General features: G+C 44.8%; 52 protein-coding genes (1 of these 52 only partly in view). 25 read left to right on the top strand and 27 right to left on the bottom strand.

Going from position 1 to position 54,658, the window contains the following annotated elements; all coding sequences use genetic code 11:
- Positions 1 to 246 precede the first annotated feature (246 nt).
- From frr to dusB, 4 genes are all read right to left on the bottom strand, one after another.
- Entirely contained in the window at positions 247 to 807 is a 561-nt protein-coding gene (frr, locus tag LZG72_RS15420; protein ID WP_233874029.1) for a ribosome recycling factor, read from the bottom strand.
- A 27-nt stretch (positions 808 to 834) separates the two neighbouring features.
- Positions 835 to 1,554, bottom strand: a complete 720-nt coding sequence (gene pyrH / locus LZG72_RS15415; RefSeq protein WP_233874026.1) for a UMP kinase — start codon at positions 1,552 to 1,554, stop codon at positions 835 to 837.
- A gap of 63 nt (positions 1,555 to 1,617) precedes the next feature.
- Positions 1,618 to 2,151, bottom strand: a complete 534-nt coding sequence (locus LZG72_RS15410) for an acetyl-CoA carboxylase biotin carboxyl carrier protein subunit (RefSeq protein WP_233874022.1) — start codon at positions 2,149 to 2,151, stop codon at positions 1,618 to 1,620.
- Positions 2,145 to 3,134 (bottom strand): tRNA dihydrouridine synthase DusB, encoded by a 990-nt coding sequence (gene dusB, locus LZG72_RS15405; protein WP_233874019.1) that lies wholly within the window; start codon positions 3,132 to 3,134, stop codon positions 2,145 to 2,147. The genes LZG72_RS15410 and dusB overlap by 7 nt, the downstream gene beginning before the upstream one ends.
- 44 nt (positions 3,135 to 3,178) lie before the next feature.
- Between dusB and LZG72_RS15400 the strand changes: the two genes are divergently transcribed.
- The 4 genes from LZG72_RS15400 (at position 3,179) to LZG72_RS15385 (ending at position 6,110) form a co-directional block, all read left to right on the top strand.
- The gene (locus tag LZG72_RS15400; RefSeq protein ID WP_233874016.1) at positions 3,179 to 4,162 is read left to right on the top strand and encodes a CPBP family intramembrane glutamic endopeptidase; all 984 of its coding nucleotides are present in this window, start codon (positions 3,179 to 3,181) and stop codon (positions 4,160 to 4,162) included.
- 4 nt (positions 4,163 to 4,166) lie between these two features.
- Complete coding sequence (locus tag LZG72_RS15395) at positions 4,167 to 4,388, top strand: DUF2007 domain-containing protein (protein ID WP_233874014.1); 222 nt, start codon at positions 4,167 to 4,169, stop codon at positions 4,386 to 4,388.
- Positions 4,360 to 5,193, top strand: coding sequence for a phosphatidate cytidylyltransferase (locus LZG72_RS15390; RefSeq protein WP_233874011.1), 834 nt, complete (start codon positions 4,360 to 4,362; stop codon positions 5,191 to 5,193). The genes LZG72_RS15395 and LZG72_RS15390 overlap by 29 nt, the downstream gene beginning before the upstream one ends.
- Positions 5,194 to 5,357: 164 nt before the next feature.
- Positions 5,358 to 6,110 (top strand): carboxypeptidase-like regulatory domain-containing protein, encoded by a 753-nt coding sequence (locus LZG72_RS15385; protein WP_233874008.1) that lies wholly within the window; start codon positions 5,358 to 5,360, stop codon positions 6,108 to 6,110.
- Here LZG72_RS15385 and LZG72_RS15380 read toward each other — a convergent pair.
- Positions 6,107 to 6,919 carry a UDP-2,3-diacylglucosamine diphosphatase gene (locus LZG72_RS15380; RefSeq protein ID WP_233874006.1) on the bottom strand — a complete coding sequence of 271 codons (813 nt, stop codon included), beginning with the start codon at positions 6,917 to 6,919 and terminating at the stop codon, positions 6,107 to 6,109. The two genes, LZG72_RS15385 and LZG72_RS15380, sit on opposite strands and share 4 nt — an antisense overlap.
- A 151-nt stretch (positions 6,920 to 7,070) precedes the next feature.
- Between LZG72_RS15380 and LZG72_RS15375 the strand changes: the two genes are divergently transcribed.
- Both LZG72_RS15375 and LZG72_RS15370 read left to right on the top strand, forming a co-directional pair.
- Positions 7,071 to 8,468: an OmpA family protein gene (locus LZG72_RS15375; protein WP_233874003.1), complete on the top strand. Its 1,398-nt coding sequence runs from the start codon at positions 7,071 to 7,073 to the stop codon at positions 8,466 to 8,468.
- 59 nt (positions 8,469 to 8,527) lie between these two features.
- Positions 8,528 to 9,262: a hypothetical protein gene (locus tag LZG72_RS15370; protein ID WP_233874000.1), complete on the top strand. Its 735-nt coding sequence runs from the start codon at positions 8,528 to 8,530 to the stop codon at positions 9,260 to 9,262.
- 43 nt (positions 9,263 to 9,305) lie between these two features.
- Here LZG72_RS15370 and LZG72_RS15365 read toward each other — a convergent pair whose 3' ends face one another.
- Positions 9,306 to 9,809, bottom strand: a complete 504-nt coding sequence (locus LZG72_RS15365) for a DUF4494 domain-containing protein (RefSeq protein WP_233873998.1) — start codon at positions 9,807 to 9,809, stop codon at positions 9,306 to 9,308.
- A 140-nt stretch (positions 9,810 to 9,949) separates the two neighbouring features.
- Between LZG72_RS15365 and LZG72_RS15360 the strand changes: the two genes are divergently transcribed.
- The 8 genes from LZG72_RS15360 (at position 9,950) to LZG72_RS15325 (ending at position 18,846) form a co-directional block, all read left to right on the top strand.
- Positions 9,950 to 10,582 carry a hypothetical protein gene (locus LZG72_RS15360; RefSeq protein WP_233873995.1) on the top strand — a complete coding sequence of 211 codons (633 nt, stop codon included), beginning with the start codon at positions 9,950 to 9,952 and terminating at the stop codon, positions 10,580 to 10,582.
- A 28-nt stretch (positions 10,583 to 10,610) separates the two neighbouring features.
- Positions 10,611 to 12,443 (top strand): hypothetical protein, encoded by a 1,833-nt coding sequence (locus LZG72_RS15355; protein WP_233873992.1) that lies wholly within the window; start codon positions 10,611 to 10,613, stop codon positions 12,441 to 12,443.
- A gap of 18 nt (positions 12,444 to 12,461) precedes the next feature.
- On the top strand, positions 12,462 to 13,226 hold the full coding sequence (locus LZG72_RS15350) for an exodeoxyribonuclease III (protein WP_233873989.1): 765 nt from the start codon (positions 12,462 to 12,464) through the stop codon (positions 13,224 to 13,226).
- Between the two features lie 158 nt (positions 13,227 to 13,384).
- Positions 13,385 to 13,894: a Uma2 family endonuclease gene (locus LZG72_RS15345; protein ID WP_233873986.1), complete on the top strand. Its 510-nt coding sequence runs from the start codon at positions 13,385 to 13,387 to the stop codon at positions 13,892 to 13,894.
- Positions 13,895 to 13,962: 68 nt separating this feature from the next.
- Positions 13,963 to 14,523, top strand: coding sequence for a pseudouridine synthase (locus LZG72_RS15340; RefSeq protein ID WP_233873983.1), 561 nt, complete (start codon positions 13,963 to 13,965; stop codon positions 14,521 to 14,523).
- 98 nt (positions 14,524 to 14,621) lie between these two features.
- Positions 14,622 to 17,249 (top strand): DNA mismatch repair protein MutS, encoded by a 2,628-nt coding sequence (gene mutS, locus LZG72_RS15335; RefSeq protein WP_233873980.1) that lies wholly within the window; start codon positions 14,622 to 14,624, stop codon positions 17,247 to 17,249.
- Between the two features lie 41 nt (positions 17,250 to 17,290).
- On the top strand, positions 17,291 to 18,481 hold the full coding sequence (locus LZG72_RS15330; protein WP_233873977.1) for a nucleoside permease: 1,191 nt from the start codon (positions 17,291 to 17,293) through the stop codon (positions 18,479 to 18,481).
- Positions 18,478 to 18,846 (top strand): DMT family protein, encoded by a 369-nt coding sequence (locus LZG72_RS15325; protein WP_233873974.1) that lies wholly within the window; start codon positions 18,478 to 18,480, stop codon positions 18,844 to 18,846. Before LZG72_RS15330 ends, LZG72_RS15325 begins: the two co-directional genes overlap by 4 nt.
- A gap of 36 nt (positions 18,847 to 18,882) precedes the next feature.
- Here LZG72_RS15325 and LZG72_RS15320 read toward each other — a convergent pair whose 3' ends face one another.
- The 10 genes from LZG72_RS15320 to pyrF form a co-directional block, all read right to left on the bottom strand.
- Positions 18,883 to 19,458: an RNA-binding protein gene (locus LZG72_RS15320; RefSeq protein WP_233873971.1), complete on the bottom strand. Its 576-nt coding sequence runs from the start codon at positions 19,456 to 19,458 to the stop codon at positions 18,883 to 18,885.
- 38 nt (positions 19,459 to 19,496) lie between these two features.
- Positions 19,497 to 20,330 carry a strictosidine synthase family protein gene (locus LZG72_RS15315; RefSeq protein ID WP_233873968.1) on the bottom strand — a complete coding sequence of 278 codons (834 nt, stop codon included), beginning with the start codon at positions 20,328 to 20,330 and terminating at the stop codon, positions 19,497 to 19,499.
- 96 nt (positions 20,331 to 20,426) lie between these two features.
- Entirely contained in the window at positions 20,427 to 23,870 is a 3,444-nt protein-coding gene (locus LZG72_RS15310; protein ID WP_233873965.1) for a family 16 glycoside hydrolase, read from the bottom strand.
- Positions 23,871 to 23,938: 68 nt separating this feature from the next.
- Complete coding sequence (locus LZG72_RS15305) at positions 23,939 to 25,213, bottom strand: Gfo/Idh/MocA family oxidoreductase (RefSeq protein ID WP_233873962.1); 1,275 nt, start codon at positions 25,211 to 25,213, stop codon at positions 23,939 to 23,941.
- Positions 25,214 to 25,382: 169 nt separating this feature from the next.
- Positions 25,383 to 26,942, bottom strand: coding sequence for an acyl-CoA carboxylase subunit beta (locus tag LZG72_RS15300; RefSeq protein ID WP_233873959.1), 1,560 nt, complete (start codon positions 26,940 to 26,942; stop codon positions 25,383 to 25,385).
- A gap of 81 nt (positions 26,943 to 27,023) precedes the next feature.
- Positions 27,024 to 28,523, bottom strand: coding sequence for an ATP-binding cassette domain-containing protein (locus LZG72_RS15295; protein ID WP_233873955.1), 1,500 nt, complete (start codon positions 28,521 to 28,523; stop codon positions 27,024 to 27,026).
- A 116-nt stretch (positions 28,524 to 28,639) separates the two neighbouring features.
- Complete coding sequence (locus LZG72_RS15290; protein WP_233873952.1) at positions 28,640 to 29,191, bottom strand: type 1 glutamine amidotransferase domain-containing protein; 552 nt, start codon at positions 29,189 to 29,191, stop codon at positions 28,640 to 28,642.
- Between the two features lie 212 nt (positions 29,192 to 29,403).
- Positions 29,404 to 32,007, bottom strand: coding sequence for an ATP-dependent chaperone ClpB (clpB, locus tag LZG72_RS15285; RefSeq protein WP_233873950.1), 2,604 nt, complete (start codon positions 32,005 to 32,007; stop codon positions 29,404 to 29,406).
- 153 nt (positions 32,008 to 32,160) lie between these two features.
- Positions 32,161 to 33,390, bottom strand: coding sequence for a diaminopimelate decarboxylase (gene lysA, locus LZG72_RS15280; RefSeq protein ID WP_233873947.1), 1,230 nt, complete (start codon positions 33,388 to 33,390; stop codon positions 32,161 to 32,163).
- Positions 33,390 to 34,220 (bottom strand): orotidine-5'-phosphate decarboxylase, encoded by an 831-nt coding sequence (gene pyrF, locus LZG72_RS15275; RefSeq protein WP_233873944.1) that lies wholly within the window; start codon positions 34,218 to 34,220, stop codon positions 33,390 to 33,392. Before pyrF ends, lysA begins: the two co-directional genes overlap by 1 nt.
- Before the next feature lie 97 nt (positions 34,221 to 34,317).
- Here pyrF and rfbC point away from each other — a divergent pair, with 97 nt between their 5' ends.
- Entirely contained in the window at positions 34,318 to 34,863 is a 546-nt protein-coding gene (rfbC, locus tag LZG72_RS15270) for a dTDP-4-dehydrorhamnose 3,5-epimerase (RefSeq protein WP_233873942.1), read from the top strand.
- Positions 34,864 to 34,873: 10 nt separating this feature from the next.
- Here rfbC and LZG72_RS15265 read toward each other — a convergent pair whose 3' ends face one another.
- From LZG72_RS15265 to LZG72_RS15250, 4 genes are all read right to left on the bottom strand, one after another.
- Positions 34,874 to 35,554, bottom strand: coding sequence for a type 1 glutamine amidotransferase domain-containing protein (locus LZG72_RS15265; protein WP_233873940.1), 681 nt, complete (start codon positions 35,552 to 35,554; stop codon positions 34,874 to 34,876).
- A gap of 73 nt (positions 35,555 to 35,627) precedes the next feature.
- Complete coding sequence (locus LZG72_RS15260) at positions 35,628 to 36,287, bottom strand: response regulator transcription factor (protein ID WP_233873938.1); 660 nt, start codon at positions 36,285 to 36,287, stop codon at positions 35,628 to 35,630.
- A gap of 6 nt (positions 36,288 to 36,293) precedes the next feature.
- The gene (locus tag LZG72_RS15255) at positions 36,294 to 37,157 is read right to left on the bottom strand and encodes a sensor histidine kinase (RefSeq protein ID WP_233873936.1); all 864 of its coding nucleotides are present in this window, start codon (positions 37,155 to 37,157) and stop codon (positions 36,294 to 36,296) included.
- Positions 37,158 to 37,861: 704 nt separating this feature from the next.
- Positions 37,862 to 38,272 (bottom strand): hypothetical protein, encoded by a 411-nt coding sequence (locus LZG72_RS15250; protein ID WP_233873934.1) that lies wholly within the window; start codon positions 38,270 to 38,272, stop codon positions 37,862 to 37,864.
- A 400-nt stretch (positions 38,273 to 38,672) separates the two neighbouring features.
- Between LZG72_RS15250 and LZG72_RS15245 the strand changes: the two genes are divergently transcribed.
- The 3 genes from LZG72_RS15245 (at position 38,673) to LZG72_RS15235 (ending at position 40,212) form a co-directional block, all read left to right on the top strand.
- Positions 38,673 to 38,948: a SelT/SelW/SelH family protein gene (locus LZG72_RS15245; RefSeq protein ID WP_233873932.1), complete on the top strand. Its 276-nt coding sequence runs from the start codon at positions 38,673 to 38,675 to the stop codon at positions 38,946 to 38,948.
- A gap of 238 nt (positions 38,949 to 39,186) precedes the next feature.
- Positions 39,187 to 39,609: an Hsp20/alpha crystallin family protein gene (locus tag LZG72_RS15240; RefSeq protein WP_233873930.1), complete on the top strand. Its 423-nt coding sequence runs from the start codon at positions 39,187 to 39,189 to the stop codon at positions 39,607 to 39,609.
- Between the two features lie 267 nt (positions 39,610 to 39,876).
- Entirely contained in the window at positions 39,877 to 40,212 is a 336-nt protein-coding gene (locus tag LZG72_RS15235) for a hypothetical protein (RefSeq protein WP_233873928.1), read from the top strand.
- A gap of 59 nt (positions 40,213 to 40,271) precedes the next feature.
- Here LZG72_RS15235 and metG read toward each other — a convergent pair whose 3' ends face one another.
- The gene (gene metG, locus LZG72_RS15230) at positions 40,272 to 42,344 is read right to left on the bottom strand and encodes a methionine--tRNA ligase (RefSeq protein WP_233873927.1); all 2,073 of its coding nucleotides are present in this window, start codon (positions 42,342 to 42,344) and stop codon (positions 40,272 to 40,274) included.
- 196 nt (positions 42,345 to 42,540) lie between these two features.
- Here metG and LZG72_RS15225 point away from each other — a divergent pair, with 196 nt between their 5' ends.
- From LZG72_RS15225 to LZG72_RS15210, 4 genes are all read left to right on the top strand, one after another.
- A complete protein-coding gene (locus tag LZG72_RS15225) occupies positions 42,541 to 42,699 on the top strand; it encodes a helix-turn-helix domain-containing protein (RefSeq protein WP_233873925.1) in 159 nt (52 codons plus the stop codon).
- 432 nt (positions 42,700 to 43,131) lie between these two features.
- On the top strand, positions 43,132 to 43,893 hold the full coding sequence (locus LZG72_RS15220) for a hypothetical protein (protein ID WP_233873922.1): 762 nt from the start codon (positions 43,132 to 43,134) through the stop codon (positions 43,891 to 43,893).
- Positions 43,894 to 44,004: 111 nt separating this feature from the next.
- Positions 44,005 to 45,009, top strand: a complete 1,005-nt coding sequence (locus LZG72_RS15215) for an NAD-dependent epimerase/dehydratase family protein (RefSeq protein WP_233873919.1) — start codon at positions 44,005 to 44,007, stop codon at positions 45,007 to 45,009.
- A gap of 72 nt (positions 45,010 to 45,081) precedes the next feature.
- Positions 45,082 to 46,488, top strand: a complete 1,407-nt coding sequence (locus tag LZG72_RS15210; RefSeq protein WP_233873916.1) for a tetratricopeptide repeat protein — start codon at positions 45,082 to 45,084, stop codon at positions 46,486 to 46,488.
- On the opposite strand, the gene LZG72_RS15205 is transcribed toward LZG72_RS15210, so the two are convergent.
- The gene (locus LZG72_RS15205) at positions 46,489 to 47,610 is read right to left on the bottom strand and encodes a glycosyltransferase family 1 protein (protein ID WP_233873913.1); all 1,122 of its coding nucleotides are present in this window, start codon (positions 47,608 to 47,610) and stop codon (positions 46,489 to 46,491) included.
- Between the two features lie 91 nt (positions 47,611 to 47,701).
- Here LZG72_RS15205 and LZG72_RS15200 point away from each other — a divergent pair, with 91 nt between their 5' ends.
- Both LZG72_RS15200 and LZG72_RS15195 read left to right on the top strand, forming a co-directional pair.
- Positions 47,702 to 48,994: a pitrilysin family protein gene (locus LZG72_RS15200; RefSeq protein ID WP_233873910.1), complete on the top strand. Its 1,293-nt coding sequence runs from the start codon at positions 47,702 to 47,704 to the stop codon at positions 48,992 to 48,994.
- A gap of 7 nt (positions 48,995 to 49,001) precedes the next feature.
- Positions 49,002 to 49,931: a glycosylase gene (locus LZG72_RS15195; RefSeq protein WP_233873907.1), complete on the top strand. Its 930-nt coding sequence runs from the start codon at positions 49,002 to 49,004 to the stop codon at positions 49,929 to 49,931.
- A gap of 5 nt (positions 49,932 to 49,936) precedes the next feature.
- On the opposite strand, the gene LZG72_RS15190 is transcribed toward LZG72_RS15195, so the two are convergent.
- Positions 49,937 to 51,193 (bottom strand): pitrilysin family protein, encoded by a 1,257-nt coding sequence (locus LZG72_RS15190; RefSeq protein WP_233873904.1) that lies wholly within the window; start codon positions 51,191 to 51,193, stop codon positions 49,937 to 49,939.
- Positions 51,194 to 51,338: 145 nt separating this feature from the next.
- On the opposite strand from LZG72_RS15190, the gene LZG72_RS15185 reads away from it, so the two are divergent.
- Positions 51,339 to 52,454, top strand: a complete 1,116-nt coding sequence (locus LZG72_RS15185) for an ABC transporter substrate-binding protein (RefSeq protein ID WP_233873901.1) — start codon at positions 51,339 to 51,341, stop codon at positions 52,452 to 52,454.
- A gap of 3 nt (positions 52,455 to 52,457) precedes the next feature.
- Here the strand turns inward: LZG72_RS15185 and LZG72_RS15180 are convergent, their stop codons facing one another.
- From LZG72_RS15180 to LZG72_RS15165, 4 genes are all read right to left on the bottom strand, one after another.
- Positions 52,458 to 53,591, bottom strand: a complete 1,134-nt coding sequence (locus tag LZG72_RS15180) for an amidohydrolase family protein (RefSeq protein WP_233873898.1) — start codon at positions 53,589 to 53,591, stop codon at positions 52,458 to 52,460.
- Between the two features lie 33 nt (positions 53,592 to 53,624).
- Positions 53,625 to 54,119 carry a 2-C-methyl-D-erythritol 2,4-cyclodiphosphate synthase gene (ispF, locus tag LZG72_RS15175; protein WP_233873895.1) on the bottom strand — a complete coding sequence of 165 codons (495 nt, stop codon included), beginning with the start codon at positions 54,117 to 54,119 and terminating at the stop codon, positions 53,625 to 53,627.
- A gap of 10 nt (positions 54,120 to 54,129) precedes the next feature.
- A complete protein-coding gene (locus LZG72_RS15170; protein WP_233873892.1) occupies positions 54,130 to 54,300 on the bottom strand; it encodes a hypothetical protein in 171 nt (56 codons plus the stop codon).
- 127 nt (positions 54,301 to 54,427) lie between these two features.
- Positions 54,428 to 54,658 carry the 3' portion of a hypothetical protein gene (locus LZG72_RS15165; RefSeq protein WP_233873888.1) on the bottom strand. The gene runs 231 nt beyond the window's last position, so only the last 231 of its 462 coding nucleotides appear in the window; the start codon falls outside the window, past its right edge; its stop codon occupies positions 54,428 to 54,430.

The following is a 54,658-nucleotide window of genomic DNA, read 5'->3' as shown; positions in this document are numbered from 1 at the left end:
ATCCGGTTGATCACATCGTCAACCACACGCACAATGTGGCCTTTGGGGACCAGCTCATCAATGCTGGGAGGAAGCAGCATCAATTGCTGCTGGTGGTAAGGTTTAAAAGAAGGTTGTCTACGGCCCATTTTTCTTTGATTTGCTTATACCTAAAGTTAAACAATTCGGAAAAGTTATACAACCGCTAAAATGCAAAAAAAGACTGCCTCTTTTGAGACAGCCTCTTATACAAGAAACTGCAGATCACTACACTTCCATGATCTCTTTTTCTTTCGAATTGAAAATCTGATCGACCCTTGTAATAAAACCATCGGTCAATTTCTGAACGCGATCTTCACTCAACTTCACCAAATCTTCAGCAACGCCTTCTTTTGTGAGTTTCCGTAAAGAATTGTTTGCGTCCTGACGGATGTTGCGGATATTGATCTTAGCCGTTTCGATCTCGTTTTTAGCCCTTTTTGTAAGTTGAATACGACGTTCCTCATTTAAAGGCGGAACCGAGATACGGATCATTTCCCCATCATTTGAAGGTGAAAATCCAAGATTACTGTTCCGGATCGCTTTTTCAATGTCATTGATAATTTTTCTCTCAAATGGTTTGATCGCGATCGTTCTTGCATCGGGTGTATTGATGGTCGCCACGTTCTGCAAAGGCGTCATCGAGCCGTAATATTCAATCTGAAGACCTTCCAGCATTTGGGGAGATGCCTTTCCAGCGCGGATTTTACCTAATTCAATAATAAGGTGTTTAAGAGCGCCTTCCATGGTGTCTTTGGCGTCTTCGAGATATAATTCTATTTCTTCCATTGGTTTTTAAAAATATACTCTGTTCTGCTAGTTAGATATCAGTGTTCCCACATTTTCGCCCATCACAAGATCGTAAAGGTTACCCGCCTTGTTCATGTCAAACACGATGATCGGCAGGTTATTTTCCTTGCAAAGCGTGAATGCGGTAAGGTCCATAATCTTAAGATTTTTGGACAATGCTTCATCAAATGTCAGTTGAGAATATTTGGTAGCCAGAGGGTCTTTCTCCGGATCAGCGGTGTAGACACCATCAACACGTGTGCCTTTAAGTACCACTTCGGATTCTGATTCAATCGCGCGCAACCCGGCAGTCGTATCTGTAGTAAAATAAGGGTTTCCTGTACCTGCTCCGAAAATAACGACGCGCCCCTTTTCGAGATGACGAATGGCCCGGCGGCGGATCAAGGGTTCACAAACCTGTTCCATTTTAATGGCGGACATCAGGCGTGTATTTACACCGTGTTTTTCAAGTGAGCTTTGGATAGCCATTCCGTTGATAACGGTTGCCAGCATTCCCATATGATCGCCCTGAACGCGATCAATTCCGGATTTTTCGACAGATGCACCCCGAAATATATTTCCTCCCCCAATTACAATTGCAACCTGAACGCCTACTTCTGTGATTCTCTTGATTTCTGTAGCGTAACTATCCAGGATGTTAAAGTCGATAACCTGGCCTTTGTCGCCGCCGTTTAATGCTTCTCCGCTTAGTTTCAGTAGTAAACGCTTATACTTTGGTTCGGGCATGATTGTGATGTAGGTGATTTCGACCGTAAAAATAAGTGTAGGATATTCAGATTAACAAGTATTTTATTGAAACTCCAGTAATACCTGATTTTTTTCAACAATTTCTCCGGAAGCTACCTTAATGGATTTCACGACGCCATTTCCGGATGCTTTAATAATGTTCTCCATTTTCATCGCTACCAATACAAGCAGCGTATCGCCTTTGCTCAAATGATCACCCTCCGAAACTGCGATGGATTGGATGAGTCCCGGCATGGGGGCTTTTACATTGTTGATTTTTTGTGCCGAACTACCTTCGAGGCCCATTCCTTCCAAAAGCAGATCCAGGCGGTTTTTAGCAGAAGTATAGAAATGCACACCGTTGATCAGCAAATGCACTGACTTTTCCAACGGGTTCTTTTCCAGGATCTCGATGTTATACGATTTGTTTTTCCAGATCACATGGTAGCGATTTTGTGCAATTGCTTCAATGTCTCCGTCAAACAATGCCTTATCGATGAGCCACCCCGTCTTGGTTTGGTCAATTTCAAATGTATTCTTATTGGAAGCGCCGTTTTCTTCGGAATCCTGCGAGTTGCTTACGTCGACTTTTAGCATACAACTGCGCTGTAATCGTGGCTTATTTCTTGTAATATGCAGTCAAGTTCTTCAAAAGTCATTGCCTCCACCAGTCGCATACGGTATGGTTTGAAATGTTCCATGCCTTTGAAATAATTGGTATAATGCCTGCGCATTTCAAAAACCCCGGCAACCGGACCTTTCCAGCGGATCGAAAATTCGAGATGACGCCGGCATACATCCACGCGTTGCTCCATCGTAGGTGGCGATAGACGTTCGCCAGTCTTCAAATAATGCTTGATATCATTGAAAATCCACGGGTTACCGATTGTGGCGCGGCCAATCATAATGCCGTCGACGCCGTAACGATTTTTGTATTCCAATGCTTTTTCAGGAGAATCCACATCGCCATTTCCGAATATCGGAATATGTATGCGAGGGTTTTCTTTAATTTTCGCGATCAGCGACCAGTCGGCAGTGCCTTTGTACATCTGAACACGCGTGCGGCCATGAATGGAAAGTGCCTTAATACCGATGTCCTGCAGACGCTCGGCTACATCCAGCACGTTTTTCGTGTTTTCGTCCCAGCCCAATCTGGTTTTCACGGTCACAGGCAAATGCGTCGATTTGATCACGGCCTCGGTCATTTTCACCATTTTCGGGACGTCCTGCAATAATGCAGCCCCAGCGCCGCGGCAAGCTACATTTTTGACCGGGCAGCCGTAATTAATGTCAATCAGGTCGGGATTTACGCGTGACGCGATTTCTGAGCAGGAACCCATTGTTTCCACATCGCTTCCAAAAAGCTGAATGCCAACCGGACGCTCATATTCGAAAATATCCAGTTTCTGCAAACTTTTAGCCGCATCACGGATCAACCCCTCGGATGAAACGAATTCTGTATACATCAGATCCGCCCCATTTTCCTTACATACTGCGCGAAAAGGAGGGTCACTGACATCTTCCATCGGTGCCAGCAGCAACGGAAAGTCGCTCAATTCTATATTTCCAATTTTAACCATTTCGGTGTGATGGGAATCTAATAAGCTGTAAATTTACCACAATTATGCAAAATAGTAACCCGGACCTCATTGTTTCCCGCGTACCCGCAACGTGGGGTAGCTTACTGGTATTGATCGGCTTTGTCCTGATCGGAATGGCCGTGGGCAATATTTTGGCGGTGATGATCCTTGCGTTATATTTCTCCACCGACGCTGAAAGTGTTACCGTTCTGCTCAACCAGCTGATCACAAATCCCGGGAAAGTGAAAAACGGATGGTATGCATTAATGGTTCTCCAGGGAGTCGTGCATTTCTTTTCCTACTTGCTTCCGTCGCTTTTATACTGGTTTTACATCGAGCGGCGTAAAATCTCACAACTGAGTCCCGGGAGGACACCGGCGGCGCAGGTCTGGTTACTCGCATTTCTGCTGGTACTGATTTTTATTCCCATTAACAGCAAATTCATCGAATGGAATGCCGCAATGAAACTTCCCGATGCATTATCGGGACTGGAAACCTGGATGCGTGATAAAGAAGACCAGTTGTCGGTGATGACGGCTTTTTTAACATCTTATAAAAGTTTTGGCCAGCTGCTGATTGCATTGTTTGTTGTGACATTGCTGCCCGCATTGGGCGAGGAAGCATTGTTTCGGGGAGTTATACAAACAAAGCTCACGCAACAGTTTACGAACCCACATGTAGCCATTTGGGTTTCAGCCGCTATTTTTAGTGCAATCCATTTTCAGTTTTACGGTTTTTTGCCTCGAATGATGCTGGGGGCCTTGTTTGGTTATTTGTATTTCTGGACGGGCAATTTTTGGGTGGCAGTACTGGCACATTTTGTGAACAACGGATTTGTGCTCGTGATGATGTACCTGCACAACATCGGAATTATTAAAACAAATATTGAAGAAACGAAATCCATGTCAGGAGTTCTCGTGATATCTTCACTTTTTCTGACAATACTGGTGCTGAATTTTATCAGACAAGCAAGTTTGCCCCGCAAGCAGGCAATTCGTGGTGATCAGCAATTGGTTATAAAAATTTAAAATTATGGATGAGAATTGGGCCAAAGCCTATCAAAGCACGCAAATGATCCGCGCAGAAATAGCAAGGGAATTACTGGAACAGAATGGGATTGCCGCAGTCATCGTCAATAAAAAAGACAGCAGTTATCCGATCTTTGGTATGTGTGAAGTACACGTGCCAGCCAGCGATCTGTCCCAGGCTCAAACAATTCTGAATAATGAAGACGCGATTAAGGAATCTGAGTAATTTACAGCAACGTACTATCACCGCCCTGGCAGGCGTATTTGTCATCATAGGTTGTATCCTTTACAATGAACTGACTTTTCTACTGCTGTTTTGCACCATCAGCTCACTCACGCAACTCGAATTTTACAAGCTACTCGGCCTGGACGGTAATCAGCCGCTCACATATTATGGCACCTTCTGTGGCACAGTCATGATATTACTTGCGTACTTGATAGAACAGGACATTGTTCCGTTCGAAAACTATTTCATTATCAGTCCCTTGTTGTCGATGATCTTCTTTATTAAGTTATATAAAAAGAATGATCTGAAACCTTTTACCAATATCGGGTTTACTTTTCTTGGGATCATTTATGTGGCGCTGCCATTTGCGTTGATCATCGTGATGGCGTTGCGCGGCGGACTTTATAATTATGAGATTGTTCTCGGAAGCCTTTTATTACTTTGGGCATCGGATATAGGAGGTTATTTCGCAGGGACGAAGTTTGGCAAAAGAAAGTTATTCGAGCGGATTTCACCTAAGAAATCCTGGGAGGGAGCAATGGGAAGTGCTGCATTTGCAGCGATTATCGCATTTGCCCTGGGGCATTATTTCCGTACCTTCGAGCCCTGGAAGTGGTACTGCATCGGTGCAATCATCGTTGTAGTAGGTACTTATGGAGATTTGGTTGAGTCGCTTTTTAAGAGAAGTATTGCCATTAAAGATTCAGGGAGTAGTATTCCGGGTCACGGAGGATTTTTGGACCGTTTCGACGGGCTTCTTTTGTCAGCTCCATTTATTGTCACGTTTTTAAAGTTATTTTCCTGATTCGGGTGCTTTTAAATCCTGGAAAGCAATCACCCACGGGTCGGATCGTTTTTAGTACAGGAACGAATTTTGCGGGTTAATTACGGAATACCCTTTTTAGATCTATCTTTTAATACAATGCGCTTTGGAACACCTAAACCGCTTCAAAGCATAATCTGGAACGAATGAAACGGAGTTTTTTAATAGTGTTATTGACGTTGGCCGGGATGTTATGTGTCCGGGATCTTTATGCTCAGGGTGAACAAAAGGCAATCAGCTTCTCAGGAGTAGTAGTTGGCGGGAAAAGTACAGAGCTTCTTCCCGGAGCAACAATTCGGATCGTCAAAGCCGGTCGTGGAACACTGGCCAAAGCCGATGGTTCTTTCACGATCCCGGTTTTTCCAGGAGATAGTATCGTTTTCAGTTATGTTGGTTACAAGGATCAATATCACGTGGTTCCGAGAAATTACAATTCGGATTTGTATTCTGCCATTGTCGCGCTCCGGGAGGATGTAGTGACGCTTTCCAGTGTAACCATTTACCCTTATTCAACAGAAGAGGAGTTTAAAAAAGCATTTCTCGCGCTTGAATTGCCCGATCAGGCGGACCGTGATGCGCTCAAAAGAAGTACCGACCCGGACTACATTAACAGAATGGCTGCACAGGTACCCAATAATGCCCAGACCAATTACCGTTATTCGATGGATCAGCTGATGTTCGGTCGGGAGTCTGCCGCTAATAAAGGATTCGCCACGACCTTTCCTTTCCTGAACCCGTTTGCCTGGGCTAACTTTATTAAATCGGTCAAAAGAGGTGATTTGAAACAAAAAGACTGGCGAAAAGATTTGAATGCAGCTCCCAGAGAAAGTATCAACAAAGGTGATTTTATTCCACCTTCCAATGAATCCGAGCCTGAGCGGAAAAAAGGGACTAATTAACGGGCCGAAGCTGGCAGGTACTCTTTCAAATCCAGATTTCCCCCATCAAAAACAGCGTAATAACGCTGAGTGACCCATTCTCCCAAATTCACGTAACGCGTTTGCGGATCTACCTGCATATCCAGGGTTAAATGCCGGTGCCCGAAAATGTAAAAATCGTGGTGCTGAGTTGCTTCTACGCTTTTGCAGTATTGGAAAAGCCACTCGTGATCTTCACCCAAAAAACGTTCTTCACCTTTATTTACATTCGCGATCCGGCTTCTTTTTGACCATTCCATCGCAATCCAGATTCCCACATCCGGATGCACCAGCCGGAAGATTAATTGAAAAAAGGAGTTTTCAAATACCTTTTTCAGGAACTTGTAAGTACCGTCGCCGGGGCCGAGGCCATCACCGTGGCCCACCAATATCCTTTTCTCACCGAGCTCAGACTTAAAACTGAAACTGACCGGATTGCGAAAAATGGATGCCCCGATTTCCTCAGTAAGATAACCTGACATCCACATATCATGATTTCCGGTAAAAATGATCAGCTCAACGCCGCGATCCGACAGATCGGCAAGCTTACCCAGTAACCGCACAAATCCTTTCGGGACAACGGTTTTGTATTCAAACCAAAAATCAAAAATATCCCCGACCAGAAAAATGACCTGCGCATCGACCTCAACCGATTCAAGCCAATTGACGATGGCCTTTTCGCGTTCCCTGCTGCTCAGCGCATTCGGCACGCCCAAATGGTAGTCGGATGAAAAATAAATGCGTTTCCCTGGCTGAATGGTAATCTCTCTTTTCTCGAATCGAAGGCTCATGAATGCGGCAATTGTGCTGCAATTTACAATCTTCTGTCTAAAAGACGTTTCTCAAAACCACATCGGCGCGTCACACCAAATAATCAATTAATATTCAAGTCATTAACTAAGTTCGTACCTTGATAGTAACGTTCATCAAAGCACAACTACTATGAAAATTTTAAACAGAAAGGCAGGCATTGTGTTTCTTTTGACACTTAGTTCACTGGTGTCATTTGCTCAAATACGAATCAATGACCCGGGCAGGGTGGTGGAAAGGCAGGCGGAGTACCGGGCCAACCGGAAGGTGGACCAGGCAGTTGACAAAGGGTTTGATTCGCTTGAAGAAGGCATTGGCAATATGTTTAAGAAAAAGGATAAGGATAAAAAAGGGAAAGAGGAGGTGGAGAAAAGCAGCAATGCAAATCAGAACGCCGGTAATGCGGGAAATGCAGGGAATAACGGGCAAACTAATACCGAATCTAAACCAGAGCCTGACGGCAAAGCCGGTAAACCGACCTTGAAATCGTATAGCAAATTCGATTTTATTCCGGGGGATAAAGTGGTTGCCGTGGAGGATTTCGCACAGGATGCGGTCGGAGATTTTCCTGCCAAATGGAATACCAATTCGTCCGGCGAGGTTGTTACGATTGAAGGAACGGAAGGAAAATGGCTGATGCTGGGCCCGGAAGGTGTTTTTTACCCTGAATTTATAAATGCATTGCCCGAAAACTTTACATTGGAATTCAACCTGGCGACCACTTCTGATTTTAGTTTTTATTCCGGGTATTTCAGGGCCGTCATCGCCCAGGTCGGCGACGCCGCGAAAGAATTTACGAACTGGAAGGGTTTTGACGGAGGTAAGACCAACGGAATCGAGATCGGTCTTCACCCAAAAGATGCTGGCGGTACACAAGGTTTATCTTTTTTTAATGTGTTTTCGGAAACTCCGGCGTCATCACTGATGAAAAATGAAAAGAGTTTCCCGGCTTTTCATGTGCCTGAACATAATGTCGTGAAAGTGTCAATCTGGCGTCAGAAAGGCCGGATGCGGCTTTATGTGGATGATTACAAGGTTTGGGATTTGCCACGTGCATTTAACCCAGCGACGAAATATAACTTCATCGCATTCTCCAATCAAGGTTACCATGATGAAGCAAACCGCTATTTTGTGAGCAACCTCCGCGTCGCAGTGGGTGCGCCGGATACACGCAGTAAACTGATCACAGAAGGTAAGTTTTCAACTACCGGAATTTTGTTTGATGTGAATTCCGCGACCATTAAACCTGAATCGTATGGTGTGTTAAAAGATATAGCGAATGTTTTGACGGAGAATGCTGCCGTGAAAGTGAAGATCATCGGTCACACCGATTCGGACGGGGATGACAATGGAAATCTCGCTTTGTCCAAAAAGAGGTCAGAAGCTGTAAAAGCTGCATTAGCGAAAGATTTTGCCATTGACTCTGGCCGACTGGAAACGGATGGAAAAGGGGAAAGCGAACCCGCCGGACCAAATACTACCTCGGAAGGAAAAGCCAATAACCGGCGTGTCGAGTTTGTCAAAATGTAATAAAGATGGGTTTTTAAAAAGTCTCTTTTTAGATTGCGGGCATTATCATCAACGAAATCATGAAAAGAAACTTCTTTTATCTTGTTCTGCTTTTAGGCCTGATCGCGCCGCAGCTACTCCTCGCGCAGACCGCCAAAATCCCGGTTGATAAACAAAGAGCATTGCAATGGAAGCCGGAAAGAGGCCAGTATTATTTCAGCCACGCATTTGTTTTTGATTATCAAAACAAAGCCGATAAAACATCCGGAACAATAAAGGTTTACGTCGATCCGGTTACAGGCGCCATGTGTTTTAAAAAAGAAACCAGCTTTGGTCAAGGTGGGAAAGGGTTCGATTTTGTGATTGGTTTTCCGGATGGTCGCTATATTTTCTGTGGAGAAGAAAGTGGTAAAAAGGTCAGGATCAATGAAGTGGTTAAAGAATTGAAGCCGGATGCCGAAACGAAGTCGCAGCAGAAAGAAGATTTCGCGACTTACTGCATTCCGACAGGCAATAAAAGAGTCGATTTTGGATTGGAAAGTCTGGAATATGACCTGAGTTATGCGACCTCCGACCGGAAGGATAAGATCTGGCTCTCACAGACTCCATTCAGCATTTATCCACTTTACGGGATCGAGTTTGTAGAGTCGGCGGTGAGTTTGCCGGTAACTTTCGATTACATGTATTTGTTAGGGCCAAATCAGTTGATTACAGAAATTGATTCAAAAGATCTGGTTCTAAAACTGAGCAGCTTCGGGAAAGATCCTTTTCTGGCAGTTACAAAAGGATATATGGAATTGAAACTGAATAATTAATAAGAAAAGGGTTTTCCAATCAAAGAAAACCCCTTTTCTTGTTTCAGACAGCCTCGCCGCGCTCGGCAAGTACCTCCGATAATGGCCGCATATTTGCGGGAATTTCTTCCTGCTGATCTTCTTCAGCGGTGTATGGAAAAACATCCAGGATTGGCGTAAGTGTGATGTCCGTCGTTTCATATGGGATCAGGAAATTGCGCATGCTTTCATTGATCCGGTCCAGTGCCTGCTGGATTCCGTCCGCATTCACGAGCATATAATTGACGATCTTCTTTTCCTTCCCGCTTTTTTCATCCACCGAAAAGTAGATCACTTTTGCTTTAAACCATTGTTCACCTTCTTCAAAAGCAAACAGGTCGGCAAGCCGCATTCTTGTAATGGCAGTCACGCTGAAATCGCTGGCACCCGTCACGATTTGTTTATATAACCTCGCCTCCGATTCGGTGTATGAAACCGCGTCGACCAGGTATGTCTCATTGATCGTTTTCAGACTTCCCGCCTCATCTTCCTTTTGATACCTGATTTTTCCTAAATACCAGCTCGCCATAAGTTGTTCTATTGAAATTTAAAGTTTGCAAATGTAGAGTCTTGACCTATTGTGTCCAAAAAATAAAGCTTCAAAGTAATAATCCCGAAACAGCGCATGCGTTCTGATACCTACTGTTTAACTTGCGAAAAATAATTGAAATGAAAAAGAGCATTTTTGTTGTGTTAATCCTGCTTGTTGCAGGCATATTTACCAGTTGTGGGGTTGGGCGTCAGGTTTCCGACGCAAAAACATTTGGAGAATGCAAATACGATATAGCGTCTGTGGATAGTGTTTTTCTGGCCGGGATCGATGTAAGAGAATTTAAGAACATCAGAAGTTTCAGCGATTTTGATCTGGCGCGTTACCCGGGACTGGCGATGGGACTTTTGCGTAAAAATGTTCCGCTAAACTTGCGCGTAAACATCGATATCCGCAACCCAACCAAGAAACGGGCAGCGATCAACCAGCTGGAATACAAGGTATTACTTACCGAAAGTGAGATTTTTAATGGGTATTTAAATCAGCTGATCGAAGTGATGCCGGGCACAGGCAGTACGCGCGTTCCGGTTTCGCTGAACACCAATGCGTATCAGCTGATCTCGAATGATCAGACCCGCGACCAGTTCATCAACATGATCCTCGCATTAACCGGCAAATCGGATGCGAAACCTGCGAAATTCGTGGTGAAAGTAAGGCCAACACTCGACATTGCCGGAAAGCAGGTGAATTATCCCGGCTACATTACATTTGAAAAAGAGGTCACGAGCCAGATGCTCACCGGTACCCGCTAGTTTGCATTAAAACCAATCAGACGCAGTTTTGAAGTTATTTCTGGATAACCCTCATTTACTTGAATACTTCGGGCTAGTAACTGTCCTACTTTTACTTTTTGGAGCAACCTTTTTTGTTGAAAAGCTGATACCCGCCCGTAAATGGGCCGGTATCGGTCTTATAGTCGTCCCGATCCTTTATTTCTTCCTGATCCTGGATGCACATCTGGTCAATATTCCGTACTCGGATGATTTTGACCTGCTTGAAACCATCGATAAGTTTCAGAAAACGCCAGATTTTGTAAGTCGCATTAAAATCCTGTTTACTCAGGTCAATCAGCATCGTTTTGCTTTCGAGCGGATCGTTATGCTGCTGATGGTGTTTTTAACCGGAACCGTTAATATCAAAACACAGATACTGATCGGGGACTTCTTCCTTCTCGGAATCGCCTGGTTTTTGTTTCAATCCCTGAAAAAAGAAGCGATTTCGTGGTACTATTTCATTCCGGTACCCTACGTCATTTTCAATCTCGTTTACTTTGAAAATGCCTTTTGGGGAATTGCAGCAATTCAAAATACACCGCTCATTTTCTTTGCATTTCTCACTGCCTACGGAATCGGCAGAAACGATCGAAAAGGATTGTATATCGGTATTGCAGCCGCATTACTGACTACTTTCACGAGTGGCAGCGGGATTCTGGCGTGGATTCTCGGGTTGGTGCTTTTATTTTTTCAAAAACGGTATAAGATTTTGTTTGTTTGGTTGGTAGCCGCCGCCGCCGTCATCCTGTTTTACTTTCTTTTCGATTATTATATCATTCCTCCCGGCAGGGAAAGGATCTGGGACCATCCGGTTTACAACCTCATTTTTGCATTTGGCTTCTTTGGGAATGCATTGTTTCTGGATGTCCGGCACCCATTACTGCCTCATTTTCAAAGCGATCTGATCTGGTGTGTTTTGTTGGGAACCGGACTTGCATTGATCTTTTTTGTGTGGTTTATCCGGATTTTAATCAAAAAGAAAACCGTCTGGAGTGACTGGTTTTTGTGGGGGGCAATGATGTTTGTGATCGGTACCGGCGCCATGTTCGTGATCAGTCGCCCGATCAGCAACTATTTCATGTACGGCGGAAACCTCTTTTCGCGGCGATATATGCTTTTTGGGATTGTTCTTTTAGCGACGGGTTATGTTTGTGCGATCATTCTGAGTAAAGATTTTAAGTATATCAAACGGTTCGTTGCCATTGCGGGAATAGCTGGTTTTGTTGCATTGAACTTCGTCAGCTACTATTTGTCCATTGTTCAAGTTCGGAAGCTGCATGACGAGCTGGTGATCGACAGTTATTTTTGGAAAAACTATAAGACGTTTTTATCGGTTGGTAAAAAATTCAGCGACATTCCGTTCTGGAACCACCCGACGCGGATGAGTAATCTCATTATCTCGCTTGAAAAAAACGGGTTATCCGATTTTTATCAGTTTCACACCTTACCTGATCACCATGACTTGATCAGAGAAACATCCGACCCGAAGTCGCAAGTGATTGTCCCTTTTGATGCGCGGTTTCAATACCGGAATAGTGAAGACAATATTCCAACGCGGTACAACCACTTTCAGATTGACCAAAAAAGCGGAGATCCTGAACCGGCCTATTTTGTGCTGTCATCTCCGCAGATCACGCTTGTTTTGCCAGCCGTGCCCATTCCAAATCCGCCATCTCAATTGCTGAGAGGAAATGGATATTATAGTAATTCCTTTTCCTACTCACTTTATAAAGAAAAGCTCCCGACCGGCACATTTGACGCGTGGGTGCTATATTCTGATCTGAAAGCAACCGGTAAATGGCGTTCCTTTCCGACGGGCAAAAAAGTTTTACTTAAATAATACCCAACCCTCTTATTTATGCAGATACTTACCTATAACCTGAATGGCATACGCGCCGCATTAAAAAACGGTCTGATTGAGTGGCTGAGCACAAAATCAGTGGATATTCTCTGTTTTCAGGAAGTAAAAGCTACGCCGGATGTTGTGGATCTTTCAGGGTTTGAAGCATTGGGTTATGAACTGGTCGGCTGGCACGCGGCGGTGAAAAAAGGATACAGTGGCGTTGCAATATTCTCAAAAATCAAACCAGATCTGGTGACAGCAGGCTGCGGAATCCCGGCGTACGATATGGAGGGCCGTGTTTTGCGGGCGGATTTTGGTGATATTACTGTCTTAAATTGCTACTTTCCTTCGGGTACCAGCGGTGATATCCGGCAGGCGGTCAAAATGACTTTTCTGGAAGATTTTTACGCCTGGGTTGATGAATTGAGAAAAGAAAGGCCAAATCTGATCATCTGCGGAGATTACAACATCGCGCATACAGAAATTGACATTCACGATCCGATCCGGAACAAAAAATCATCCGGCTTCCTACCCGAAGAACGTGCCTGGATGACGAAATGGTTTGGAAATGGCTATACTGATGCATTCAGATTCAAAAACCCGGGCTTACGCGAATACTCCTGGTGGACTTACCGCGCCGGCGCCCGGGCCAATAACAAAGGCTGGCGTATCGATTACATTTCCGTCTCAGATACAATAAAAGACCGCATTACCGCCAGCCGCCAATACAACGACGCCGTCCATTCCGATCACTGTCCGGTGTGGTTGGAAATGAGTTGATCCGAAAACTAAACAGGCAACCTACTCAATCGTCCTCGTCTATACTTCACCTGTTGTTTTTCATTTTAATAAAGGAGAAAATTATGGAGATCGAAGTACCATTAACATTGAAAGTTGGAGACTTGATGAGTGAGGAAGATTTCTTCTAGTTTTGCCAAATGAACGGCATACTAAATTTCGAGAGGGATGCACGGCAAAATATCATACTGCTTGCGCCAATCGGGTGCCTGACTGCCAATAACAATTTGAAAATTTCAATGCAAATCGGGCTATGGAATTGCGAAACGGAGTTAGGCGTGGCATTTGCTTCAACGACGGGATTTACGTTACCAAATGGATCCGTGCGATCTCCGGTTGTCTCCTGGATACGGAATGATCGCTGGGAAATGTTGTCAGAGGACGAAACAGAGCGATTTGCTCCAATCTGTCCGGATTTTTTGATTGAAATCCGGTCCAATGCAAGTGAATTGAAATACCTGCGGGATAAGATGGAGGAGTACATCTTAAATGGAACACAGCTGGCCTGGCTGATCGATCGTTTTGATAAAAACGTGTACATTTACCGAACCGGCAAACCCGTTGAAATTCACGATAGACTCGAAGTCTTGCTCTCAGGTGAGTCGGTACTGCCTGGTTTTACATTGGATCTCGGGGCTGTTATTAAGTAATCGCATCCGCATTTTCACTAATCATTTTTTCATTGTACCAATACTTCCTAATCTATAAACCGTTCGGAATGCTTTCGCAGTTTACACGCGAAGGTGAACATGAGACTCTTGCCGATCTGGGTTTTGAATTTGCCAAAGACATCTACCCAGTAGGCCGCCTGGACGCAGACAGCGAAGGTTTGCTGCTTTTAACCAACGATAATTTCCTCAAAACAAAACTGCTCGAACCCCGGCACCGGCATACGAAAACATACTATGTGCAGGTGGAAGGCGAGGTCACAGAAGACGCTTGTGCTCAGCTAAGTAAAGGTGTCCCCATTTCCATTAATGGAAAACAATATGTCACACTTCCGGCCCAATCTACAGTGATCGACGAGCCTGAACTTCCAGAAAGGAATCCCCCCATCCGTTTCCGGAAAAATATCCCGACTTCCTGGTTATCGCTGACGCTACGGGAAGGCAAAAATCGACAGGTACGCAAAATGACCGCAGCCGTTGGGTTTCCGACCCTCAGACTGGTGCGCTGGTCGATCGGGAAAATTTCGCTGGCCCAAAAAGAAGGAGAATTTCCTAAACCGGGGGACGTATGGGAAGTTACGGCGAAAGACGCGAAACGTTTTTACGAGTGACCGGACCTGGGGCCTGATAAAACACCTTTCTGCATTTGTCAAACCGGGCAGAAGGCTTAATTTTGTGAATACCCTGTTATTCAAAATACGGCTACTAATTGGCAAAGGCACATAAAGAAACTCCGCTTAATAAACAATACAACGAGATTAAAGCGAAATACCCGGGCGCATTGCTGCTTTTCAGGGTTGGGGATTTCTACGAAACATTTGGAGAAGATGCCATTCGAGCGTCCAAAATATTAGGGATTGTGCTCACGCGCCGCAACAATGGCGGCTCGCATGAAGAACTTGCCGGTTTCCCTCATCATTCTCTCGATAATTACCTCCCGAAACTCGTCCGCGCAGGCGAGCGTGTAGCCATTTGCGACCAGCTCGAAGATCCCGCCATGGCGAAAGGCATTGTTAAGAGAGGCGTTACCGAATTGGTTACGCCGGGTGTTTCTTACAATGACAATGTGCTCGACATCCGTAAAAACAACTACCTCGCAGCCGTTCATGTCGGCGGGGAAGATTTGTATGGGGTCGCATTCCTCGATATTTCGACGGGTGAGTTTATGACCTCACAAGGTAATGCGGCCTATGTCGATAAAATGCTGCAGGGTTTTACACCGGCAGAGGTGCTTTTCTGTAAAAAACATAAACAGGAATTCAATCTGTTATTTGGAGGTAAATACCATACGTTTCAGCTCGAAGACTGGTGTTTCGGATATGATTACGGATACGAAAAGCTTACTTCGCATTTTCAGACCACCACTTTAAAAGGATATGGCATTGAGGCATTGCCCATGGGCATTATCGCTGCCGGGGTGATTCTCCATTACCTGAAAGAAACGGAGCATAAAGAGATTGCGCACATTGGCCGCATTACCCGTCTTGAGGAAGAAAAATACGTCTGGCTGGACCGTTTCACCGTTCGGAACCTTGAACTTATCTTCCCGCAACAGGAGGGAGGTGTCCCGTTGATACAGATCCTCGATCAGACGGTTACACCGATGGGTGCACGGCTTTTGAGAAAATGGATGGTGTTGCCGTTGAAGGAAAAATTGCCGATCGAGGAGCGGTTGAATACGGTTGAACATTTTCTCAGACATGAAGATCTTCATGAATACGTGATTCAATGCCTGAAACAGATCGGGGATCTGGAAAGGTTGATTTCAAAAGTCGCTGTTCGCCGGATCAATCCGAGAGAGCTGGGGCAGCTGAAAAAATCTCTCCGGCAGATCGAGCCGATCAAAGATATTTTATCCAAATTAATGGAGGGGCAGGAAGGAAAACCTGCTCAGGCAATTCTGAAAAAATATTCGGATCAGCTGAATCCATGCAGTTTTTTAGTTGAAAAAATCGAAACGGAATTGCGGGATGATGCTCCGGTCCTTTCGAACCAGGGCAGGATGATCAAAAGTGGCGTCAATCCCGAACTGGACGAACTGCACGCGATTTCATACGAAGGCAAAGATTATCTATTGAAACTTCAAAACCGGGAAATTGAACGTACCGGCATTGGATCTTTAAAAATTGCGTACAACAAAGTTTTCGGATACTACCTGGAAGTCACCCACGCACATCAGAACAAAGTTCCGTCGGACTGGATCAGGAAACAGACCTTGGTGAATGCGGAGCGTTACATTACCCCCGAGCTCAAAGAATACGAAGAAAAGATACTGAATGCCGAAGACAAGATTTCGGCCATTGAATTCAAGATTTTTCAGGAACTGATACTTACAGCTTCGGAATACGTGGGTACGATCCAGCAAAATGCATTGATCATATCCACCCTTGATGTACTGAGTTCATTTGCGGCAGTAGCCAAAACCAACAAATATGTCAAACCGGTCATTTCGGAAGGAAAAGAGCTGGACATCCGTGACGGACGCCATCCGGTGATCGAGCAGCAGCTTCCTCTGGGCGAAAGCTATGTTCCAAACGATCTTTACCTGGACGATCTGACGCAACAGATCATCATCATCACCGGCCCGAACATGGCGGGAAAGTCTGCATTGTTACGGCAGACCGCGCTGATCGTGCTCATGGCGCAAATGGGATGTTATGTCCCCGCCAAATCCGCGTCGATCGGGCTGGTGGACAAGATTTTCACCAGGGTAGGGGCGAGCGACAACCTGAGCCGGGGCGAGAGTACGTTTATGGTCGAAATGACCGAAACTGCCAGTATTTTAAATAACCTGAGTGACCGGAGCCTGATACTAATGGACGAAATCGGTCGGGGTACGAGTACCTACGACGGTGTTTCCATTGCCTGGGCAATTACGGAATATCTGCACAATCAGCATACCTGTAAACCAAAAACGCTTTTTGCGACACACTACCACGAGCTGAACCAGCTGGCCGACGATTTTCCAAGAATCAAGAATTTCAATGTCGCGGTAAAAGAAGTGGATAACAAGGTGATATTCCTTCGCAAACTGAAACCAGGCGGCAGTGCGCATAGTTTCGGGATACATGTGGCGCAAATCGCCGGAATGCCGCAGCCGATCGTGTTGCGGGCCAGCGAGATCATGCACCATCTTGAAAAAGACCATGTAGCGCACGAGCACAAACAAAGAGTGAAGGATGTCCCCAAAAACAATTTCCAGCTCAGTATTTTCGAGCCCGCAGATCCGAAACTGGAAGAATTGAAAGAGAAACTTTCGCTGGTGGATGTCAACACATTATCACCGATCGAGGCGCTGCTTAAATTGAATGAATTTCAGAGAATGATCAAAAAATAACCATAACCCCATAATCTGCTAATTAATCTCCTGTTTCTTTTATGAAAAATTCGACCCGTTTTCAACTGATGGCCATGATGTTCCTCCTCTATTTTATATGGGGTTCATGGTATGGGCAAATGAGTAAATACCTGTTTACAGCGCTCGGGGCAACGGGAGGCCAGGTTGGTAATGCCTATGCGGCTTTTTCAATCGCGCAGATTATCGCCCCTTTCTTCGTCGGGATGATCGCCGACCGGTACTTCGCCGCTCAAAAAGTATTGGGCGTTCTGAGCCTTGCGGGCGCAGCACTTCTTTTTGTTCTGATCGGCGTGGACAATCCGGATAACTTCTTCTGGGTTATCCTGGCTTACTGCATCTCTTTTGCACCGATGATGTCACTCACGACCTCGATTGCCATGCAGCAGGTGACGAATTCTGAGAAGGATTTTCCTGCAATCCGCGTAATGGGTACAGTTTCATGGATTGTCGTTTCCAATATCATCGGCTACTATGGTTTCGGGGACAACGTAATGATCTTCAAAATCTCCATGGTGGCTTCCGCGCTTTTAGGAGTTTATTCTTTCTTTCTGCCTGATACCCCACCAAAACCAAGCACAAAAACATCTTTTTCCGACATTTTGGGACTTGATGCATTCACTCTTTTCAAAGACCGTTCATTTGCGATTTTCTTCATCTCGTCGCTGCTCATCTGTATCCCATTGTCTTTCTACTACGCCATGGCCAACCCGTCACTCACCGATTCGGGAATGACCAATGTGGAAAACAAAATGTCGTTGGGACAAGCTTCGGAAGTAGTTTTCATGCTGTTGATCCCATTAGCATTTAGCCGCCTTGGAGTTAAATGGATGTTGGTAGTTGGTTTGATTGCCTGGATCGTCCGTTTCATTGGATTTGGGTACGGAGATGCGAACAGCGAATGGCTGCTTTTCCTTGCCATTTTGCTTCACGGTGTTTGTTACGACTTCTTCTTTGTGACCGGGCAAATTTATACCGATAGCAAGGCCGGTGAAAAATACCGCTCCTCGGCGCAGGGCCTCATTTCTATCGCAACATACGGCATTGGAATGGGTATCGGCTCGTGGCTGGCGGGTGTGGTTGCCGACATGTATACAGTTGACGGTGTGAAGAACTGGACGAGTATCTGGATGGTGCCGGCTGGAATCGCAGCGATTGTACTTGTGTTGTTTATCTTGTTTTTCAAGGATAATAAAATCAAGGCGACTGCATGAAATCGTTCCTGACCATCGGCTTACTTATCTTGTCCAATGCCTTCATGACGATGGCATGGTATGGACATTTAAAATTTAAGGAACTCGGATGGTTTAGTAAACTAGGGTTATTCTCCGTGATCCTGATCAGTTGGGGAATAGCCCTTTTCGAGTATTGCTTTCAGGTGCCGGCCAACCGGATTGGTTTCAAAGAGAATGGAGGTCCATTTTCTCTGGTAGAGTTGAAAGTGATCCAGGAAGTAATAACCCTGGTCATTTTCACCGTATTTACATTGGTATTCTTCAAAAACGAAACATTCCGCTGGAACCATGCGGTCGGTTTTCTGTTCCTGATACTGGCGGTTTACTTTATATTCCGGAAATAAAAAAGACCTGTAAAATTTACAGGTCTTTCTAAATTCTCACCAGGCATCGTCTTCGTCTTCGTCCCGGACTTTGTAGTTTTTCGATCCGCCGCCTCCCTTTTTAGGTGGTTCGGTGCCGCGACCAAATTTATTATCAGGCCTGGTCGATTTGTTACGATCTCCATAGCCTCCACTGAATTTCTTGTCTCCTCCTTTTTGGCGATCAGGACCAAAATCCCTGCCGCCGCCACCGGTATTTGCGCTGCCGCCAGCATAACCTCCCGAAGGTCTGTCGCTCGGCGGGCTGCTTGGACGGCTATCTCCTTCGGATGATCTTGGTGGGCCACTAAAACCTTCTCTTTTGAAATCACTTCTTGGTGCGGTTCCCGGTTCTCTTTTTTGAGATTCATTCACCACCAATGCTCTTCCGTACATTTCAGCCCCGTTCATTGAACTGATGGCTAACCTTGCCTCATCCTCCTCAGGCATTTCAACGAACCCGAAGCCTTTGCTTTGTCGCGTGATCTTGTCAATAATAATTTTCGCGGAGCTAACTTTTCCGTACTTCTCGAAAGCCTCACGCAACTCGCTTTCCTTTAACTTAAAAGAAAGACTCCCAACAAAAATGTCCATGAAACGCCTGTGTTAATGTTTTTAGGTTATAAATATATTTATTTTAGCTGATACGCTACTACACTGTTTTTTCCGAAAGTTGGTATGTAAACCACTTTTTTCACAGAATCATATCCAATATCGGCAGAATTTATCTTGTCTGCACTGGTATCCAGTAATTTTTCTGCTTTCCCATTCGAATCTACGTAATAAACTACGCCTGCCCAGCACGAAACAATGTACTCGCCCGGCTTCACTTCTTCAATCCCATCGGTACTTTTTTCCATACCTTCTGCGACAACCGTCATCTGTTTGTTAGTACCCAGCCTCTTCAATGTCCCCGAATCCGCGATCAGCAGATCGGAGCCGACTGCAAGTACACCATTGGGGCCTGTCAGACCTTCCACATAGGTGGATACTTTTCCGTCCGAGATCAAATGCACTTTTTTTGTTCTTGAGTCGGATACGTAGATATTTCCTTTTGAATCAATGGACAAATCGTTGAGGAATTGTGATCCTTCTACCGGATGTTTTTTAAGGATTTTGCCGGCCTTGATATCAATTTCTACCACTTCAGTAAGATCCGTCACATAAAGCTTGTTACCCTTTACGCCCATTCCTTTCGGCGCATTCAGGCCGGTAATCCAGTCTTTGTTAATGATTTTACCATCCAGGCCAACTTTTGCTATCCCGCCTTTTCCATCTTTTTCTCCGGGATTTCCATCAATCTGAGCTACATAAAGCACTTTATTTTGGGCACTGTAAAATACAGATTCCGGAACAGGAAGTGTTGCTTCTGTCTCCCAAAGCCTTGTTAGGGAATGTTGGGCCTGCGATGTAAATGCGCAGGAAGAGGCTAATAGTGCAGTGAACAGAATGTATTTGATTCTCATAGTTTTATGATTAGTTACAGAAAGTTGATTTACCGGTTTTACTTCCTCTCAAGGTTCAAGCTAGGGTTATTTACTTTCTGTAACTAACCAATTATGTTATTTCTTCTTCTTTTTTGATTTCTTGTCTGAAACCGTCACCGGCTCATCCTTCACTTTAGTCAGGTCATTGATCCGGATATTCCTGAATTTCAATGGGGATCCGTGACCCAGGAAGCCAATATAGCCGCTGGTACGTTTAAGTCCCGGATGCTCTTTGTGATCGAGCGTTCCGTTTTTGCTGGCTTCTGCAAGATCGCCATCCAAAATGACCGTTCCATTCAAAGTAACCTTAATTTTAGAACCTTTTATCCACACTTCTTCGTAGTTCCACTCGCCGGTAGGTTTCAGAAATCCTCTTTTGGCGGGGATAATTCCATATGCCGAGCCGTGATACTGATATACCTGCAGGTCTTTGTAGATATCGGCATCGTTATCCAGAATCTGGATTTCGGTCCCTGAATATGCCGCATCTCCCGTGTTCGGGGCACGGATTCCCAGACCATTATTTGCGCCTGGCGTGAGTTGAAATTCAAAACGGAACTCAAAATCACTGTACTCATCTTTGGTATACAAATTACCGCTGCCGCCTTTTTTCGGATCAACCACCAATTCGCCGTTGTCGATAAAGTAATCGGTTTTATTGCCGGTCCATTCAAACATATTGGTTCCGTCGAAAAGCACTTTGAAACCTGCTTTCTTCTCTGCTTCCGATAGTTCGAATGTATTCTGGCGTGGAATTTCGCGAACGTAAATGTCGCGGTAGTTGATCTGGTTTCCGTGGGCCTGAAGTTCCAGTTGTTCCGCAGCGAAAATCGGCAGGTTACGGTCCCAGTAATTTTCCAAAACCACATTATCCACGACATTTTCTCCATTTAAATCCACCGAAACGCGGTCGCCGATCATAGTAATGTGAAACGTATTCCAATCTCCGATTGCATTATCGGCCAGTTTCGAAGGTTTGCTAGGGTTTTTCTGATTGTTATATAAACCACCAGAACCAACCTGCGCACCTACATCCACGCGCGACGTATCCCAGATCTGCACCTGCGGCGTACCACGAAGATAAATGCCGGCATCGCCATCTTTCAGGATTTTCCAGTCGACATACATTTCAAAATCACCGTATTGTTTTACGGTACAAAGGTTGTTTCCGTGCCCGGAGAATACGAGTTCACCATCTTTTGCATACCAGTCTTTCATGGCAGCAGCATCTGCCTTCTTCTGTTTGGCGGCCAATGTATCCGCGCTCATTTTGCTTCTCGCGATCGGGTTTTCTACCAATCCCTTCCAGCCCGAAAGGTCTTTTCCGTTAAACAATGAAACAAAACCGCCTTCTTTTGGCAACTCGGACAAATGTCTCCGAATGGATTCTTTCTGATACTCACTATCCTTTCCTTGCAGAACGGAAGATGCTTTGGTCAGTAAGTCACGAACTTCCGTGCCATAAAAGCCTTTGTTTGCCAACCCAATACTCATTACTGCTTGTGCAGCAGCCTGTTGTGTGGCGGCATTGTCCAGGTACTTACCAGCAAAAAGCATGGCATTGAATGTGCGTAATCTCGGCAATTCTTTCAGGATTGCTTCTTTTTGGGCATCGGTTTTGGCCAGGCTCATCGCCTCGCGCAACTTGATCACTTTAATGGCAGGTGTTTTTGGGGATTTTGAAACGGCGGAAACATATCCCAGCAATGCCGCATTAAAATCATCCGCATCGGAGGTTGATTTTGCAATGGCCAACATTTCGCCGGCCGCGCTCGCATCAGCCCAGGAAGCCATCGCGCTGATCGCCGCTTTCTTCATGTCACCCGTTCCGTTCTTGTAAGATGCCGCGACAGATGATAATGCTTTTTTACCGCCAATGCTTGACAAAACAGCCAGATAATTCCCTTGTTTCTCAGCCGGAGAAGCTTGCATTTGTTTCAGGATCAGGTCGGTTTGCGCATTCATATCACCGGCGGATTTAACGCTTGCGGAGATCGCTTTTTGTGTTGCGGCGATTTCTTCCGGGCTGTTTACTGTATTCAGTAACTTGTATAATTCAGGTAAATCCTTGCTGCCAACCAGTGATTTCAATGCCGTAAATGCAGATTTTTTGACTTCCGGATTGGTACTTTTCAACAATGCCCAAACCGCGGGAAGCTTGGAGTCAGCACCTCTCGCAGCCAGTACATCGATCACCGCAGGCTGCGCGGACACAGGAAGTGTTGGCAATGCAGACGCCAGTTGGTTCGTCAAGCCTGCGCCTTTTGAAGTTAGTAAGCTGCTTTTTACAGCCGCTACTTCTTCTGCATTGGCCGTTTTCAAAACAGCCAGCAAACTCGGGATTACCGTTTCTCCGCCAATTTTTCCCGCCGCCCAAATGGAAGCCATCTTCACTTTCGTATCCTTTGATTTCAAGGATTTAAGAATTTCAGGCAATGCATCTTTCGATTCGGCACGACCTAGCATGTAGATAATTTCTGCCTGAACTTCCGGCAACGCTTTTTTGGATGCTGCCAGCCACGGGCGTGTTCCATCGGCCATCAGGTATTTTTGTCCCAGTTTTAATGCAGCTGCGCGATATTGCGGATCGTCATTTTGCATGGCAGCTACCAGTACAGGAACCGATTCGCGTTTTTTGATATCCGAATAAATCTTCAATGCTGACGATTTCGTGGACGTTTGTTTCGGGTCCGTCGCCGCGGCGATTAATGCCAGTGCCGCTTTTTCAGCGATCGCTGCATTTCCATTTTCAGCCAACCGGGCCAAATATTTTAGATAAACTGCTGTTGCGTCTGCCTCGTCATAACCATATTTTACCTTTTGTGCAGCAGCCTGTAAAATGGATTCAGAAGACGGTGCGCCAATTTCCGAAAGTGAATACAAGCTTACTTTGCGCAAATTAAGGTCGGTACTGACGGCTGTTTTTTCAATTTCTGACGCAGCTTCTTTGTATCTGACCCCGCCGAGTGCCTCCGTAATGGAGATTTGAATGCCGCCTTTTGAACCGTTTAATGACTGCAATAATGCGGCGCCAGCAGCAGGTGTGCCAATTCTCGATAATGCGCGCGCTGCCGGGGCGGACAATCTCTCGTCAGTGAGGTAGCTTTTTAAAATGTTGACGGATTCATCTTTACCAACGGTTTGTAATTGGTAAATCAGAAAGTTTTTATTGTCCGGGTCATTCACATTGCCCAATGCTTCGGCATACGCTTCGGCTGCATTTTTACGTGCCGTTTCTTTGCCCGCCTGAGAAGCGTAGTAAGTGAACCCGCCCAATGCATACTCGACTTTGGCGTTATTTCCTTTTCCGAGTGGTTTCAGCATCGATGCGATCTGAACCAATGCGGGTTTGCCCAGTTGCTCGAGGGTTTCCATGTTTTTCTTTAATCCGGCCTCATTTTCAGCGGGGATCTTCGAGAAAAGTACCTCTATTTTATTGGTCATGGAAGCATCAGTCTGCGCGATTCCCGGGGATACGATCAGGAAAAACGCGAGGATGGTATATATTGTTTTTTTCATTGTCTGTTACGCTGGTTGCAGCTTGCCCAGCCTTTGTTGTTAAAGATCTTGAAAAGGAAATTGGTTAATTAAATCGTCCACGGCCCACGCATAGGCTGGTTGATCAACCGGTTTGCACCTTCATCGTCAATAAATTCCTGTTTGTCGGGATCATATTTGAGCGAGCGTCCAAGCCGTAATGCAGCCAGTCCCATATTCACGATCGTGCAGGAGCGGTGACCGTTTTCCTCATTCAATGCGAATTTCTTGCGGTTTTTGACAGCATCGACAAAATCCGTTACCTGAGGTTCAGGGTCCGGGAAAGCCGCCAGTTTCTTTTCAAGATCCGGAATATCCGATCTGAAATTCGGGTAAAGTTTGCCTTTTGGACCTTCGATGTAAGCTACCTTTTCATCTTTGGCCTCACCGTCCAGAACGATCTGGCAACCGTCGGCATAGGTATAGGTAATGCGTCTCCATGTTCCCACTGCCTCGGTGTGCTGCTGCGGGGCATCCACTTCCACGCTCACCGGGCTGGTATCGTCTTTTCCAAGAAAGTACTGGACCGGATCGAGGTAATGCTGGCCCATATCGCCGAGCCCGCCGCCATCGTAATCCCAATACCCCCGGAAAGTCTGGTGAACGCGATGTTCATTATACGGTTTGTAAGGTGCAGGCCCAAGCCACATTTCGTAATCGAGCTCGGCAGGTACAGGTTGGGGCGCATTGTTTGTATTTCCAACCCAATAAAATTTCCAGTCAAAACCCGTGTGTTTACTTACCGTCACTTTTAATGGCCAGCCTAGCAACCCACTTTGAACGAGTTTTTTAATGGGTTTTACCGGTGTCCGCATTCCGTAAAAATTATCCTCAAAACGGAACCAGGTATTCAGCCTGAAAATGCGGCCATGCTGCTGGACAGCTTCCACCAGACGTTTTCCCTCACCAATTGTCCTCGTCATCGGTTTTTCACACCATACATCTTTTCCAGCGCGCGCAGCGTCGGCGGCGATGATCCCGTGCCAGTGGGGCGGGGTAGCGACGTGTACGATATCCACCTCCGGCAGCTGTATCACTTCACGGTAATCGGAGAAAGTCTTCACGCCTTTTTCCACCATTCCAACGGCTGTTTCCAGGTGCTTTTTATCCACATCACAAAGTGCTACCACCTTTGTCCCGGCATATGGGATGTGACCGCGGCCCATGGAGCCGGTCCCGACAATGGCTTTGGTAAGCTGATCACTCGGGGCGATATAACCTTTGCCCAATACGTGGCGGGGAACAATGGAAAAAGTGGCAACCGTCGCCAGCGAACCTTTAATGAAGTTTCGCCTGGACGTAGAAATACCTTTCTTTTCTTTCATTAGTCGAAGAGATTTAGGAATAAAATTGGTTACTAATATATAGTTGTGAAATTATGATAATAATTAGAATGTAGCAATCTGCTCCCGGCGTAGCATTTGATTAACGCGGAATTCCTTGAGAATGAAACACGATTTCCCCTAACATTCCTAAAAGACATCTCAGGAAAGGTTAAAGCGGAATATTGCCGTGTTTCTTTCTTGGCAAAACGTCTACCTTGTTTTCGAGCATTTCAAATGCGCGTATCAGCTTTTCGCGGGTTTGTTCCGGATAAATCACTTCATCGATATAACCACGGTGCGCGGCGCGGTATGGATTTGCGAATTTCTCGGTATACTCACCGATTTTCTCCTGTAATTTTTCCTGCGGATTTTCAGCCTGCGCAATCTCGCGTTTGAAAATGATTTCCGCCGCGCCGCTAGCTCCCATTACCGCAATTTCAGCAGTGGGCCAGGCAAAGTTCATGTCGGCGCCGATGTGTTTGGAATTCATTACATCGTACGCGCCTCCGTACGCTTTGCGCGTAATGACGGTAATGCGCGGGACAGTGGCTTCGCAAAATGCATATAAAAGCTTTGCGCCATTGGTAATGATCGCATTCCATTCCTGATCGGTGCCTGGGAGGAAACCGGGAACGTCCTCCAGAACAAGCAACGGAACATTGAAACTATCGCAAAAGCGCACAAACCGCGCCGCCTTCTGGCTTGCATGAATGTCGAGAACACCAGCCAGAACCGCCGGTTGATTGGCCACAATGCCAATACTTCTACCAGCAAGCCGGGCGAAACCGACCACGATATTTTCAGCAAAATTCTGATGTGCCTCGAAAAAACTGTCCGTATCGACAATCTCGGTAATGACTTCCCGCATGTCGTAAGGCTGGTTGGTACTTTCCGGAATGATCGTCGTTAATGCAGGGCGGGATTCGTCGCCGAGCAGGTAAGGATAGCGCGGCGCGGCGTCTTCACAGTTTTGTGGAATGTAGCCGAGCAGTTTTTTAATGGATAAAAGGCATTCGACTTCATTCGGAGAGACAAAATGCGTAACGCCCGATTTGGTGGCGTGCGTCATCGCGCCGCCCAATTCCTCGGAAGTTACTTCTTCGTGCGTCACCGTTTTTACTACATTCGGTCCGGTAACGAACATGTAACTCGTATTCTCCACCATGAAGATAAAATCCGTAATGGCAGGAGAGTATACCGCCCCGCCGGCGCACGGGCCCATTACCGCGGAGATTTGCGGAACAACGCCGGAAGCCAATGTATTTTTGTAAAAAATATCCGCATAACCCGCCAGCGAAAGTACACCTTCCTGAATGCGGGCACCTCCCGAATCGTTCAAACCAATTACAGGCGCGCCGTTTTTCATCGCCAAATCCATGATCTTGCAGATTTTCTCCGCATGTGTTTCGGAAAGTGAGCCTCCAAAAACCGTAAAATCCTGCGCGAAAATGTAGACCAGGCGACCGTTGATTTTACCATATCCGGTTACCACGCCATCGCCGAGGTAATGTTCTTTGTCCAGACCAAAATCCTTGCTGCGGTGTAAAACAAACCGGCCGATTTCTTCAAACGAACCTTCGTCTAACAATACCGAAATCCGCTCTCGCGCAGTCAACTTCCCTTTCTGGTGTTGCGCCTGGATCCTTTTTTCACCGCCACCCAGATCGGCCTCAGCATTTTTTTGGTCTAAATGTTCTGTTTTTGAAGTGGCGGCAGAGTTGGATTCCATGAATGCGGAGATGTTTTTAGGTTATTCTTGTAGGAATTATAAATATAGCGTCATTTTACTGATTCGGGAAATCAGCCTTTTTCATTGGTAACTCGCTACTCTACCGCTTTCAAGCTTGATGTAATGCGTCACACAATCCGGGATTTCATGCGGATAATGCGACACATAAATCAGCGTTCTCAGATCCGTATCGCAAATGGCATTGACAACTGATTTGAAATATTCAATGGACTCTGTATCAAGTCCCTGACAAGGCTCGTCCAAAATGAGTAACGGAGGATTTTTTACCAATGCACGGGCCAGCAACACCATTCGCTGCTGACCTTTTGACAATTGCGAAAAGTCTTTTTCAATGAGCGAATGCACATGAAGAAGTTCGGCGACCTCATGTACCCGTTCAATTTGTTCATCAGTTAATTTCTTGAAAAACACGCCGGTTGCGTCGAAAAAGCCGGAAGCGATGGTTTTGAACACGGTAGTATTCCTTGGGAAATAGAGATGTAGCTCCGGAGACACGTGTCCGATCTTTTGTTTGATATCCCAAATGGAAGCCCCAATTCCGCCTCGTTTTTGGTCAAACAAATCAAAATTATTGGCAAAACGCTGCGGGTTATCAGCTGTAATAATGCTCAGCAAAGTAGATTTCCCAGATCCATTCGGACCGGAAAGTGCCCATTTCTCTCCTTTTTTAATTTTCCAGTTTACACGATTCAGAATAAGTTGATCATGATATTTTACAGTAATGTTTCTGAGGTCCAGTGCATTTTGGAAATCCCTGAACGCAGGATATCCGAAATGAGCGAGTTTCTCAGGATCCGGTTTTGGATAAATGGCTGATTCTGATTTTGTTTTAAATTCACCAACAAGACATAGCTTACTTATTTGTCCTGCATTCAATTCCAAAATATCGGTAATGCACGGAGGAATTTCGGTAGCCGTGGTTGCCATGATAATCGTGACGCCGTGATCAGAAAGCGAAGTCAATGCGTTTCTCAAAACCTCCCTAGAATGTACATCCAACCCGCTGAATGCATTATCGAGCAGTAACACTTTTGGTTTTTTTAATAATGATTTTGCCAAAAGCATTCGTCTGGTTTCGCCATTGGAAAGTGTCACAAACGGATGATCCAGCAAATGGGTAATGGAAAGTAATTCGCAAATCGCCATCAAAGACTCTTCACTGACTTTCGACGGGGCCAGTTCTACTGATTTCTCATCCACGGTCCCGACGGGTTTCAGCTGGTCGGTCAGGATCGCCCGCACGGATGGCGCGCGTTCGGACTCGTAGGCATAAAAACGCTGCTGGTAGTATTCCGCACCCGCATTTACAATGCGGTTGAAAGAATAATCATTAGAAACAAGCTCCACGGTTTCTCTCAGAGATTCCGACCAGTTATACGTGATTTTTCCGGACGCCACCGGCCATTTTCCGGCGATTACATCCAGTAATATCGTCTTCCCGGATCCATTCGGGCCAACGATCGCCCAGTTTTGATGGTTTTCAACCTGCCAGTTGATATTCAGCAGAACAGTCGTATCGTATTTGCGGACAGAAACGTCCCGGAAAGAAATAAGGGTCATTGGTATTTGATCGTAAACAATCGTTAAGATTACAACTTTGCCCGCAAACTGGCAATAAAAATGGCATCCTGATTGCAGGACGCCATTTTTAGTTTGTTGATAAACGACTGAATACCTTAATGATGAAGTTCTAAATTGAATTCCTTGACCATTGCATTTGTAAATGCAGACAGGTCATCGGTTGTTCTGCTCGTAACCAGACCGTTATTGGTTACTACTTCCTGATCGATCCAAATGGCGCCCGCATTCTCGAGATCCTGTCGAATGGAGCCATAAGAAGTGAGTGTCCGGCCGATTACGACGTCGGCATCGATCAGGATTTGGGGGCCGTGACAAATTGCAGCCACAGGTTTTCCGGCAACAAAAAATGATCGTACAAATTCAATTGCTTTCTGGTTTTGTCTTAAAACGTCCAGCCCCATCACACCACCTGGAAGCAAAAGTGCATCGTAATATTCCGCGCGGGCCAGTTCAAGAGGGACGTCAACCTTATTTCTCTCGCCCCAATCCATGTGACTCCATCCTCTGACCGAATCTTTATTGGGCGAGATAACATGCGTGGTCGCTCCATTCTGATCTAGGACTTTTCTGGGACAAGTCATTTCGATTTGCTCAAATCCATCGGCAACAAGAATGGCTACTTTGAATGAACTTAGGGATGATTCCATGGATTTAGCGCTATTTATAAGGGTTAGATTATTTAGACATTTTATTGCACAAAAATTATGCCAATAATCAAAATCTATTGTGCTCGATAACCTGAATTTCAATCGTAGCATGGAAACCACAGGTGTAGAAGTGAAAGGTAGTATCCGGGATTAGTGTAGAAACAAAAAGAGCGACCATATCAGCCGCTCTTTGATTTATGATTTTTTTAAGATCAGATCTCTACACTACCTACATTTTCGAAAATCAGATCACCTTTGGAATTGAGCTCCATCATGATCACCGAATCCTTCGCTACCTGTCCGCTCAGGATGCCTTTTGAAAGTTCATTCAGGATGCGTCTTTGCAGGACACGTTTCAATGGGCGGGCACCGAATGCGGGGTCGAATCCGTCTTCACCTAATTTAGTCAGCGCTTCATCGGCGGCATCCAGCGTAATTCCCTGTTCAAGCAACATATGTTGAATTCCCTTGAACTGGATATCCACGATTTTGCGGATGTTTTTCAACGTAAGTGGTTCAAAAAGAACGATCTCGTCGATCCGGTTCAGAAACTCGGGACGTACCGAAGCTTTCAATAAATCCAGAACGGCTTGTTTCGCTTCTTCTAAAACCAGCGTATGGTTCCAGCCTTCGTCTTCCGCAAATTTTTCCTGGATAATATGACTACCGATGTTCGAAGTCATAATAATAATCGTGTTCTTGAAATTGGCAACCCGGCCTTTATTATCCGTCAACCGGCCTTCGTCCAGAACCTGCAACAAGATATTCCAAACGTCCGGATGCGCTTTTTCGATCTCATCCAAAAGAATGACACTATAAGGTTTCCTGCGAACTGCTTCGGTCAGCTGGCCACCTTCGTCATAACCCACATATCCCGGAGGCGCTCCCACCAGACGACTTACTGCATGACGTTCCTGATATTCACTCATATCGATCCGCACCATCGCATTTTCGTCATTGAAAAGATACTCTGCCAGTGTTTTCGCTAATTCAGTCTTTCCGACACCGGTTGGTCCCAGGAACAGAAAACTACCAATGGGCCGTTTTGCGTCTTGCAAACCTGCGCGGCTGCGGCGAACTGCATCGGAAACCACTTCTATTGCCTCATTCTGCCCGGCAACGCGCTGGTGCAAATGTTCTTCCAGCTGCAACAATTTCTCACGATCGCTCTGCAGCATTTTGCTTACTGGAATACCCGTCCATTTGGCGACCACTTCGGCGATTTCTTCCGGCGTAATCTCCTCCTGCATCAGACTCTGGGCATTCTCAGAATTTTCCAGTTCAGTCAGTTTCTGCTGGACTTCCGGAATGCGGCCGTACCGTATTTCGGCTACTTTGCCAAAATCCCCGGAACGTTCTGCCTGCTCGGCTTCCAAACGCAGCTGTTCACTTTGCTCTTTCAGCGCGCGGACCTCATTTACCTTGCCTTTTTCGATCTCCCACTGTGCTTTCAGTGCATTTCTGTCTTCACTCAGATCGGCGATTTCCTTATTCAGGACGGTTTCTTTTTCTTTGTTATTTTCCCGGCGGATAGCCTCGCGTTCAATTTCAAGCTGCATAATGCGGCGGTTCAATTCGTCGAGTTCTTCCGGCACGCTGTCCATTTCCAGACGAAGTTTGGATGCTGCCTCGTCCATTAGGTCAATGGCTTTATCCGGTAAGAAACGGTCACTGATGTAACGGTTCGATAACTCAACCGCGGCAATCACCGCATCGTCCTGAATCCTTACACCGTGGTGCAGCTCATATTTTTCTTTGATACCACGAAGAATGCTGATCGCGTCCGGAATATTCGGTTCGTCCACTACCACAGCCTGGAAACGGCGTTCCAGCGCTTTGTCCTTCTCCATGTATTTCTGATATTCTTTCAGCGTAGTCGCACCGATCGCGTGCAATTCACCTCTGGCGAGTGCCGGTTTTAGCAGGTTTGCAGCGTCCATGGCACTTTCCCCGCCGCCACCTGCGCCGATCAACGTATGGATCTCGTCAATGAAAAGGACAATCTCCCCGTCAGAATCAGTTACTTCCTTGATTACTGCTTTTAGCCGTTCTTCAAACTCACCTTTGTATTTGGCGCCGGCGATCAGCAGTCCCATATCCAGGGATACGATCGTTTTTGATTTCAAATTTTCTGGAACATCACCCTGAACGATCCTTTGGGCCAGACCTTCAACAATGGCTGTTTTACCAACGCCGGGTTCACCCAAAAGGATAGGGTTGTTTTTCGTACGGCGGCTTAATATCTGCAAAACCCGCCTGATCTCCTCGTCCCGGCCAATTACCGGATCAATTTTGCCGGCTTTGGCCAATTCATTCAAATTTTTACTAAACCGTTCAAGTGACCGGTATTTAGCTTCCGCGTTTTGGTCTTTCACAGGGTTATTTTTTCCTCTAAGTTCTTTAATGGCATTGATCAATTCTTTTTCCTTGAACCCAATTTCTTTCATCAGGGTAGCGGTGGCATCTTTTCCGCCAAGGATACCCAGCACTAGCAATTCAATGCTGATGAACTCGTCATTGAATTCTTTCAGGTAATTCTGGGCTTTGCCGCTCGCAGCAGCCATGTCGTTTCCCAGATACGGTTGGCCTCCACTCACGCGGGGATAACCGTCCAAAATTTTCTGTAAGCGATTATTTAATACTTCCGGACTGATATTCAACTTGTTAAGAAGAAATTGCGAGGTGTTGGGATCCTCTTCCAAAATGGATTTCAGCACATGTCCCGTCTCGATCGCTTGCTGCTGATTTGCCTGGGCCATTTGCGCAGCATGCTGAATTACTTCCTGCGCCTTGATGGTATATTGGTTAAAGTTCATGGCGATGATTTTTGTCAATGATTTACCTCATCACCAAAAATCATGTGCCGATGCCGAAAATCGGAAATTTTGACACTAAAAAACAAAAAAGATAAAAATGCCAGACAAAATGACTGTTAAGGTTCTTATTCGTTCTTTAGTGCCTGAATGTAATCATAGATCCATTTGAGTTAGAAGCAGATCCTCCAACGTTTCCCGCCGCCTCACCAGTGTAGCTTGTCCGTTATCTATCAATATCTCGGCGGGCCGCAGACGTGCATTATAGTTAGAACTCATCGTTAAACCGTACGCACCGGCATTCAGAAACGCCAGTATATCGCCCGGCTTTACTTCCGGAAGTTCGCGATCAGTGGCAAATGTGTCCGTCTCGCAGATGTAACCCACTACATTATAAGGTTTTACTGCGCCCGCAGGATTAGATAAATTAAGAATATGATGATAAGAACCATACATCATCGGGCGGATCAAATGATTAAGTCCGGAATCCACGTGCACGAAATTCCGTGCCGGATCTTCCTTCACTACCGTTGTTTTTACCAACAAAAATCCCGACTCACTTACCAAAAATTTACCGGGTTCAAACCAAAGCTGTAACTCACGGCCATATTCTTCGCAAAATACTTTGAAACGTTCTGAGATCTTCGTGCCCAACAAATCCATGTCCGTAATCGTATCCCCTGGCAGGTAGGAAACTTTAAAGCCGCCACCCAAATCGATGATTTCAAGATCCGGGAAATGTTTTGCGGTCTCGAAAATGATGTCGGCTACCTGCAGAAATGGCTCAGCGTCCTTGATATCGGAGCCGGTATGTTGGTGCAGCCCGATGATTTTGATGTCGTATTTTTTTACAACTTCAAGAATCTGATCCAGCAATAAAACGGAAATGCCAAACTTTGAATCAGCGTGGGCCGTCATGATTTTCACATTGCCGCCGGCAGCTACATTGGGTTTAATGCGGATGAGGCAGGGTTTGGTATTTCCGTAAGTCTGGCCGAACCATTCGAGCAGCGGCAGACTGTCCACATTCACAACTGCACCGGATTCCACGGCACTCCTGACTTCCTCAAAAGGAACTCCGCTCGGTGTAAAGGTGATCTGAGTGCCGGTATAACCCGCAATTTTCCCCATTTCGAGCTCACCCGGAGATACGACGTCGAGTTCCACTCCAATCTCCCGCATCAAACGAAGGATGGAAAGATTTGTATTCGCTTTGCAGGCATATTTGATTTTCATATTAATTCCTGCAAATGCATGCTGCAACTCCGACACTTTCCGACGGATTGTGCCGCCATCGTAAACGTAAAGCGGACTTCCGTACTGATTTATTAATTGAATCGGGTCAATTCCCTGGATTGTATATGAATTCTGATCGGTGAGTTGCATTAGATTGTACAGTATTTGTCAAGATAAATTTCCATTTCCTTTTGAAGCGCAGAAGCTTCCTGTTTGGCTTTTTCGGCGAAATCGTGGCCGTTTCCGGCATATATGATGCTTCGGGACGCATTTACCAGCAATCCGCAATGCGGGTTCATGCCAAATCGCGATACTTCTTCGAGGTTACCACCCTGCGCCCCGACCCCGGGAACCAAAAGAAAATGTTCCGGCACGATGGTCCTGATTTTTTCAAATTCCGAGGCTTGCGTCGCACCTACCACATACATCATGCGGTCGGGGCCTGCCCAGGTTTGCGAGGTTCGCAAAACATGCTCATAGAGATTTAGATCGTCGGACCGCAAACGCTGGAAATCTGAACTCCCTGGGTTAGAGGTTAATGCAAGAAGTATCACCCATTTGTTTTCGAATTCCAGAAAGGGTTTCACGGAATCGCTGCCCATATAGGGAGCAACTGTGACCGAATCGAAATCAAGTCCCGATGAGGAGGCGTCGAAAAACGTCCGGGCGTAAAGGCCAGAGGTATTTCCAATGTCGCCACGCTTTGCATCAGCAATGGAAAAGTGGCTTTTTGGAATGTAATCGACGGTTTTTTGCAGACTTTCCCATCCTTTCGGGCCTAATGCTTCGTAAAAGGCAATGTTGGGTTTGTAGGAGACACAAAAGTCTGCGGTTGCATCAATGATTTGTTTATTAAACTCAAATATCGGGTCTTCAGTTTTCAGTAAATGAGCCGGAATTTTGCGAATATCCGTGTCGAGACCGACACACAAATATGTTTTTTTCTTGACTATTTGTTGAAAAAGCTCTTTATAATTCATGATTTTAGAAATAACGCCGTGAAATTACGACCTCTAAAAATAGATTCATAAATTTGCTGTCACATAGATTACACTCCAAAAAACTTAATCGACGTTTATGCAGATTCGAGAAACCACAATCGCCGGACTAGTTGAAATCTTTCCACGTGTTTTTTCCGACGACCGGGGGATGTTTTTTGAATCATTCAACAAACAGGTTTTTGAAAAGCATGGCTTACCTGTTGATTTTGTACAGGATAATCAGTCATTTTCAAAAAAAGGAGTCGTGCGCGGCCTGCACTTTCAAAAAGCTCCTTTCGCCCAGGGGAAATTGGTCCGGGTGATTTCGGGAAGGGTTTTGGATGTGGCAGTAGATATTCGTCCGGGATCGCCGACATTCGGGAAATATGAAATCTTCGAGCTTCGTAGCGATACAAACAATATTGCTTATGTGCCTGAGGGTTTTGCACATGGTTTTGTAGCACTTGAAGACACGATATTCAGCTACAAATGCACCAATATCTACAATAAAGAATCTGAATCAGGTATTCTTTGGAACGATCCTGATCTGGGTATCGATTGGGGAGTGACCGATCCGATCGTCTCTGAAAAAGATGAGATCCTGCCTACTTTCAAATCTCTGTTTTCAGAATTAGGAGTATAGTACGACCACATTATTTTTCGAAAAGTTCTTCCAATGCTTTGGAAGCAACTTTTCGGGCCGAGTTGGGATTTTCTCCGGTGATTAACCTTTCATCCATCTCTATAAATTCCATGAAAGGGAGCATTGCTTTTGTATAATGTCCACCCTGTTCCTTCACTTTATCTTCCAGGTAAAAAGGTACCTCGCTGACAAAGCTCATCAGTGTTTCTTCAACATTGGAAAAACCGGTCAGGTACTTATCTTTAATCAATAAGCTTCCATCCGATAATTTCACGTATAGCAGTGCAGCGACACCGTGGCACACGGCAGCGACCATTCCGTTGTGTTCGTAAATGTAGGTGGTAATGTTTTGGAGCTCAATGTTCTCGGGCAAGTCCCACATGGCCCCGTGACCACCTGTGAAATAAATGACCCGATAATCCGCGGGATCGATCTGAGATGGTTTTAAGGAATTCTCAATCTTTTGTCTGAAACCGGGGTCTTCCCAGTAACGTGCATTGCATTCGTCTTTCAGGTCGAAACTGCGTTCGTCGATTGGAATGGCGCCTCCAAGCGGACTAACGATGTCCATCAGGACTTTTCGCTTTGCCATCACATCATAAAAATGTGTGAGCTCGCTTAGCCACAGCCCTGTTTTAGATGATTTTGTAGGATAGCTATCGTGATTTGTACAGACGATCAGAACTTTCATAGCATCGTGAAGAGATTCTTCGGAAATATACTATAAAATCCCAGTAACTAGCGCCGCGATGATAGGAAACGCGTCAGGAAAGCAATTGGTTTTTGTAGGCAAATGCAACTGCGGCGGCAGTACTTTTTGTACCGGTTTTTTCGAGCACGCGCAGTCTGTGACCTTCTACGGTGCGGATACTAATGAAGAGTTTGTCGCTGATTTCCGCCGTGGAAAGGCCGTCGCATATCAGTTGCAATACCTCTTTTTCTCGTGCTGATAAGGCGACATTGCATGCATTTGGGAAAAACGGATGTTTATTGACCTGCCGGTTCACCATTTTGCGGTGCATGGCTTTCGATACGAAGTCATTGTAGTAAAAGCCTTCTTCATCCACCCTCCGGATAGCTTTTTCTACTTCATCGGGGCTGGTATCTTTCAGCAGGTAACCCTGCACTCCTTTTTCGAGCATGTGAATGACAAAGCGATCTTCATTATACATGGAAACCACGATGACCTTGATATTCGGAAATCTTTCAAACGCTGCTTCGGTTGCCTGGATGCCATCCATTACCGGCATTTGAAGATCCATAAAAACGATATCCGGCGTATTGGCTGGCAGCCGGTCCAGAAGCTCCTGACCGTTTGCTGCTTCCAGTATAAATTCAAAATCGGGAATGCTACTCAGCATGGAGATAAAACCTTTTCTGAATAGTTCGTGATCGTCGGCAATACCTAATTTTAGCGTTTTCATACTCGTTTAAATGTTCACGCGTTCCCGCCTGAAAGGATGTAAAGGTTCCGGCTTGTTTTCTGCAATGGGCATAACCGGAATCTGTGCGAACGCACTGGAACCTCCGTTTAAAGGTTTTTCATATTGGACGGTACCATTTACGATGGCCAGCCTGCTTTCAATGCCAAGTAATCCCAGCCCGGCCAGGTTGTTTTCTTTGATTTTTTCAGGATCGAAACCCACACCGTTATCAGTCACTCTTAAACCGATCATTTCCTCGGTACTTTCAAGTGAAATCTCAATCCTGGAACAACTTGCATGTTTGATTGCATTGTTCACCAGTTCCTGCATGATCCGGTACAGGGTAAGTTCGAGTTTCTGGCCTTGTCTGGGGAATTCTTCGGTATTGGCCTGGAAAGAAATCACCAGGTTATTATCCTCTTCCAGTTTGTCTATAAATTCCTCTATCGCTTCCAGCAGTCCAAAACGTTCTAATGTAGTGGGGACAAGGTCACGGGTGATGCGCCTTACGTGCAAAATAGTCTCTTCGACCAGCGACTGAGACTTTTTCATGATCTGATCTTCTTTTTCATCTCCGGTAGTACCAATCATCTTGCTTAACTGATTCAAGCTCAATTTGGTAAGTGATAGCATGGTGCCAATGTCATCATGCAAATCCTGCGCAATCCTCCGTCTTTCTGTTTCTTCGGAGTTTAATGCAGTATCCAGGAGCAGCCGGTTGTAGTTCTTTTCAATATCGCTTATTTTTTTCTCCTCCTCAAATCTCTTCTTTTGATAATACATCACAAATGAAATTACAAAAAATGCCATCATTAGCATTGCGATCGATGCTATAAGTAATGCCAGTTTTAGTTCTTCATTATTTTGCATATCGTGGACTAGGAAATTGCGAAATCCCAATGCTGAACAGCACTATACTTACACATTCGAAAATGTATGGAACATAAGACAAAAAACCCATATCAAGCCACTGCTCCCATTTTGAATCATAATGTAACACGGGGGCAATAAATAGAAAGCTGGAATAATAAAGCAAGAGTCCCGAACATACCCAAAAGAAGGGATAAGTTAGCAAATTCGGGATCTTTAAAGTTCGTATCGTATTATAAAAATATAGCAAAATCCAAAAGAGCATTAAAAGGCTTTCAACAGTTGTTGAGTACAACACCATTTTATGATTATGTAAATCACTCAATGACGGATTGGTGTTAAGAATATCCCATATCGAAAAACTTGTAAAGACAGGGACTGAAAGTAGAAGCCAATTTTTGTAACGTTTGATTTCTAACTTATTATAGAACATCCAGGAAGTTAATATATATCGTACCGGAACGCTGAGGTTGTAGAAAACCACCGTATTTTTCTTTTGTGACGCCCAGTCAAACATGATAAAATCGATGGCAAATTTGGCAACTAAGTAGATGGCAAGAATTTGAAAAGTTCGATCCAGATACGCTTTACGTTTCCAGATTAGAACGATGGGTATTAAAGTCAAAAAAACGGGAATACTCGCTAGAGGTTGCCTCGCAAAATAGGAGATATAAATCTCAAGCATTGAACCAAGGTTAAAACAATTAACAATGACGGGGGCAGATCGGTCCGCCGACCATCACTTCTCCTTCTGCCGGCATGTCTTTCATTCCTCCCAGCTGCGCCGTTTTAGTCAGATCCCTGCCATTTTCGTCCACGGGTACGATGATCAGCCTCGAAGTAGGTTTTTTCTCGTACTTGCTATTTTCGACCTTTTCAAGCGAGTTGTCTTCGTCTTCACCAACGCCGTAATAAATTCTAAAGCCAACGCAATTGTCGCCATGCTTTCCCATTAATTGATTAAAGGTATGTATGCCAAAAAATTCAGCTTTCACGAAATTTTCCCCATTTGCGGTGATTGTGCGCTCTTTGCTTAAATGTGGTTCGATTAATTTTTGTGCCTGCTCAGCAGAAATAATGCTTCCTTCCTTGCCTGTAAACCTTTTAGAATCCATGAGTTAGAATATTATTGAAATTAAGATAATGAATGTATGTAAATGTAACCAGTGTGGTTTCTACCACCAAGTGAACAATTCTGTATTGATTAAACGGTTTGCTACAACTATTTGTCAATCAATGTTTTGCTGATTTTGGCTGACCGCAAACGCGTAATATTACGCAGTCGGTACCGGAAGAATACTGTGGCCGGTTTGTAGCGCTACGCGATTTTATAAAAGGGGGATTTCACTCTAAAGCCTTGGGTCGCGCCATTATACATTTGTAAAGCGTTAGGGAAACTCGTCAGAGACTTTCTTTCAAGATTAAGGGTTAGGTTAACATACGAAAGCCGTGAGGGAATTCCTTCACGGCTTTTTTGATTTCTTCGTATTTTCGGTCATTCACATCTTTCATAGCATGAAACCGACTATCACAATTGAATACTGTCCCAAATGCGGCTGGCTTTTGAGGGCCGCCTGGATGGCGCAGGAGCTGTTAACAACATTTACCGATGACCTTCACGCAGTTCAATTAGTCCCATCGGAAGTACCCGGGAGGTATACGATCAACTTGGATGAAGTCCTCGTTTGGGACAGGAAAAGGGAAGGACATTTCCCCGAGCCCAAGGAACTGAAACAAAAAGTCCGTGATATCATCGCCCCCGACCGTAATATGGGCCATAACGATCGTTGATTTAAATCGGCCATTTTGTCGGACTGAAATGAGTTGTACTGCTATTTTGTCTGCTTCTGGATTTTAAAATACTTTTCAATAATATTCGGAATGCGGAATAAGAGTTAAGTGTTTAACTAACAATGATATAGATATAGTAAGAGTGGCGTTTGGCTCTATTTTTTTCGAGAGCAGTAATCTTTGGCACGTAGTTTTTCGTTAATGTTTCAAATACTTGTTAACCTAAAACGCGATAGCTATGGAAAGCAAACTGAAAATCCCACAGGAGATGTTAATGAACATAGATTTCATTAACACGGTCAACGGTGGAATGAGTGAGCCTGCTATAAAGCTTGACAGAGGATCTGAAGGTTTTGAAGTAGTTGTGAAAATTCCTGGCATCGATGTTGAGGATCTCCAATTGGAAGTAGTTAAAGGAAAAAGGAACACGAACAATCTGAAACTTTTTCATTTGCTACCGATATTTTCACAGCAAAACCTTTCGGAAGAAGAACAGTGGAAAACAATTCGTTTCATCAATACCTTCGTCATTCCCGATGGAGTTGATATAGAACATATATCTGCAAAATACGACGACGCACTTAGGCATTTGGTACTGTTTTTACCTTATGGAAATGAGCAGGGAGACTTTCACCGCAAGGTGGATATTGAGCGCTGGTAAGACGTTATTATAGGATCTTTCCAAAAACCTGGCAGCCTTAGCTGCCAGGTTTTTTTTATTTTAATTCCATTTTAATGCTTCGAATCAAATTTATTTTATGGGCTGAATGCGTCAAAACTGGCATTTCCAACTTTCCGCGAACTAATTGTATCCTTCCAATAAGAAATATTAAGATATGGTAAAGATTGCCTTTTGAGCGAAAAAATGGCATTACATATTTATATCTTAGTGTTCATGTTTTATATATTACCTTCCAAACTCAACGTTATGAAAAAATCCAATATTTTCGCCTACATCGAACTCACGAAGCTTGTCGACGAACTGAAGTCATCTTCCGAAGCAGGTAAACTCAAGCAGAAACTCAAATCCCAGTCGGCTTATTTTAACATTATTGAACCAAGGTATTTTTCGGAGGGACTTGTAGGTGAATGGGAAAGTATTCTTAGCGTTATCAAACAGAAGGGTGCTAAAACGAACGAAGAAGGAAAGGTTGTTTCAAATGCAGTGAGCAATACGATCGATCAACTCAGCGACAAAGAATGTGAAGTGCTGGTCGATAAAATCCGGGTCGTGTACGATCAGGTCAGGAAGGAATTTCAATAATTGTTCAGATACTGTTTTAAGCGAAGCCAATGAATAGTCAATGGCTTCGCTTTTCTTTGTTAGTTAACAGTTCCTCCGTTCCAGATTTCCTTTCCGGGTTGGACAAAAGCCAGGCTTCCATCCTTATCTTCCGCCATCAGGATCATTCCGTGACTTTCCATTCCCATCATTTTGCGCGGCGCGAGATTAGCGAGATACAACACTTTGTTTCCGATAATTTCCTCCGCTTTGAAATGTTCCGAAATACCACTTAAAACAGTGCGTTTTTCGCTACCGATATCGACCAGCAGTTTCAATAGCTTCTTGCTTTTCGGGACATTTTCCGCGGCAACAATGGTCGCTACACGGATATCCATTTTGGCAAAGTCATCGTATTGAATTTCAGCTTTCACCGGCGCTACTACTTTGCCTTCCAGCTCATTTAAACGTTTGGCATCATGCAGTTTTTGAATTTGTTGTTCAATAACATGATCCTCTATTTTTTCAAACAAAAGCTTGGCCCCGGTGATAGGTTGTCCGGCAGAAAGCAGGTTCGGTTTCCCGGCATCTGGCCAGGTCTGACCAGCTAGTCCGAGTTGATCCGCGATTTTGGCGGCTGTAAAAGGAAGTATCGGTTCCGAAACAATGGCCAGCGTCGCCGATATCTGCAATGCAATATTCAGGATCGTATTGACCCGGGCCGGATCGGTTTTGATCACGTGCCAGGGCTGGGTATCAGCAAGATATTTGTTGCCCAGTCGGGCCAGGTCCATAATGAATGTCAGCGCTTCACGGAATCGGTAGTTTTCAATCGCCTCACCGATCCTGGCCGGAAATGCTTCCAGCTGAGATAATGTGTTTTGATCTATCTCCTCCAATGCTCCGGCAGCAGGCACTTTTCCTTCACAAAATTTGTGGGTAAGTACTACGGCGCGGTTGATGAAATTTCCAAAAATACCGACAAGCTCACTGTTGTTCCGTGTCTGAAAATCTTTCCAGGTAAACTCGCTATCCTTGGTTTCGGGCGCATTGGCGGTCAATACATAGCGTAAAACATCCTGCTTATCAGGCAGTTCTTCGAGGTATTCGTGCAGCCAAACGGCCCAGTTGCGGGAAGTGGAGATTTTGTCACCTTCCAGGTTCATGAATTCGTTCGCGGGTACATTGTCGGGAAGTATATAGTTTCCTTCCGCCATCAGCATGGCTGGGAAAATAATGCAATGGAATACGATGTTGTCTTTCCCGATAAAATGAACCAGTTTCGTTTCTTCCGGTGCATTCGTTTCCGGTTGCCACCATTTTTCCCAACCAGCGTCTGTTCCGTTTTTCTGGATCATCCAATCCTTTGTCGCGGAAATATATCCGATCGGCGCTTCAAACCATACATATAAAACTTTTCCTTCTGTATCCTCGACAGGTACTTTAATGCCCCAGTCCAGATCGCGCGTCATCGCCCTCGGTTTAAGACCGTCTTTCAACCATGATTGGCACTGACCAAGTACATTGGTTTTCCATTCGCCGTGACTGGTAATGTAATTTTCAATTTGCGGCTGTAATGTATCGAGCGGCAAATACCAGTTTTTAGTGGCTTTAAGTACCGGCGAAGCGCCTGATAGCATTGATCTCGGGTCTTTCAGTTCCAGCGGACTGAGCGTGGAGCCGCATCTTTCACATTGATCGCCATAGGCATTTGGATTTGCGCACACCGGACAAGTCCCTACAATATATCTGTCGGCCAGAAATTGCTGAGCTGTTTCATCGAAATACTGTTCAGTCGTTTCCTCGATAAAGACATTTTTATCGTAAAGGTCCCTGAAAATCTGTTTCGAGGTTTCGTGATGGATATCCTTGCTGGTCCTGGAATAAATGTCAAATGAAATGCCGAGACTTTTGAATGAAGCATCGATCTGCGCGTAGTATTTATCAACCACTTCCTGAGGCGTGAGCCCCTCTTTTTTGGCACGAATGGTAATGGGTACCCCATGCTCATCGGTACCGCTGATGAATGCAACTTCTTTCTTATTGGATCGCAGGTAGCGAACGTAGATATCCGCGGGGATATAACAGCCAGCCAGGTGACCAATATGAATGGGACCATTGGCATAGATCAGCGCCGCGGTGACCGTGTATCGTTTGGGATTTAAAATGGGCATTATCGGGCAAATAGTAATAATGAATGTTCAATAACAGCACCGGAAAGCCGATCTGTATTCTTTGTAAAAGTAGTAAAATCGCTCTCATTGTGAGATTACGGGTGCGTGATTTTCACTTTTGTGATTTCCGTAAATACGCTATTACGCCCGATTAAATTTTATATACTTGTGAAAGTAAACCTATACACTCACCATAATGAAAGAAAAATACATGTCGCGCCAGCAACTGGCGCAGGAACTTGGGATCTCCGCACGGACACTTTCGAGAAAGCTTGATGCATTAAAAATCACATTGCCTCCCGGTCTGATCCCGCCCAAACTTTGCCAGCAGCTTATTGAATTACTTCGTAGCTGACGGCCTGTCCAATATTGTCCTATTTTGTCCTGTTTTGTCCAACTTTTGCTATTGGAGATAAAGGGTATTTGGGGGATGTTTGCATTCGCTGCGCAGCCGAGAAAAATATCTTAATCAAAACACTATTTTATGAAAAGATCAACAAAGTATTTCTAGCGATTCTTTTGATTCCGCTTGTTACGATAATAGTTTATGCGAAAGCAATTTATTGCACGGGGCAAGATACAGTTGTGGATAATGGGTTTGCAGTAGTCGGGCAGGTGAGCTTTAGTACTGAAAATGACTGTTGCACGCCTGCATCCGGGTCCGCTCTCGTTACGAAATCCTTTTATCTGAATGGGTCGTGCATAGCTACAGCATTTTACTACATTACCATCACCGAGGCTCAGCAAGCGATGAGTTGTCAATTCACCTAACATTAAACTTCATCTGATGAAAAACATAATTAAAGCTGTTTTCCTGGCTTTGGTCGTCCTGTTGAAAACTAGTTGTTCAGAAACAGAATCCGAGAAGCCGAAATTGGTCAATGGTCAGAAATATCATTTTCAGAAAATAGAAGTTGCTGATAACGAGGAGACATTCCCGACTTATCGGATAAGTGATACTGATATTCCAACAGAGCTCGATTTTGCGTATCAAAAAAAGGCTGTGGCCAGACTTGCAGAGCTCAATCCCATTGTTATTGCTGATGCTAATTCGAGAATCGGTTTGCAAGATCAGAATGAGGCAATTAGTAAATACAAAGCCTTTCTGCATAAGTATCGTGAAGACACGGTCATGATACGACATTTTCGTGGTCAGTATGCGAATAGGCTGCTCTTGGATTATAAAGTTATCCAATCGCAAGACACTGAGAAACTGTTGTTTTTTGTCAAGGAATTGGTCCATTCTGAAACAGGTAGATTTGGCACTATTCTCGCTGGATTGGATAGGTTAAGTAAGATGGGGGATTCCAAATCCTATATTGGACTCGTGCTTGAAACGCAGAGGCAAGTTGAGGTGAGCCTTCGGATGACTAAAGCCATCCAGCGACGTTTGCCAGATCTAATACGAAAATTAAAAGAGCGTGAGATTCAAAGTCAGGGTACTTTAAGAGAGGATTTCACAATCGCTTCGCTGGAAAAGGAAGATTTTTCAAAGAAAATATCAAAGCTGGAACGTTACAGAAATCAGGTGATAAAAATGAAAACCTAGATAACCAGCCTATCTAATCCACAACAGATCCTTTCCATCTCCGGGAAGGATCTTTTTTGTCCATGTACTTTTCAATCACGAACTTTGACTACCACATTTTGTTTTGATTTTATGAAGGTTCTAATCACGGGGGCTACTGGTCTGGTTGGCAGTGCAGTTGCAAAAAGGTTTCTTGCCAATAACGATGAAGTGTTTGCATTATACCGCGAAGGTGCGGATCGCAGCCTGTTGGCGGGGTTGGAATCTCAGGTTCAATGGGTTATTGGTGACATTACTGATATCAGCTCGCTCGAAAGTGCGATAGAACACGTGGATTTTGTCATCCATACCGCTGCAGTGGTTTCCTTTATTCCGAAAGACCGTAAAATGATGTATAAAGTAAATGTGGAAGGAACCGCTAACCTTGTTAACGTCTGCCTGAAATATCCGGTCAAAAAACTGTGTCATGTCAGCAGTATCGCAGCGATTGGAAGGCCCGATTCCCGAAAGACGGCCCAGGCGCAGGAAATAGTACTGGACGAGTCGCAGCGCTGGGAAGATTCTCCCGAAAATTCCGAATATGCTAAAACGAAACATCTTGCCGAGCTGGAAGTGTGGCGTGGAATTGCGGAGGGATTGAATGCCGTCATCGTGAATCCGACCTTGATATTGGGCGAAGGTGACTGGACAAAAAGCAGCACACAAATTTTCAGGTACGTTTTTCGGGAAAAACCTTTTTATACGGAAGGTATAGCTAACTACGTGGATGTAAAGGATGTAGCTGAAATTGTTTTTCAGCTTACACAGTCGGGAATATCAGGTGAAAGGTTTCTGTTGAACGCCGGCAGCATTTCCTATCGTAACTTGTTTAACCTAATTGCGGATGCAATGCATAAAAAGCGTCCGTCGATCCGGGTAGGGTCGGGGCTGGCGGGGATGATCTGGCGAATAGAAGCGGTCAGGACATTTTTGTTAGGCACAAAACCTTTAATAACAAAAGAAACGGCGCAATCGGCGGCCAGAAAAATTACTTATCGTAATGCGAAGATCACAAATGCGTTGGGTTTTAAGTTTCAGCCGATTGAAAAAACGGTAGCGCGCGTGAGCGAAAGTTTGCTTGACAAGAATTTGAAATAAGACGAATTATTTTATAACTTTCTTCATTATTATTTGGTGCGTTAGCCCTCAATTCTAACCTTGGCGGTCCGTATGATGGAGAAAAATTTTGGGGAAAGAAAGGATTATATGAAGGAGACGTTGCTCAGGTTTGAAAAAATGCTCAAAACCAGCGAACCGGTCTTTTTTGATTTGGATACCTACGAAAAAGTCACGGTTCATTACATTGAGAGAGGAGATTGGGATAAAGCCTTTAAAGCATGTGAGTTAGGTTTGTCGGATTACCCGTATTCGCTCGATCTGCTGCTGAATATGGTTCAGTTGCATTCCAATCGCGGGGAGCATGAATTGGCCCAGGAAATACTGGAACGCGCCTCGTTGTTCCATCCCGGAGACATTGAAATCTCATTCATGCAGGTTGCTATTTCCAATATGATGGGCGAATATGAAGAGGCCATCGAGTTGTTGGAAAATCTGCTGCAAAGGGTGGACGATCACGATGAAATCTACTTCCAGGTCGGTCAGACGTACCAGAACTGGGGGAAATATGAGGAGGCGATTAAATTCTACAAAAAGTCGCTTCGCAATAATCTGAATAATGAAAGTGCATTGTACGAGCTGGCGCATTGCCTCGACCTGGTTGGGCAGCTGGAAAGTCACCTCGACTATTACAATGAGCTTGTCGATCGCGATCCGTTTTCGCATCACGCCTGGTACAATCTGGGAATCGCATTCAGCAAGCTGGAACGCTATGATGATGCGGTGAATGCCTATGAGTATGCGACCTTGGTAAAGGATGATTTCGCCTCTGCTTTTTTCCAGCTCGGCAATTCGTATATGAACCTGGAACGCTACCAGGAAGCAAAAGACCAGTATTTGAAAGCAATCGAGTTGGAAGGTAAACAACCGGAAACCTGTTGCTGCCTGGGGACTTGCTATGAAAAGTTAGGCGAGTTCGAAATGGCGATCAAATATTATCGGCAGACCGTGAAACTGGATAGCCAGTGGGACGACGGCTGGTATGGAATGGGGATCTGTTTCAGCGAGCTCGGCCGGTGGTATGAAGCCGTCGGGTTTTTGAGAAAAGCGATCCAGATCACCGAGCTGAACCCGGATTACTGGCTTGCACTGGCAGAAACCGAATTCAAGGTTGGTAATGTCGTTTCTGCATTTGAGGCATTCGAAAAAGCAGCTGAAATCGAACCTTCCAACCCGGATATCTGGCTGAAATGGTCGCACGTGTTGTTCGAGCAGGGAAATTATGCGAGAGCCTGTGACTTACTTCAGGCTGCGATCGATGAAATGCCGGAAGAAGCCGACTTGTATTATCGAATGACTGTTTATCAAATCCACGGCGGGGAATACCGGGAAGCATTAGTGAACCTGGAAGTGGGATTGACACTTGACTATGATGCGCACGTGCAGCTTTTTGACTTTTTCCCAGACCTGGAAAAACAAAAAGCACTTTTCCGGATCATTGAGCAATACCGAGAAAAGTAGTTACCTGATCATATTTTGATAAAGGTCGATTAACTGTCCTGCGATATTTTTACCGGTAAACTGCTCAATGTGACGTTTCCCGGCAGAAACCAACGATTTTCTAAGATTGACATCCGTTATCAATTTTCCCAATTGATGGCTGATGTCTTCTGTTTTATAAGGGTCCGCATATAGTCCGCCGGGCCCGCCAGCTTCTTCCAAACACGAGCCTTTTGCAGAAAGCACAGGTGTCCCGCTATGCAATGCTTCCAATATTGGGATACCAAAACCTTCATAAATAGAAATGTAGGCAAAAATCTCTGCTGACTGATAAAGTGCCGGCAAATGGTCCGTGGGGACATTTTGTAATATTAGTACCTGTTTTTCGAGCCCGTAATGACGGATCGTTTCGCGGATTTTTTGTGAATAAGATGTCGGTTTACCCACCAATATCAATTTAAAGTCAGACGTCCGCGCATTTGCAAAAGCCTCAACCAGACGGTGCTGATTTTTACGTTCTTCCAGCGTTCCTACACTTAAAATGAAGGGTAGTTCAATCCCATACAACCCGAGGATTTTAGTACTTTCTTCGTGATCTGTCATTCGTTTGAAAACCGGATTGCAATCCTGGTAAATCACATGAATGCGTTCGGGATCAACATGATATAGTTCCACGAGATCGCGTTTGGTTTGTTCACTTACAGCCACAATACGATCCGATCTTTTACAGGCAGATTGAAATTTATGCCGGTAAATGCGGCGGTCCACGGGTTTAAAAAGTTCCGGTAATCTCTCGAAAATCAGGTCATGGATGGTAACAACAGACTTAATTCCTTTTAGTGACAGACCTTGCGGGACTTCGTTGCTGAGCCCGTGAAAAATATCGACCTTATCTTTGCTTAACTGGTTGGTAATGTTAGAGTAACGCCAAAATGCACTCAGTTTTTTATCCAGAAAAGTTTCAGGAAAATGAATGGAGCTTTTTGGGAAATCAGGAAAGAGATTTTGGTTGTCTTTTGGCGTGTATGCATCATACTCATGTTGTTTTTCAAAAGTCATTAATGCATTTAAAACAAACCGGCTGTAATTTCCCAAGCCGGTTTTATTGGCAAAGGCTCTTTTGGCGTCAAATCCGATTCGCATAGGCAACTTTGTACAAGGGTTTGCGGGCAAAAGTCCGTATTTTTGTGGATACCACCGAAATTTATTGGCTGGTATTTTGTGTTTAAAAGGAATGAAGAGAAACAACATTCGCAAACGGGGAAATCCCGAGACAACCTCCCTGACACTTACTGAAGAATATCAAATACACACGCTCGCGAACGGGATCAGGATTGCGCATAAGCAAGTTCCATATACTCAAATTGCACATTGCGGCATTATGCTTGATATCGGTAGCCGGGACGAACTGCCTCACCAACAGGGGCTTGCGCACTTTTGGGAACATATGGCTTTCAAAGGGACTGAAAAACGCAGTTCCTACCACATTATCAATCGGTTAGAAAATGTGGGAGGGGAATTGAATGCATATACCACCAAGGAAAAAATTTGCTTTCATGCGTCGGTACTTGACGATCATTTCGATAAAGCAATGGACTTGCTGGCCGATATTACATTCCATTCTGTTTTTCCTGAAAAGCAGATCGAGCGTGAGCGTAATGTGATCCTGGAAGAAATGTCCATGTACCTGGATTCGCCGGAAGACGCTATTCAGGATGATTTTGATCAGTCTGTCTTTCCCGATCATGCATTAGGCAACAACATTTTGGGAACAGCCGAAACGGTGAGTTCTTTCGGTAAGGAAGAGTTACATCAGTTTATTAATGAAAATATTGATACCGAGCGAATTGTCGTTTCATCGGTAAGCCGGCTGCCGTTTTCAAAAGTGGTTAGAACCGCTGAAAAATACCTGGGAGATGTACCTCATCGGCGAACTTCACGAGTCAGGATCGCCCCGCAGTCTTATTCGCCTGTAACTCAGCAGAAAGAACGTCCCATTCAGCAAGCTCAATGCGCCATGGGACAGCCTGCCTATTCTTTGCTGGATGATCGCAGATTACCGTTTTTTATGTTGGTCAATTTGCTAGGCGGCCCGGGGATGAATTCGCGGTTCAATCTTTCTTTGCGTGAAAAATACGGGTTTGTGTATTCCATTGAAGGAAATTATACACCTTATCTGGATACAGGTTTTATGGGGATCTTTTTTGGAACGGAGAAAAAGCAACTCAATAAAAGCATTTCTCTCATTCATAAAGAGCTGAAACGGGTAAGAGAAATTCCACTTTCTGTTTTACAGCTTCACCAGACCAAAGTTCAGTTAATGGGCCAGCTGGCAATGTCGGAAGAAAGTAACATGAGCTTTATGCTGATGATGGCGAAAAGCCTCCTCGATACCGGCAGAGTGGATTCACTCCCTGAAATTTTTGCCGAAATCGAGCAGATCAAGTCGCAGGATCTGCAGGAAATTGCGCAGGAGATGTTCAACGAACAAAATTTCAGCTACCTTACATTCCTTCCCGAAGATTGATTTGAAAATGAACAACCTCCTCCTGATAGGCATTCTGGCTTATTTTTTAGTTTCATGCGGCGAGAAAACAGAATCTGAAGAAACGAATGAGTTTCCAGCTGAGCTTGTGAATTTCAAGCCTTATAAAGCAAATCCATTGTTTACAGGTTCGGGCGATTCCACCACATGGGATGAAAAAATCAGGGAACGAGGTTTTATTTTGAAAGAAGACAGCCTGTACTACATGTGGTATACAGGCTATACCAGGAAAACTGGAAATAACATCAAATATCTTGGCCTGGCTACGTCAAATGATGGGATTAGCTGGAAAAGGCATTCCGACAAACCGATTCACACGTCCATTTGGGTCGAAGATGTGTTTGTCCTGAAATCGGATAGCACCTATTACATGTTCGCGGAAAGCAGGGGAGATACGGCGCATTTGCTCACGTCTCAGGATAAAGTAAAATGGACCGATCAAGGGGCATTGGATGTTCGCAACAAAGACGGCAGCCCAATTGAAAAAGGCCCATATGGAACGCCGACAGTGTGGAAGGAAAACGGTATCTGGTATCTATTTTACGAAAGAAACGATGTGGCGATATGGGTTGCTACATCTACGGACCTGAAAGTCTGGACGAATGTTCAGGATGAGCCGGTAATAAAGACAGGACCTGAAAAATACGATCAGTTTGCGGTTGCCATGAACCAGATCATCAAATACAACGGTCTCTATTATGCCTATTATCACGCATCGGCATTTAAAGACTGGCGCGAATGGTCCATGAACGTAGCTGTTTCAAAAGATCTGATTCATTGGGAAAAGTACCAGAAGAACCCGATTCTCGGGAATAATCTGTCGAGCGGAATTCTTGTAAATGAAGGTGCATCCTATAATTTATACACCATGCATCCTGAGGTCAATTTACATCTTCCCGATTCTTTGAAATCCAACTGACCCTTTTAAGCCAAAACCTCTTGTTTTGCCTCTGCCCTGTAATATAATGTCGATGAATTGGCCGGATTTAGAATGGTTTTAGCGGAATCGTGAATATCCTGCTGAGTAAGGCTTCGGATAATTTCGGCATCGCTGTTGGCCCAATCTACATTACCTGCATTAGCCGCGAAAGCCAGGTTCATCGCACGGTTCAGCAGTTCTACTTCTGAGAAAGCAAGCGAGGCTTCGGATTGATTTTTCACCTTCGTAACTTCTTCCTCGGTCGCGCCATTTTCAACCATTTCCTGCAAAACAACTTTTATCGCTTCGTCCGCCTCTTCCAGTGATATTCCCGGATTGAGATTGCCTTTTACCATTAATAAACCTGGATCCAGCGAAGATGTGATACTCGCAGTAATGCTGTTGAAAAGCGCCTTTTCTTTCAATAATTTTTGATAAAGTCTTGAAGATTTGCCTCTTCCGAGAATATCGCTCAGCAGATCAGCCGCATAAAATCCGTCGTCATATCTGCCGGGCATGTGAAAAACCTTGATGATGGAATCTAATGGGACGGCTGCGGAAGTCTCAAGATGTCGTGCTTCCTTTTGCGCTGGTTCTCGCGGCACATTTCTAACGTGAGGTGGCCCGGCGGGAATGTTACCAAACCATTTGCTTGCAAGTTCCTGCACTCTCTCAAAAGTTACAGCTCCCGCCACGACCATGATTGCATTGTTTGGTCTGTAAAACCGGAAAAAGAAATCCTGTACATCCTGCATGGTTGCTCGTTCGATGTGTTCGATATCCTTCCCGATCGTAGCCCAGCGATAGGGATGTTCCTTGTAAGCGAGTGGCCTCAGTTTGAGCCACATATCGCCATAAGGCTGGTTAAGGTAGCGTTGTTTAAATTCTTCAATCACTACTTTTCGCTGCACTTCGAGCACATTAGGGTCAAATGAAAGACTCAGCATCCGGTCGGATTCCAGCCAGAAAGCCGTTTCCACGTTTTCCGCGGGAAGTGTGATGTAGTAGTTTGTAATGTCGGGCGATGTGAATGCATTGTTTTCGCCGCCCACATTCTGCACCGGAATATCATAATTCGGAATGTTCTGAGAACCGCCAAACATTAGGTGCTCAAAAAGATGTGCAAATCCGGTACGTTCTTCATCTTCATCACGTGACCCTACATTATATAAGATGTTCACCGCTGCCATCGGTGTCGAGAAATCCTCATGGACAAATACTTTGAGACCGTTGTCCAGCGTAAACTGCTTATAGCGAATCATGTGAATAAAAAATGGGTAGTAACTATCATTGTTAACACTAAAATAAAGCCGGTCACAGAAACCTCGGGCCCCAAATCAGGGTTATAAACAAAGCTACTGTTCAGTTGGGATACCACCAAACCATTTTGAGTTAATAGTCGATGCCATGCAAAAATCAATTCGCGTACTTCTTTTTTTACTTTTCTTTTTTTCAATTCCTTCGCTTCAAGCTCAATTACTGAATGATCCTGCAACCTTAAAAAATGTTCAGAACAGCCTTGATAAAATTTACAATTATGAGTTTGACGAGGCGAATGTGTATATGGACCAGGTTGAAAAAAAGTATCCGAATCACCCCGTTTCGTACATTCTTGATTCGTTCGTCCTTTTTTGGAAATACATGCCCATTAAGGATAACCCCACCAAATCGAAGGAATACATCCACAAACTGGATCAATGCCTTGAAGCAATAAATAAGAAATACGGGAAAAATAGTCTCGATCCCGAGGCAGTATTTTATACCATGGTTGCCCGGGGTTACATGGCGATGATTTACAATTACCGCGGGGAAATGGTAAATGCGGCCGGAGAAGGTAAAAAGGCATATAATGCATTCGTGGAAGGCTTGAAACTTATTAATAAAAACCCGGAATTTTACTTCACTTCCGGGATGTATAATTACTATGTTGAAGTGTATCCCGAGGAACATCCGATTGTGAAACCGCTTTTAGTTTTTTTTAAAAACGGCGATAAGGCATTGGGTTTGAGGCAAATGGAGAATGCAACGAAAGTCGGTACCATTACCAAAGCCGAGGCTTGCTTTTATATATCACACATCTACCTGAAATACGAAATGAAGCCGGAGAAGGCAGTGGTTTATATGGACAAACTTGTCGACATGTATCCGAGAAACCCACTTTATCTCATGAAAAACATTGAGTCTCTGGTTTTAGCTGGAAAGTATGAGCAGGCCAAAAGAGACATTGCGATTCTTAGGAAGATCAACAGTGGATTTTATCCCATTGCATGGCGTACTTTTCAGGGTATCTTGGATGAAAAAGCTGATAAAAATGATGCAAATGCGCAAAAGGAATATTTGCTCGCGTTGAAAACACCTCATGACGATCAGTATACCAAAGAGTACCACGCGCTCGCATACGCTGGTCTGGCAAGAATTTCTGCCCGCGCCGGTAACAAAGCAAAAGCCAAGGATTACTACAAGAAATGCCTGGATAAGGCAGAATACAGGTCGGTGATAAAAGAAGCGAAGTCCTTCAAATAATGCTTATTTGGGAAACTGGCTTTTATCGAGTCCGGGGATGATTTTGAGTGCGTTTTTATAGTAAAGCTTTTTCAAAACCTCGTCAGAAAGCCCCATTCCGTACATGCGCCAGAATGCGTGGTATTTTTTGTGATAAGGGAAATACTCATCTTCGGTTTCCAGCACGCGGAAATAGGTTGCATATTCGGCCGGCACCCAGCTGTCTTTTCCGAATAGTACCCGGTCCTGATATTTGTCAAAAAACTTTTTACCGGTTCTCGGCTGCCTTCCCAACTCCGCAATCACCGCCCCGATCTCGACATACATATTTGGGAATGCGGTCATGAGGCTATCCAGTTTCTTCAAATTGTTCGGATACCAGCCCATATGCGCATTAATAAAGATGGTTTTCGGGTTTTTGCGAAAAATGGCATGCTGCTCCGCAATGAGCGAATCGAAAGGTATGGGGTCGTTTGCTCCCCGGCGGCGGCCAGGATGCGTTTTTAATTCCAGCCAACGCTCATTATACCTGTCCATCGGATCCCAGAAAGACGGCACGTCCGCAGTATGGATAAGTACCGGAATACCCAATTCCCCGCATTTTTGCCAAACCGGCTGCAACCGGGAATCGCTCACGGATATGCGATTTCCTTTATCGTCTTTCAAACCGCTGAAACCTAGGTTTTTATAAATTTTTAATCCTTTCGCACCCATTTTTACATCTTCTTCCAGCTGGGCGACTGTCTTTGAAGTCCAGTCTTTTTCGCCAAAACCTTTGAATTGCAGATTGGTAAAAACAGCAATGCGTTTCGGCTGATTCTTTGCCACATTTTCGATGGAACCTTTCAATGTCGCAGTCCCTTCACTCCATTCCTGAGACCAGCCGCGGCCACTCAAATTGACCATAATACCCATATTCAGACTGTCCATCTGAGCAGTTAATGCTTTCAGGTCCTGGGTTGGCATTTGATACTGGTGATTATGTACATCGATAAAAGGGAATTTCGCCCGTTTTAACGGATGCTCCTCGACTTTTAATGTAGAAATGGGATCGTACTCTTCAAAACCCAGCGGCTGCGTGATCTGGGTGGCTTCCTGCGCGCGGCAGCTGATGAATGCACTTGCTAAAATGGTCAGGGAGAGTAGGATTTTCTTCATGCAGGAATTCGGGATTTGTTTAGATAAATACGTCTACTGAGTGACGCCGGGTTTATAGATCAATGCAATACAATGGGCGGCAATACCTTCTTCTCTTCCCACAAATCCCAGATGCTCGGAAGTGGTTGCTTTAATGGAAATATCTTCTTCGGCAATATTAGTAACTTCCGCCAGACAAGTTTTCATCGCCGGAATATGCGGGTTCAGTTTTGGATTTTGCAAAACAATCGTCACGTCCACATTACCCACCTCATAGCCTTTTTCCCGGATCATCTCCATTACTTTCGACAGCAGGATCTTACTGTCCACACCTTTCCATTGCGGATCCTTATCTGAAAAATGGTAGCCGATATTGCGAAGGTTTGCTGCGCCCAAAAGTGCGTCGCACAGCACGTGGCAAACGACGTCCGCGTCGGAATGTCCGTTTGCGCCGTGCGTGTGCGGGATTAAAATGCCTCCAAGCCAGAACGGCCTGCCTTCTACTAATTGATGAACGTCATAACCTTGACCTACGCGGAACGGGAGCATGTAAACTCAGCTATTTAAAAAAATTCAGAAGGTTAGCGATTTCTTCCAGAGAACCGATTCTTGTGTGCAGGCTTTTCTGACCAAACCTTAGTTCGGTTTGACCATCTTCCCAACGATCCAGACGATGAAGGAACTCCGCCATAAATTCTTCCGGATTACTGATTCTTTCGTTGTCCTTCATGTAAATAGTGCTTAAACAAATATAATAATTCTTTCTTAAGCTTAGACGTGGGAATCAGCGATTGGTCACACCTCGCAGGTGAGATTTTTTTGAAATTGGGAATAGAAAATAGAAAAGTGTAAGAATACTATTTAAGTTGCTCGACTTGCTGAGCTTTAAGCTTTTGCAATTCCTCGGCCTGGCTGGCAGATTTGAAATAATAATATAACCCGGCGATCAAAAATATTTTGGACAAGACAAAAACCGCTATAAAAGCAGGCCGCCAAAACTTATGAACCTTCATGTGCGTATCATTGACCTCAATGTCAAGATAAGGCGCTTTGATGTCCTGATCAGCCGACTTGAAAGCATGCTTTTC

The sequence above is a fragment of the Dyadobacter sp. CY323 genome, from assembly GCF_021390245.1.
GTDB lineage: Bacteria > Bacteroidota > Bacteroidia > Cytophagales > Spirosomataceae > Dyadobacter.
The sequence above is the reverse complement of the archived record's forward strand: the minus strand, read 5'-3'. Positions and strand labels throughout refer to the sequence as shown.

Bases quoted from the DNA above. Each gene is read 5' to 3' on its own strand.
- frr (WP_233874029.1), bottom strand. From the start codon at position 807: ATGGAAGAAATAGAATTATATCTCGAAGACGCCAAAGACACCATGGAA.
- pyrH (WP_233874026.1), bottom strand. From the start codon at position 1,554: ATGCCCGAACCAAAGTATAAGCGTTTACTACTGAAACTAAGCGGAGAA.
- LZG72_RS15410 (WP_233874022.1), bottom strand. From the start codon at position 2,151: ATGCTAAAAGTCGACGTAAGCAACTCGCAGGATTCCGAAGAAAACGGC.
- dusB (WP_233874019.1), bottom strand. From the start codon at position 3,134: ATGGTTAAAATTGGAAATATAGAATTGAGCGACTTTCCGTTGCTGCTG.
- LZG72_RS15400 (WP_233874016.1), top strand. From the start codon at position 3,179: ATGCAAAATAGTAACCCGGACCTCATTGTTTCCCGCGTACCCGCAACG.
- LZG72_RS15395 (WP_233874014.1), top strand. From the start codon at position 4,167: ATGGATGAGAATTGGGCCAAAGCCTATCAAAGCACGCAAATGATCCGC.
- LZG72_RS15390 (WP_233874011.1), top strand. From the start codon at position 4,360: ATGAAGACGCGATTAAGGAATCTGAGTAATTTACAGCAACGTACTATC.
- LZG72_RS15385 (WP_233874008.1), top strand. From the start codon at position 5,358: ATGAAACGGAGTTTTTTAATAGTGTTATTGACGTTGGCCGGGATGTTA.
- LZG72_RS15380 (WP_233874006.1), bottom strand. From the start codon at position 6,919: ATGAGCCTTCGATTCGAGAAAAGAGAGATTACCATTCAGCCAGGGAAA.
- LZG72_RS15375 (WP_233874003.1), top strand. From the start codon at position 7,071: ATGAAAATTTTAAACAGAAAGGCAGGCATTGTGTTTCTTTTGACACTT.
- LZG72_RS15370 (WP_233874000.1), top strand. From the start codon at position 8,528: ATGAAAAGAAACTTCTTTTATCTTGTTCTGCTTTTAGGCCTGATCGCG.
- LZG72_RS15365 (WP_233873998.1), bottom strand. From the start codon at position 9,809: ATGGCGAGCTGGTATTTAGGAAAAATCAGGTATCAAAAGGAAGATGAG.
- LZG72_RS15360 (WP_233873995.1), top strand. From the start codon at position 9,950: ATGAAAAAGAGCATTTTTGTTGTGTTAATCCTGCTTGTTGCAGGCATA.
- LZG72_RS15350 (WP_233873989.1), top strand. From the start codon at position 12,462: ATGCAGATACTTACCTATAACCTGAATGGCATACGCGCCGCATTAAAA.
- LZG72_RS15345 (WP_233873986.1), top strand. From the start codon at position 13,385: ATGAACGGCATACTAAATTTCGAGAGGGATGCACGGCAAAATATCATA.
- LZG72_RS15340 (WP_233873983.1), top strand. From the start codon at position 13,963: ATGCTTTCGCAGTTTACACGCGAAGGTGAACATGAGACTCTTGCCGAT.
- LZG72_RS15330 (WP_233873977.1), top strand. From the start codon at position 17,291: ATGAAAAATTCGACCCGTTTTCAACTGATGGCCATGATGTTCCTCCTC.
- LZG72_RS15325 (WP_233873974.1), top strand. From the start codon at position 18,478: ATGAAATCGTTCCTGACCATCGGCTTACTTATCTTGTCCAATGCCTTC.
- LZG72_RS15320 (WP_233873971.1), bottom strand. From the start codon at position 19,458: ATGGACATTTTTGTTGGGAGTCTTTCTTTTAAGTTAAAGGAAAGCGAG.
- LZG72_RS15315 (WP_233873968.1), bottom strand. From the start codon at position 20,330: ATGAGAATCAAATACATTCTGTTCACTGCACTATTAGCCTCTTCCTGC.
- LZG72_RS15310 (WP_233873965.1), bottom strand. From the start codon at position 23,870: ATGAAAAAAACAATATATACCATCCTCGCGTTTTTCCTGATCGTATCC.
- LZG72_RS15305 (WP_233873962.1), bottom strand. From the start codon at position 25,213: ATGAAAGAAAAGAAAGGTATTTCTACGTCCAGGCGAAACTTCATTAAA.
- LZG72_RS15300 (WP_233873959.1), bottom strand. From the start codon at position 26,942: ATGGAATCCAACTCTGCCGCCACTTCAAAAACAGAACATTTAGACCAA.
- LZG72_RS15295 (WP_233873955.1), bottom strand. From the start codon at position 28,523: ATGACCCTTATTTCTTTCCGGGACGTTTCTGTCCGCAAATACGATACG.
- LZG72_RS15290 (WP_233873952.1), bottom strand. From the start codon at position 29,191: ATGGAATCATCCCTAAGTTCATTCAAAGTAGCCATTCTTGTTGCCGAT.
- clpB (WP_233873950.1), bottom strand. From the start codon at position 32,007: ATGAACTTTAACCAATATACCATCAAGGCGCAGGAAGTAATTCAGCAT.
- lysA (WP_233873947.1), bottom strand. From the start codon at position 33,390: ATGCAACTCACCGATCAGAATTCATATACAATCCAGGGAATTGACCCG.
- pyrF (WP_233873944.1), bottom strand. From the start codon at position 34,220: ATGAATTATAAAGAGCTTTTTCAACAAATAGTCAAGAAAAAAACATAT.
- rfbC (WP_233873942.1), top strand. From the start codon at position 34,318: ATGCAGATTCGAGAAACCACAATCGCCGGACTAGTTGAAATCTTTCCA.
- LZG72_RS15265 (WP_233873940.1), bottom strand. From the start codon at position 35,554: ATGAAAGTTCTGATCGTCTGTACAAATCACGATAGCTATCCTACAAAA.
- LZG72_RS15260 (WP_233873938.1), bottom strand. From the start codon at position 36,287: ATGAAAACGCTAAAATTAGGTATTGCCGACGATCACGAACTATTCAGA.
- LZG72_RS15255 (WP_233873936.1), bottom strand. From the start codon at position 37,157: ATGCAAAATAATGAAGAACTAAAACTGGCATTACTTATAGCATCGATC.
- LZG72_RS15250 (WP_233873934.1), bottom strand. From the start codon at position 38,272: ATGGATTCTAAAAGGTTTACAGGCAAGGAAGGAAGCATTATTTCTGCT.
- LZG72_RS15245 (WP_233873932.1), top strand. From the start codon at position 38,673: ATGAAACCGACTATCACAATTGAATACTGTCCCAAATGCGGCTGGCTT.
- LZG72_RS15240 (WP_233873930.1), top strand. From the start codon at position 39,187: ATGGAAAGCAAACTGAAAATCCCACAGGAGATGTTAATGAACATAGAT.
- LZG72_RS15235 (WP_233873928.1), top strand. From the start codon at position 39,877: ATGAAAAAATCCAATATTTTCGCCTACATCGAACTCACGAAGCTTGTC.
- metG (WP_233873927.1), bottom strand. From the start codon at position 42,344: ATGCCCATTTTAAATCCCAAACGATACACGGTCACCGCGGCGCTGATC.
- LZG72_RS15225 (WP_233873925.1), top strand. From the start codon at position 42,541: ATGAAAGAAAAATACATGTCGCGCCAGCAACTGGCGCAGGAACTTGGG.
- LZG72_RS15220 (WP_233873922.1), top strand. From the start codon at position 43,132: ATGAAAAACATAATTAAAGCTGTTTTCCTGGCTTTGGTCGTCCTGTTG.
- LZG72_RS15215 (WP_233873919.1), top strand. From the start codon at position 44,005: ATGAAGGTTCTAATCACGGGGGCTACTGGTCTGGTTGGCAGTGCAGTT.
- LZG72_RS15210 (WP_233873916.1), top strand. From the start codon at position 45,082: ATGATGGAGAAAAATTTTGGGGAAAGAAAGGATTATATGAAGGAGACG.
- LZG72_RS15205 (WP_233873913.1), bottom strand. From the start codon at position 47,610: ATGCGAATCGGATTTGACGCCAAAAGAGCCTTTGCCAATAAAACCGGC.
- LZG72_RS15200 (WP_233873910.1), top strand. From the start codon at position 47,702: ATGAAGAGAAACAACATTCGCAAACGGGGAAATCCCGAGACAACCTCC.
- LZG72_RS15195 (WP_233873907.1), top strand. From the start codon at position 49,002: ATGAACAACCTCCTCCTGATAGGCATTCTGGCTTATTTTTTAGTTTCA.
- LZG72_RS15190 (WP_233873904.1), bottom strand. From the start codon at position 51,193: ATGATTCGCTATAAGCAGTTTACGCTGGACAACGGTCTCAAAGTATTT.
- LZG72_RS15185 (WP_233873901.1), top strand. From the start codon at position 51,339: ATGCAAAAATCAATTCGCGTACTTCTTTTTTTACTTTTCTTTTTTTCA.
- LZG72_RS15180 (WP_233873898.1), bottom strand. From the start codon at position 53,591: ATGAAGAAAATCCTACTCTCCCTGACCATTTTAGCAAGTGCATTCATC.
- ispF (WP_233873895.1), bottom strand. From the start codon at position 54,119: ATGCTCCCGTTCCGCGTAGGTCAAGGTTATGACGTTCATCAATTAGTA.
- LZG72_RS15170 (WP_233873892.1), bottom strand. From the start codon at position 54,300: ATGAAGGACAACGAAAGAATCAGTAATCCGGAAGAATTTATGGCGGAG.